This is a genomic window from Chryseobacterium candidae (assembly GCF_004916905.1).
GTDB classification, from domain to species: Bacteria; Bacteroidota; Bacteroidia; order Flavobacteriales; family Weeksellaceae; genus Chryseobacterium; species Chryseobacterium candidae.
Map to the genome: position 1 here is coordinate 1 of NZ_SDLV01000019.1, position 57,671 is coordinate 57,671.

Below are 57,671 nucleotides of genomic sequence, written 5' to 3' on the forward strand. Positions count from 1 at the left end.
TAAATATTGTCTAATTTTATGTCAACCTATTTTAGGACTAGTCATGGATTTATTTCTGATCGTTATTCTCCATCTGAGAACATGGAGTTTGCCAGAGAGGTTACAATTGACAATAATATACTGAAGATAAATGCCCACCAGAATCCATCTACTACCATGCTGTCTATGAAATAATCTGCAATAAGAACAATTGCAGCATTAATTACCAAAGCAAAGAATCCTAAGGTAAGAATGGTCAACGGAAGGCCAAACAGGCTTAAAACAGGCTTTACAAATATGTTAAGAACCCCAAGTACAATAGCAAAGATGATCGCTGAAGAGAATCCTTCAAACTGTACTCCCGGTAAAATTTTAGTTAAAAGGTAAGCGACAATCGCTGTGATAAATAGTCGGATAATTAAGTTCATTGTGATATTTTTTAATGTTTATGGGATTTGTGGAGCAAAAGCCATTCCATTTCGGAAAAAAGAATTCTCTGAAACCCTTTATTGAAGGAATATTCTGTCTTTTTTTTCTTAAATTCTTATTTTATTTTCATCATGGTGACTAATGAGGTGGCCACATGACTTTCTGAATCAGAACCTTCGGTCTGAACATAAATTTCTGTTCTCACTACAACAATTTTTCCTCCACCTTTGATGACATAAGATTTTGAAACCAATGCATCTCCCATGGCAGGGCGAAGGTAATTCACTTTCAGCTCAACGGTCACTACATAACAGTCTTCCGGATAATGGCTCACAGCGGCATATCCAGAGGAAACATCTACCAAAGAGGCGATCATTGCGCCGTTGAACATTCCTGCTTTTCTGGTCATCATTTCCATTTTAGGGATCTTCATGGAGATAAAATCAGTTTCTGCTTCCAGCAGTTCTGCCTGATAGAATTTCAGGGTTTCTGAACGGCCAAAGCTGTCTGTAATGAGTTTTCTTTTCTCTGGAGTCATTATTTTTTGAATTTGCATGTAAATTTAAAGATTGATTTAAAGAGTAAAGAATTTAAAGCGTAAAAAATTTCTAAGGGCATGAACTTTTGAGCAGGCAAACTCATTATTTTTGCTTTATCAAAATTCCGGTTCAAAGAGTTAGCTTTGTAATAAAGGAATACTTCTATGGATATCAAAAAAGCACTTCTGTTTTTAAGTTTTCTGGCTGGCTGTATTTTTCATGCGCAAACGCTGCATTTGTATGGCGGTGCAGATCATGATCAATATTTGGGATGCCTAAACTGTGATAATTTTGATAAAAATTCGATCTGGAACAAGTTTAGCGATTACGGAAATACCTTCGGTTCAAAATCTATATGGAATACCTATGGAAACTACGGTAGTACATATGGTGCATATTCTCCATGGAATGCTTATGCTTCTTATCCTCCGGCAATTGTTGATCAGGATGGAAATTTCTTCGGATTTCTTACTTTGAATCCTTATCAACCTGAAAGGTCTGAGCTGGAGCTGGCAGTCATTTTATGCAGGCATCATGATGAGATTAGGAGTGATGTTGATGGCTGGTACAGGAGATTGTTCCGGTAAACCACTCTTTCAGAGAAAGTATAAAACTGCAACCCGCGGAATGACAAATACAGCACTTAGTCTATCCCTACAGCTTGTCATTCCCAATAGAACTAGCGTATACAAAGATTTACCACGTTTGACCGGCAGTCAAAAGGTCACGGGTTCGAATCCCGTATTCTCCACTTAATCATTCTCGTTAACTGTTTTTCCGAATGGAATTGTCGATTTGAAATTGATCAACTAAGCTGTACCTGAAAATCATCATTTAAAGTGAGAACACCTTCTGTGATAGCTTCCGGATGGGTAGAAAAACCTTTTAGTTTTGAGGTTTTTCCTTTTAATACGAGATCCAGGAGCTGTTTATCTGATAATTTTTTACCGAAAATTTCAAAGGTGATTTTAAAGCCGCAGTTTTTGAAATCAGAGCAGCCTACCGCTGTTTTTCCTTTGATCAGATTGTGTCCTTTACATTTAGGACATTTTGTTTCTTCCCAGGACTGAAGTTCTTTTTTCTGGGCAGGTTCTCTTTTTTTCTTTTCCTTCACTTCTTCTTTTTCTTCTTCCTGAAGGGTAATCACTTTTCCTTTTCCGTACACCACTTTTTCAGTCAGTTCTGTAACCATCTGAATCAGTTCTTCTTTGAAAAGATTGGCTTCATACTCTCCTTTTTCAATTTTACGAAGTTTAGATTCCCATTCTCCGGTGAGTTCCGGGCTTTTTAACAGCTCGTCTTCGATGGTATCGATCAGCTGTATTCCGGTTTGGGTAGCGATGAGATTTTTCCTTTTTTTCTCGATGTATTTTCTTTTGAAAAGGGTCTCGATGATGTTCGCACGGGTAGATGGTCTTCCGATTCCGTTGTTTTTCAACATTTCACGAAGCTCTTCATCTTCAACCTGCTTTCCGGCTGTTTCCATGGCTCTCAGCAAGGTTGCTTCTGTATAAGGTTTTGGAGGTGTGGTTTTTCCCTGGTGAATCATCGGATCGTGTGGTCCGGTTTCTCCTACAATAAATTCAGGAATCGTCTGTTCCTCCTCTTTTTCTTTTTCCTTATCGGTAGCTTCTTCTTTGGGTTCTTTGGCATAAACGGCTCTCCATCCTGCTTCAAGAACCTGTCTTCCGCTTGTTTTGAAAGGAATGGTTCCTACTTTTCCTTCTACCAGGGTATTGGAAATTTTACATTCCGGATAAAATACAGCAATAAAACGTTTGGCAATCAGATCATAAATCAGTTTTTCTTCCCTGCTCAGATTCTGTGAAGGTGGAATTTCCGTAGGAATGATCGCATGGTGATCGGTTACTTTTGTATCGTCGAAAACCGCTTTCGATTTCGGAATCGGAGCTTCCAGCAACGGAGCAATCAGATCCTGATAAGGATACATTTTCTGAAGAATTCCTGCAATTTTCGGATATAAACTATCGGATAAGTAGGTGGTATCAACACGCGGATAGGTTACGTGTTTCTTTTCATAAAGACTTTGCACATAATTCAGCGTATTTTCTGCTGAGTATCCATATTTTTTATTGGCTTCCACCTGGAGACCGGTAAGGTCAAAAAGTCGTGGATTTTTTTCTTTTCCTTCTTTAATTTCGAAAGAAACAATTTCAAATGGATTGACTTTAAGATATTCCAGCCCTTTCTCTGCCCGTTCCAATGTTTTTAAACGATCGATCGCTGCATTGAAAATGACATCACGGTATTTGGTCTTCAGCTCCCAGTATTCTTCTGTGGTAAAAGCATCAATTTCTTTCTGACGCTGAACCAGCATGGCCAGTGTGGGAGTCTGCACTCTTCCAATGGAAAGAACCGCTTTATTTCCCCCGAATTTCTTGGTAAAAAGCCTGGTAGCATTAATTCCTAATAACCAGTCTCCTATCGCTCTGGCATTTCCGGCCAGATATAGATTTTTATAATCTTCGGCAGGTTTTAAACTTGCAAATCCTTCTTTAATAGCATCTTCCGTCAATGAAGAAATCCATAAACGCTGGATAGGTTTGTTGCATTTTGCCTTCTGCAATACCCAACGCTGAATGAGTTCTCCCTCCTGCCCGGCATCCCCGCAGTTGATGACCTCATCACATTCTTCCACCAATCTTTCAATCACTTTAAACTGATTTTCCACTCCTTTATTCGGGATCAGCTTGATTCCGAAGCTGCTGGGAATAATCGGCAGTGAAAAGAGATTCCAGGATTTGAACTGTGGACCGTAGTCATGAGGTTCTTTCAGGGTGCAGAGGTGTCCGAAAGTCCATGTTACACAATAGCCGTTTCCTTCCATATAGCCTTGTTTAGGCGTGGTAGCGCCCAATACTTTGGCGATATCTCTGGCAACACTGGGTTTCTCGGCAATACATAATTTCATGAACTCGGGTTTATTGAAGGAGTGCAAAAATCGGGATTTTTTTTGACTTTACAAATTCAGTTGATTGTAGAAGCCTTAAAGTTGAAATAGAGTAAATTAGGTTCTATCTTGTAAAGATGATTGTATCCGATCGGTTCTAAGGGGTTCGATATCATCAATGTCATTTTTCATAGCGCCTGCCAGAGAAGCTGATGCTAAAAACATTTCTGTTCCCCATAATCCTTTCTTTAAAAAATCTTTTCTGTCCATACCAGATTTTTATTGGTTCTTATTTAACAAGAGAAATTTAGAGAGACTGGAAGCCCTGCACATTTAACTGGTTGAATAAATGACTTTGCTGCAAAAAAAAATGCCGGAAACTTTTTGTATCCGGCAGTATGGTTAGATAGGATTGTTGTTTTTGGAAAACATACGGGTATGTTTTACTCTTAAACCTGTTTAATTTAAAAGAATAACTTTATTTAGATTCGCTGTAGTACTGTAAATTTCCAACCTCTTTAATAAGGAGAAGAGCTTTTTGATTAATGTATTATTCTTAACGCTGCCTCCCATGGCTTTTTTTACTGTATTTTACAAATCCAGAATTAAAAAGAATACCCCACTTTTACTCCATAGTTAAAAGCTGGTAATACAATTTTTGAACTTCTGTTTGAATTACCGTCTTTTTTGAAGTTTAAGTTTGGATTTAAATTATTTACAAAACTATATTTTTCTTTAATAGCAGCTGCCAAATCAGTATAAAACTGATCTTCGATGTTTACACCAGAAGTATCTAAGGTAACTTTATTAAAACTCACCCCTGGTCCCGCTATTATAAAATCAACAAACAAATTTTTATAAACAGGAAGCTTATAGCCTACTTCAAAGCCTAAGGTATGAGATATAAGACCAGATTCAAGGTTGTAATTTTTAGAATCATCGGCTGAATTCGGTCTATATACAATAGCAAGTTTGTTATTGTAATTCCGGTATCTGTAATAACTTCCTAAGAAAAATCCGGTGTAATTTTTTACATTTTTCTGTAAATACCATCTATATTCTGGTTGCAGCTCAATACCTTTATAATTAAAATCGTCGGTTTGGATTGCATTTGTATTTAACCCGGAGATTTTAAAAACACCTGATGACATCTTTGCCCCGATAGTTAAGCCTAAAGTCATGTTAGAATTAATAGGTCGCTCATACCCTACCTGAATTTTTCCAAAAGCGAGGGAAAAAGGATTAAACATAACGTTATTCTTCTGAGCATTGATAAGAATGGATAAGAATAATCCACTAAAAATAATTGTTTTTTTCATAAAGATTCTATTATTTAAAAACAAAAAGCCATTGATTTGGCTTTCTGAAATAATTCTAAATTTGTGTTTTATTATATGCAAAAAGTACTTCAAAAATACTGGTTTCTCCAACAATATTTCATTATATTTTCACTTGCATGATAAAATTCATACTATTGAAACCTCTGTTTTTTTACATGGAAAATATCGCATAACCATGTATTGAAATTGTTAATTGGTTATTAAGACAGAAGGCGGGATTTCGGGATTCGAGTTGATAAGTTCGAGCGTAGTTTCAGTAATGAATATCCGATATGGATAACCATACCACTTCCGTTTATTCCTTTACCTATTCCTTCCCATGGAAAAAAGTAAGAATCGTTCCCGGTGTTCCGTTTTCATTTCCAAAATAAAAGTGATACGTTCCCGGATCATCAAAATTTATGATTTTTTTTACCTGTCTTACTCCTAAAACTTTAGTATGAAAATCTAAATTTATTCTAGCATTGTCTGCAACAGGAATAATATGACAGGCCTAATATTCTACCGTTCATTTCTTTTAATTTTGATGCTGAATTACTTTGAACAGAAATCCTGTGCATTTAACTGGTTTAATAAATGCAACACCTGTGTTTCTGTAATCACCTTTACCGGCATTTCACAATTACATAATTCTCATAAATTTCAATATATTTTGACTTTTTCACAACATCTGTTTTAATGAAATTTTGATATAACTGGAACAAAAAGACATAAAAACAATATATTTCACCAAAAAAAATTAAAAATAAAAAAACATACAATAACCTGAAAAACAACAATTTAAATCATTAACAATAATTTAATATTCAAAATACCTACTTTTTTAGTAGACTAATAAAAATTATATTCTATATTTGCAAACGTATTCAGGAAATAAAAAAAATGAAGGCAGAATTAAAGAATAATCCAAAAAAGAAATATACCATCAAAAATATGATGAAGGATATCTGTATGCCTGTACATGAAGAACACTGTGGTTGACCTTACTTTTATTTAGATATATTTTCAAAGGCTTTACCACGTGGTAGAGCCTTTTTCTTATTAAATACAACAACATTAAAAACATAAAAATGAATAATTCCAAAAACAAATGGTTGATTCCATTAGCTTTTACAAACATCTATGTGATATGGGGAGTTACTTTTTTAGCTATTTCATTTGGCTTAAAAGGTTTTCCGCCATTCATTCTTTCGGGATTAAGGTTTCTGGTTGCCGGAATTCTAATGATCGGATATCTTCTGTCTAAAGGAGAAAAAGCAAATTCTCTGGTCAACTGGAAGAAAAATGCAGTTATCGGAGTTCTTATTCTTACAGGAGGAACCGGACTTGTTGCGTGGGGAGAACAATATGTAACGGCTTCAGAAGCGGCTATCTCTATTGCAACCGGCCCATTCTGGTTTATTGCGATCGACAAAAAGAACTGGAAGTATTATTTTTCGGATAAATTTATTCCGATAGGACTGGTCATAGGATTTGTAGGATTAGTACTCTTTTTAAAAGGCAGCATAAATTCTGATATTCATGTAGTTGCTGACGGAAGTCTGCGTATTACTGCGTTTATAGTTTTGGGATTAAGCTCCATTGCCTGGGTACTTGGAGCTCTCTATTCAAAGAAAAATCCTGCTTCCCAATCTACGTTTATGAATATTGCCCAACAGCTTATAGTAGCAGGATTAGCTTCTTTTCTGATTGCTTTTTTCCGAAAGGAATGGACTGATTTTTCAGTTTCTGCGGTTCCGTTATCGGCATGGTTTGGGGTTCTATTTTTGATCTTCTTTGGATCGATAATCGCTTATTTGTCGTACATTTGGCTTCTGTCCGTAAAACCCGCTGCCTTGGTAAGCACCCATACCTACATCAATCCTATTGTAACAGTGATTGCAGGCTGGATTGTTGCGAATCAAAGCATCAATGGAGGTCAGCTGTATGGTTTATTTATTATATTGCTGGGAGTACTTCTAACCAATGTCACCAAGTATTTCAGACTTTCAAAACGGTCCAAGGTCAAAATCAGAAGAGTAAAGAGATTTTTAAACAAAGCAGGCAGACCCTATCAGCCTATTTAAAAAGTATATAAAATCAGAATGATAGAAATCAGAAACATATCCAAAACATTTCACCAGAAAAAACAGTCTTTTAAGGCACTGGATAAGGTGAGTCTTACTATCGATAAAGGAGATATTGTAGGAATTATCGGTTTTTCAGGTGCAGGAAAAAGTACGCTGATCCGTACGGTCAATTTATTGGAGAGACCGGATGAAGGACAGATCATTATTAATGGAAAAGATTTCACCAAACTTAGCTCCAAACAACTGGCTGAGGAGCGTAAAAAAATAGGAATGATCTTCCAGCATTTCAATCTTCTTTCTTCAAGAACTGTTTTTGATAATGTAGCGCTTCCATTGGAACTGGATCATACCAGCAAGGACGATATCAACAGAAAAGTAAATGAACTCCTGAAGATTGTAGGACTTGAAGACAAAGCCAATGATTATCCCAAAAGCCTTTCAGGAGGGCAGAAACAAAGAGTAGCTATTGCCAGGGCTTTAGCCAACGATCCTCACCTTTTACTTTGTGATGAAGCTACCAGCGCACTGGATCCTGCTACAACGCAGTCTATCCTGCAGCTTTTAAGGGATATCAATCAGAGACTGGGAATTACCATTCTTTTAATTACCCACGAAATGGAAGTCATCAAAGCGGTCTGCAACCATGTGGCCGTTATCGACAAAGGAAAATTATTAACAAAAGGAACTTTAAGCGAGATTATTTCGGATAAAGAAAACCCGATCATCCGCCAGTTCATCAATTCAGACATCATGACCCTGCCGCAGGAACTCATCAACAGACTTCAGAAAGAGCCTAAAGAAGATTTATTTCCGCTGATCGAAATAGAACTTAACGAAAACATCAGTGTTGAAGAAATTCTTTCAACGCTATACAACCAATATAAAATCCCTTATAAATTGTTAAAAGCAGATGTAGAATATTTTGGAAATTCCAATTTCGGTAAACTGCTTTTGCAGCTTCAGGGTGAAGCGGAAGAAAACCAGCAGGCGATCTATTATTTCAACCAAAATAAAATTCAAAATACAGTAAAAGGATATGCTTAGTGATACGGTAATTGCCCTTTTGGCAAAAGGAACCTGGGAAACGGTTTATATGACATTTTTATCCGGATTTTTTGGATTTGTATTGGGACTTCCGGTTGGGATTATGCTGTTTTTAACCAGAAAAGGACAGCTGCTGGAAAATGCAGTCTACCATAGGGGACTATCTATTCTGGTTAATATTTTCCGTGCCATTCCCTTCATTATTCTCATTGTATGGATGATTCCTTTCACCAGAATTTTGGCAGGAACTTCTATAGGTGTGAATGCCGCATTAGTTCCGCTAAGTGTGGGAGCAGCACCTTTTATTGCAAGACTGGTGGAGAACAGCCTTATTGAAGTTCCTCACGGTCTTATAGAAACAGCAAGAGCTTTGGGAGCTTCTCCGTTACAGATCATCAGAAAAGTATTGCTGCCTGAGGCACTTCCTTCATTAATCAACAATGCTACTATCACTTTGATTACTCTTGTAGGGTACTCTGCAATGGGTGGTGCTGTAGGCGCAGGAGGACTTGGACAGGTAGGTTACCAATACGGATATATCGGGTATGACATTGTCATTATGAATACCGTTCTGATTCTTCTGGTTCTTTTGGTTTTCATGATCCAGTTTATGGGTGACAGATTATCAAAAAGATTTGATCACAGGTAGTTTTGAGTTGGAGGGTTGGAGAGTTTGAGGGTTTGAGGGTTTGAGTGTATGAGAGTTCATCCATCTTTTACCTCAATAGCATTTAAAATAAAAAAATAGAATGAAAAAAATAAAGTTTTTTGGTTTACTGGCTGCAGGAATATTGCTGTTCAGTGCGTGCTCGGGAAGAAAAGATGACCCGAACTTTATCCGCGTAGGCATTACGTATGGTCCGGAACAGGAGATTGCCGAAGTGGCCAAAAAAGTAGCTAAAGAAAAATACAATCTGGAAGTGGAACTTATCCCTTTCAATGATTATGTAGTTCCCAATGAAGCACTGACTAACGGAGATATTGATGCCAATGCCTTTCAGCATATTCCATATTTAACAGAACAGTCAAAGCAGAGAGGTTACAACCTTGTGCCAGTGGGGAATACATTTGTTTATCCTATTGTAGCTTATTCAAAAAAAATTACTAATATCAGCCAGTTACAGGAAGGCAACACTATCGTTATACCGAATGATCCTACCAACGGAGGACGTTCCTTACTTCTTTTGCAGAAAAGCGGTCTTTTAAAATTAAAAGATGGTGTCGGACTTCTGCCCAAAGTAACCGATATTACAGAAAACCCGAAACAACTGAAAATCATGGAGATTGAAGGTGCTCAGATTCCACGAGTGCTGGATGACAGAGATGTTGTTGTGGGAGTGATTAATAATAATTTTGCCGCTCAGGCCGGCCTTGATCAGGAGAAACAAGGTATCCTTGTTGAAGATAAAGACTCTCCATATGTCAATCTAGTAGTGGCCAGACAGGATAATAAAAACAGCCAGAAAGTAAAAAACTTTGTAAAAGCCTATCAGTCTCCCGAAGTAGAAAAGAAAGCTAAAGAAATCTTCAAAGGAGGGGCTGTGAGGGGCTGGGATTGATGAGTGAGAGGGTTTGAGAGTATTAGAGTTGTGAGAGTGGATCCGGGATTCATAGTATTGCTTTTCACTCGTATGCTTCTCTTTATTTTTTTCGTCATTACAAATAAAATATTTAATAATGAGCTGTCTGTAAATAAGCAGGCAGTTTTTTATTCGCTAAAATTTTATTTTCTCAATTTGAGATAATAAAGAAATTTTCTTTATTTTTGCTTTTAATCAAACAGAAAGGCATTATGTTAAAGAAAACCGTCATTATAAGTTTATTCACTTTTATTTCTGCTTCTTATATGGCTCAGACTAATACTACCATCCCTGTATATCTGGATGAATCCAAACCTGTAGAACAGCGTATTCAGGATGCATTATCAAGAATGACCCTGGAAGAAAAAGTAGCCATGCTTCATGCACAATCGAAATTCAGTTCGCCGGGTGTACCAAGATTGGGAATTCCGGAATTCTGGACAACAGATGGACCTCACGGAGTTCGCCCCGAAGTAATGTGGGACGAATGGGATCAGGCGGGATGGACCAACGACTCTATTATCGCCTACCCTGCCCTGACTGCTTTATCTGCCACCTGGAACAAAAAAATGTCATGGAACTATGGGAAAGCTTTGGGTGAAGAAGCCCGTTACAGAAAAAAAGATATTCTTCTTGGACCTGGAGTCAATATTTACAGAACTCCGTTAAACGGAAGAAATTTCGAATACATGGGTGAAGATCCTTATCTGACTTCAAAAATGGTGGTTCCTTATATCAAAGGGGTACAATCCAACGGAGTGGCAACTTCTGTAAAACATTTTGCCCTGAACAATCAGGAAATGTTCCGTCATACAAGCAATGTGAATGTGGATGACAGAGCGCTTTATGAAATCTACCTTCCTCCCTTCAAAGCCGCAGTAACAGAGGGTGATTCCTGGACCATTATGGGTGCTTATGATATGTACAAAGGCCAGTATGCCAGCCAGAATCAGTATCTTTTAAATGATATTTTAAAGAAGGAATGGAATTATAAAGGGGTTGTAGTCTCAGACTGGGGAGCTGTCAACAATACTGAACAGGCCATTCATAACGGGCTTGATCTGGAATTCGGATCATGGACCAACGGACTTTCTGCAGGAACTAAAAATGCCTATGACAACTATTATCTGGCAAAACCTTATCTTGATCTGATTAAAGCAGGGAAAGTAGGCACCAAAGAATTGGATGACAAGGTAACAAGACTGCTTCGTCTTGCCTATAAAACGACGATGAACCGCAACAAACCTTTCGGGAATATCGCTTCTGAAGAGCATAAAGCTGTAGCCAAAGAAATTGGAGAAGAAGGAATCGTTTTATTAAAAAATCAGGGAAATATTCTTCCAATTGATATTAATAAGGCTAAAAAAATAGCCGTTATCGGAGAAAATGCTATCAAAATAATGACTGTAGGCGGAGGTTCTTCATCTTTAAAAGTGAAATATGAAACCCTTCCTCTTGACGGAATCAAATCCAGATTTGGAAAACAGGCAGATGTAGAGTATGCAAGAGGCTATGTAGGGGATATCGGAGGAGAATATAACGGTGTAAAATCCGGCCAGGACTTAAAAGATACACGATCTGAAACTGAATTACTGAATGAAGCCGTAGAACTGGCCCAAAAATCAGATTATGTCATTTTTGTAGGCGGCCTGAATAAAGCAGACTTCCAGGACAGTGAAGGAAACGACAGAAAAAGCTATGGGCTTCCATACAGTCAGGATCAGGTGATTACTGCTCTTGCAAAGGCAAATAAAAATCTTGCTGTAGTTTTAGTTTCCGGAAATGCTGTAGCCATGCCATGGATTAAAGAGGTTCCAACGGTTGTACAGGCCTGGTATCTGGGTTCTGAAGCCGGAAATTCAATTGCTGCAATTTTAGCAGGAGATGCCAACCCATCAGGAAAACTTCCGTTTACATTCCCTGTAAAACTTGAAGACAATTCAGCACATCAGCTTGGAGAATATCCGGGACAGAAAGATGAACTGGCGGCAGGAAAAGGAAAAGATCAGAAAAATCCTATCAATATTACCTACAATGAAAGCATTTTTGTAGGATACCGCTGGCATGATACTAAAAAGATAAAACCTCTGTTCAGTTTCGGACATGGCCTGAGCTATACCACTTTTGAATTCGGAAAAGCGAAAGCCGACCAGACTACTATTTCACAGGATGGTAAAATCACATTTACAGTAACCGTTAAAAATACAGGTAAAAAAGCAGGTGCTGAAGTGGCGCAGCTTTATATCAGCGATTTAAAATCCTCTGTTCCCCGCCCTGCAAAAGAGCTGAAAGGTTTTGAAAAAGTGTACCTGAATCCGGGAGAACAGAAAGAAGTGACTTTTACCATTGATAAAACGGCTTTAAGCTATTTTGATGCTCAAAAACACGATTGGGTAGCTGAACCGGGAGACTTTGAAGCGCTGATCGGAAATTCTTCCGATGCCATTAAAACGAAAGTGAAGTTTACTTTAAAATAAACTATTCACAAAATATCAAAAGAGGCTGTCTTATAAGAACAGCCTCTTCCCTTGAAATACCCGCAGAAACATACCCGGTGCCAGGCTGAAAAGCCTATTAAATTCAGCCATGGCTGCTTCTGCTATGAAAGTCTTTAATGATTTCTATCTCATATCCTGATCATATGGAAATCCTGTTTTTATTTTCTGTTTCTGTTCTTCAGATCATCCATAAGAGAATCTTCTTTTTTAATTTCCTTTAATTTCTGATTACCGAACGTCCAGTATAATCCCAGCCGTATACTTCTGCTGTCATTGTAAGATGAGTTTTTATACACGATAGGATATATTGCTTCATCATAATTTTTCTGCCCTCTCAGCAAATCTGTAACTACAAGATAAGTGGTAAGATTAAGATGAGGAATTTTCTTCTGTAAGGTAATGCTTAGATTATTTGTTTTTCCATGTTTGAAAAATCCGTCATAAAAATCCGTTGAAAAGGAATAAGAAACCTCAGCAGCATACCCTTTTTTAAGAATAATCCCCAAAACAGTTCTGTTATCAAAAGCAAAATTGGTTTTTCCTTTTTCAAAACCTTCAAACTCCATGATCGGAAGGTAGTTTACCGTGGAATAGTTTTTAACAATATATTTATTATTGAATACTTTGTTCAGGGCAAGGCTTGCATACAGTGTCATCATTTTAAAATTGTTATACTCCTGCACCAGATAATCACCACGCTTTACAATCAGGGTACTGATGTAATTGGGAGAATAATTCATTCCTACAGATAACATCTGGTTTTTGTAATACAGGGAAAGATCTACTTCATGCTCCACCTGAGGTCTCAGATTGATATTTCCGGAGGTGTACAGCATACTGTCATCACTGTTCTTTCTTCTCAGCTGATTCAGCAAAAAATAATCAGGTCTGATGAGTGTTTTTTTATAACTGGTTTCCGCCTGAAAATTATCTGAAAAGCTATGCTGAACCAAAATATTAGGGTAAAACCCATCTATTTTGAATGAATTTGAAGTAAGATCCTGATCAAAAAAATTGGTGATATTACTTTCATAACGCATTCCCAGCCTTACATATGTTTTATTAAATTCTTTCTGTCCCTCTAAAAATAGTGCGTACTGCTTTTCGCTGTAATTCTGTACACTTTCCTGAGAGTCAACATCATTTACTGTTATATTAATTGGGTTATTGATGTCACTGTACGAAAACCTTCCTCCTGCAGACCATGTTCCCCATTTCTTTGTCTGCATAGTATAATTGGCATTTCCGATGTACATATTGATATTTCTTGAAGAGGAATCATCTATCCTGTTACCATCAAGATAAGAAGGCTGCTGATAAAAGTAATTTCTGAAGCTGTTGTTCGTTTTTCTGTTGGCATTTGAATATTCAAACTGAACAGTAAGCTTCTGAGTGGCAGAATCATTTTCAAATTTATAATTAGCCTGAACATTTGTACTTCTTCCCAAATCTTTAAACATTGAATTGTATTTAAAAATAGAATCCTTTCTCGAAACCCTTTCTGCTGTAGGCAAGCCATTATCTGCATTAAGCTCGCTCTGTGTATTGACAGGATTATACTCTCCATAAATGCTGAACTTATTCCTTTTGTCTGCAAAATAATTCACCAGTAAAGAATAAATATTAGTAGATTTCTGAATATCCTGATTCTGAGCAATATCCCAGATATTATTTTTATATTCTCTCTGAGCATTCACCTCAGTAAGAACATTGGAATGTGTACTGCTTAAAAGGGTATTGATTTCAAATTTTGCAGATTTATAATTCAGATTGAGATTCTGAGACATGTTCATTTTTTTGGTAAAACCAAGGCTGGAACCAATTCCTAATTTCAAACCTTCCATATTACTGTTCACGAGATTAATCTTAATGACCGACTGTTCATCGGCTGGGTAAGAAGAATCCGGAGTTCCGATTACTTCAATGTTTTTTATCAGCTTGGCAGGGATAGACTCAAGATAGTTCTTAAGTTCTATACCTGACAAGCGGAGTTTTCTGTCATTGATATATACAGTGGTATATTTTTGTTTAATTTTTATTGTTCCTTCCTCAGAGGCATCTGCATAGCCTGAATTTTTGATGAACTCCCAGGTGTTACTTGCTTCTGCTGTAGCAGTACCGGCAGGAGTAACAATGATTTTTCCGTTTTTAAATTTTACTGCAGAGCGTGTAATTTTAATTTCATCAATTTTCTTTTCATTTTTTAAGGTGTCTTTTTGTTGTGCGGAGGTTAATATTACTATCAGTGAAGATAGTAATATTAAGGCTCTGCTGGTTATATGATGAAGATAAATCATGATGTTGCTGCGATTGGTTTTTTGGAATCCTCAAGGTTTAAGAAGGCACTTAAGTTTAAAAGGATCATTAATGCTCCGAAGAAATATAGATTCATAGCGATGATAATTCCTGTATGTAAGGCTACCACCATCCAGATAAATACCTTTCTTGTGCTTTTCTTCCACATAAAATAAGGATAGAACAGCTCAATAATAATGGTTGAAATCCCTATAAATATCGGAATAACCGGAAAACTTACGAAAATATCATAACTGCTGTTATCTAATATATAAGACTGGAAGCCTGGTAAATGTAATGCCTTCCAGATAGACTCTCCGTTCCACCAGTTGATTCCGAACGCCTTATCCAATCCTGAAGTAAAGTACACAATACTCATATGTATTCTCAGAAGATTCCTGAAAGGTGTAGGATTAATATCATTGTATTTGAATATTTTAGAATCCAGAGAATAGAAGCTTCCCAGGGGGAACAAGAAACAGTAGAACATAGCAATGGTCTTGAAAAAATCTATCCCATACATAAAAGTACTGGAAGACTGGAAGATCAGCAGGTGCAGGATCAGGATAATCCCGGCAGAAAGCCTGCTCATAAACCCTACGGTTAAAGAAACACATGTCAGAATGTATATTACGATATATCCCATTATTACGGCACTTTCTGAAATATTCATGGTCCCTAATAATTTGATTACAAAGAAAAAAGACGGCATTTTTTCTGACCCTAGAAATCCTACAACTTCCAGTGGTATCAGCCCCTGATCTGTAAAAAGAAGATTAAAATCAGTAAGCGTGGAAACAAAGTGCACTAAGAAGAATAATCCCATGGAAATTCTAAAAAATGCAAAGAACAGTTTATCTTCCGGTTTATATTCGTTGAAGAATTTATAAAATTCAGTTGGAAGCAATGTGGTTTTTCTTAATAGGCTTAGCATCGATGTCAAGGAGTTTAATTAATACTGGTTTAGTTTTATTTTTTGTTTTTATTTCCTGCAGCATTGGGTGATGGTGCAGATAAAGTGTACAAGAAACGGTATAGGTATCAGGATTATATTCCTTATAATAATATCTTCCGATACTTTTGATGAATATATCCAGGAATTCACCGTATTTGTCAGATTCATTAAATTCTGTAGATTTCTTTTTCTGCATCTTATTTTCAAGAATCGTCAGTCTGTCCTGAAAGTATCCTAGCAAAGTATGGTATCTGTTGAGTCCTTCCTTAGATTTGAATGGAGGAAAGTAAGATTCTTTCACAAGATTCCTGTTTTTGTCATAGACGGACACCTTTAAGATATAGGAACTGGCGACATTGGGTGCAAAGAATCCATATCCTGCATTAATCCCTGCAATAGCCTGATACTGCTGAATAAGAGGAACGGAATTAAATTCTCTGATGCCTTCTTTTGTATCTTTCAGAGCGGCAGTTAAATCATTCTCTACATATGAGGTTGATTTTTCATAGGAGTCTATTGTACTTGAAGTACATACAATCAGTATTAGCGCAATATGAACCATACTGAATATGAAGAAGAGTTTTGGGTATTTCATAGTAAGTAGTATAAAATTAGTATCTAAATATTGCAGCTGTCATTGTCACAATGAATGGGGATGATCTTCCGGTTTACAGCAAGATGTATGTAAATTTCCTGGCCCGTTTTTGTAATGTGCAGAAACCACAGAACCGGAAGTAAAGGCCACAGCAATGGCAGCCTTGCCAATATTCTGAAAATAGATTCATAACCATAAGCCCAGGTATTGGTGTAAGAAGCCATTTGTTTTTCAGCAAGAATCAGGTCAATTCCTTTTATAGCCTGCCCTCTTTCTCTGAGAGAGCGAAAATCTACCAGATTCAGCCAGTCTATTTTTTTTACAGTCTTCATGAATCGGGTGCATCGCGGACACCAGCTGTCATAATACACAATGAGCTTTTTCATGATTTAATTTTTAGGAAGCTGTTTTTTTATGAAAGCCTTTATTCTGCCGCTATTATTCAGGATCTTCAGTCTGAAAACACTTTCACTGGAAGCGGTGTTGACCACGTAAAATTCATTGGCAAAATTGATTCTCGTTTTTACAGAGTCGTTTTTTGGAAGAACTTTCAGTTCATTACTGCTGTTCATATATTTCAGATCGCTTGTCTGGGAAGGATTGTACAAAACAACTTCCAGATCTTCTTTTGATGAATTTTTGATCTTAAGATTCTGCTGTGCAGGAATTGTCCAATGATTCCGGTAAATGTGTCTGCCTCTTTCCATGGTAAAAGAACAAAGAAAAATTACAGTACCCACAATTAATAATAAATACAAATAAAGGCTTTTCATAATAATGATTATTTATAGGTTGAAACAATTCTGCCTAAATCCATTTCCGGGGCGTCTATGGCAGATACAATTTTAGTTTCGAAAATGCTTACCGCATCTCTTTTGATACAGTTGTCTACAGAACATTCTTTTTTGAAAGTTTTGTTAGTGATAACCGTACTTTTGATGAACGCTCCTACTTCATTTTCTAAAGACATATTTCTGCTAAGAGTATCATATTTGATCTTATCTGTATCGTCTGATACTTTGTCAAACGATAATAAAGAAACCGTTGTCAGTAATAAAGCTGGTAGTATTAAAATATATTTTTTCATAAGGTTTAAAGTTTTTTAAGAAACACATTCAGTTGAAAGCTTCAACTGAATGTGCAGGTTGAATCATATTATTTGTAGTTTTCTACAACTTTGTTAAGAGTAAGAACAGGATCAATAGAAGTGCTGATCGCTTTTTCACTGGCTACACTTACAGTTTCCACTGTTTCTTTAGAAAGTACTTTTCTTTTAGTATTTACGGTTACAGAGCTGCTTACAGCAGTTCCACCAATAACTTCTATAGAAGAAAAATCATTTGTGTTTGCCTTTCCGTACGTTAAAGAGTTATCTTCTGATGTCCATGAAGAAAGAGCTAAAGGAACGATTGCCAATCCTGCTAATAATAGTTTTTTGTAGTTGTTCATGATAAAATGTTTTAGTTTTTAGTTGTTATTTATAATCGTTAAGAATTTCATTAAATGAGCGTGCAGTTTCAAGAGAAGTACTGATTGCTTTTTCGCTCGCTACACTTACAGTCTCCACTGTTTCTTTAGAAAGAACCTTCCTTTTAGTTTTTACGGTTACAGAGCTGCTTACTGCAGATTCACCGATAATTTCTATGGTAGAAACAGAAGCTGCATCTCTGCTGCCATAGTTTACTGTCTGATCTTCTGACGTCCATGAAGAAAGAGCTAAAGGAACAATTGCAAGTCCTGCAAATAATAGTTTTTTGTAGTTGTTCATAATAAAAAAGTTTAAATTGTTATTTGTAATCGTTTAAAATTTCGTTGAAAGAGCGGGCAGTTTCAATAGAAGTACTCAAAGCTTTCTTTTCTGCAACGCTTACTTCTTCAACAGTTGATACAGAAAGTACTTTTCTTTTAGTTTTCACGGTTACAGAGCTGCTTACTGCAGACTCACCGATAACTTCTATGGTAGAAATAGAACCGGCATCTCTGCTGCCATAGTTTACTGTCTGATCTTCCGACGTCCACGAAGAAAGAGCTAAAGGAACAATTGCAAGTCCCGCAAATAATAGTTTTTTGTAGTTGTTCATAATAAAAAAAAAATTTAAATTGTTATTAATTATTTTTAAAAAGTTTTTTTGTTTTCAGTGATGGCCCCTAAATGTTACTGATATGTTTTTACAATATCCTCTATAGAAAGAACATTTGAAGGCTCAAGGGTTTTAGTAGTGATTACCACCTTTTCCTGAGAAGGTCCGAGATCAAACTTATCCGTAACGGAGAAAATTGTTTTTTTGTTTACATAGGACTGAACGACAACCCCACTGGTCTCCCCTATAGTGTCATGTTGAGAAAATGTCTGTTGGTTTTCAGCATTCCGAAAATCAGGTTCGGAGGGCTTGGAATTCCAGGAAGAAAGAGCAAGAGGAACAATTGCCAGTCCTGCAAGGAGCAGTTTTTTGTATTGTTTCATATGATAAATGTTTAAAATGTTTTCAGTTGGTTATTTTCAGATATACCCTTCCCTGTTCCTTTTATTGAAAAAAGAAATCGGTATATTATTTTTTGAATTTTCTGAGTTAGATAAAGACTACTTTTCCGCCGATAAGAATAAACGGCCTTTTTGAGTTTATCTGAGTATCATTTTCCAATGCTGCAAGATAAATCCCATCCTGATATAAGGTTTTGAATGATAGTTTATTGCTTACAACAGACTTCGTCTCCTGCTTTTCCCAGCTGCCGTCTGTAAATCTGTAAAGGGTATATGATGCTCCATCCTGGAGCTTCGAATGGATTATATTCTCTGCCAGTAAACGGATATCCGCTGGATTTTTATGCTGAGAAGCCAGGTTTTTCATTCTTTCTGCCACAGATTCTACCTGGGAAATACTGATGAGCGATTTTTTAGATTTATCAAAGGATAACAGTTTCCCCGTTTTGTCTACATAGAAAAGAGATTTCTTTCCCGAACTTTCCGGAGTATGAACCAGATAAAGCGCCCCTACTCCTACTTTATCAAATATCTTCTGCTTATGTTTCGGACTTATGGCTGCCACAGGAAGCCATTTGTTGAAACAGAACACAGAAAGCAGACCAAGCTCCGTTTTATCATTATAAAAGCCATTCACATTATATTTGATGGTCTTTGTATACTGATCCGTAACATCAATATCGGAATAGGTGGAAGTAAATCCCATTTTACTAAGGGTTTTGTAATATTTCAAATACACTGAAGCGGTATCCGGTACAAATCCTCTTCTGTATACTTTAGTAATGGTATAAGAATTATGAAGACTGTCTTTTATACTATTAATAATTCTGCTGGGGTTAAAGCTTCCTATATTTTCCGTTCCTCCTGAAAAAGGAAAAGATTTTTTCTCATTAAGAACCAAAGCATTCCAGGCCTTCCCTCCATTTACATTGCCCCAAACCGGAGCATAGTCAATGGTTACCGGCAGCCCGTTTGCTTTATTAATGTAATTAGCAAGATTTACCATTGCAATATCAGAACCTTTATTTTCTTTCAGCAACTGGGCAAAAGACCAGTAATCTTCCTGTGGGAAAGGATCAGAATAAGGCATTTTTACATCCTTCAGTTTATTATTTAAATAATTAACGGATTCAATTACAGATTTTTCAGAATTTAATGTATAATTTGAAGGAAGTTTATAGTTTTTCAGCACCATTTGTCTCCAGTTAAAATCATCAGAAAAGTTTACTTTATAAGGAAGTACAAAATTGACAAAGCTGTAATCTGAAATTGCATCAGAGTGAATCAACTCCTTAGACTTATCATAAGAAAGCTCTATATTTTCTTTGATATCAGCATCTTTAATCCATTTTGAGTCTTGTTCCTGAACACCTTCTGCATTGATATGGAAATTTAAAATAGCATTTTTCTTTAGGAATTCAAAAGCATTCTTATAATTAATGCTTTTATCGCTGTTTATAATCCCATAATTATTGGTCTTATCAGAACATGATACCAAAGAGCATACACTCAGGGCAAGCAGTAATTTTCTTTTATTGAATATAGATGTTTTTTGAATTTTCATGATTAGCTATTTATTGTTTTGTTTTTCTTTTACAATATTATTTATTCTGAAAAACAAACAGACTACACCATCGTGTAGTTCGCTACTACACGATGGTGTAGTTTTTATACAGTCTTATAATAAGGGGGTATCTTCAGCATTCTGACAGCACACAAACTCACATCTATGGAAATAACATCTTTCCCAGCCAAATTCTCTATCAATACAAAAGCAGATTCCCAATTGGAAACCTGCTTCTTTTGTATCTGAAAAATCTTGGGTTATTTTCCGCCGCCGCCGTTTTTCTCTACGTCGGTTTTTGTATTTTCTTTTACTTTCTGGTTTCCGAAACGTTTTACAAAAGTAAGGGAAACACCGTACCAGTCCCATTTTGAGTACTCTCTGAAAGTTCCATCCGCACTATACGTTGTGTTATCACCATAAGGTATTTTAAAAATATTCATCAGCTGCATACTTAGCTCCATTTGAGTTTTCGGGAATATTTTAGTCACTGAAATATTATGGAAGACATTGGTATTGTTCGCGTATGAATTTCCGTTGTTCTGATTGGCAAGTTCCATCCATGCACTTACATTAATGTTTTTGTTAAAAAGATTCGTATAAGATATATTGGCGGAAGCTCCCCAATAACTGATATAGTCTTTGGCTCCCAGTTTATTTTTCTCATTAAAATCTTTATTATTAATGTAATACCATCCAAATCCGGCATTCACATTCAGTTTATTTTTCAGGAAATTCTGATTGGTATTGGCAAAAAGGTAATATTTTTCAACCTTTCCATCGAAGTTTCCGGGTAATGAAACCGTTCTTCCGTTTTCCGTTACATAAGTTGTCCAGTAATCCTGATTGGTATGCATATATCTTGCAGAAATAAAATACTTCTTCAGAATACCTAATTTAAGGTAAAGCCGGTCATTCGGGTTGGGATTCAGATAAAGATTTCCTCTGGAATACGTTCCGTTAATTTCAGGCATCAGGAAAGGATTAAACTCAGAATACCAGGGTCTCCAGATGCTTCGGTTATAGGTAAGACTCAAGTCAAATTTCTCCGAAAAATTATATTTCAGTAATAGATTGGGAAGAAAAGTGCCGTAAGAATCTCTCCTCTCTGTACCTGCTACCTCCTGTCTTACTTTATAGTCAATATATTCGTATCGGATTCCGATTCTCGTTTCCAGTTTTTCGAAAAATGTCTTACTGTAATTGGCATATAAAGAACTCAGATGATCCTCATAATGGAATCTGTCATTTTGGGATAGATTAGCAAATTCCGGGGTAGGATTATTCATGCTGAATCCATAAAGGCTATTGGAAATTGCATGATTATTTATTTCCGTTTTACCACCCACTTCCATTGTACCGCCAGATTTACCAAAAGGTTGTGTATAATCCACTTTCAGGTAATAATTACGCATCTGATTTGAACTGATAACTCCTAGCTGCTGGGCTGTTTTCACTCCCTGCTTATCAATTAGTTTATCTATGAGGTTATCATTGTTATCACCGGAGTAATTGGTTCCCAAATTAATATCTAAAATTCTGTTCTTTTCTTTATCATAGTATTTATAGAAAGCATTTGTTCCCAGATTACGGCTGAATCCCCAATTGTTCTGGCTTTGGAGGAAAGATTCTCCCGGATCTCCATCTTTTGAAGTCATCCCATCAGATTCCGCTGAAAGTAGATTTCTGTTTTGTGAATACTCCAATACAAGTCCGAAATTATTTTTATCATTAATTTCAAACTCCGAGGTAGAAGAAATAGAAGGACTTTCATTCCTCATTAAGTTTTCCAGGTTGAACCGGGTAAGCTTATTTTTTTCATAACGGTTATCCCAGGTTTGGGTTTTCTGTACATAATTTCCGTTATTGTATCCTCCTGTAAGGGTTTGGGTAAACTTTTTCTTATGGTAGTTCAGGTTGAAATTCGTGTATTGTGAATTCTTGGTACTCTGCCTGTTGTTAAGAGAAATACTGCCTTTCAGGCCCTCGTCATCCCTTTTTTTAAGAACAATATTGATAACGGACCCTGAAGTTTCATATCGGGAAGACGGGCTGGTAATCACTTCAATTTTCATAAGGTTATCAGCTGGAATTGTTTTAAGGTATTCCTTCAATTCTTTCCCTGTAAAAACAGATTTCCTGTCGTTAATGTATACGGTAACCAATTGTCCCTCGGCTTTTACCTCATCATTGTTATCGATGCTTACCAAAGGGGTCATTCTAAGAACATCCCATGTTGTATTTCCTGCCAGAATTGCACTATTCGCTACATTGAATACAGTTCTGTCTACTTTAGATTCTACTGTTGGCTTTCTGGCAACCAGAGTAACAGCTTCTATTTCTTTTGCATTTCCCTTTACAGTATCTTTGGCTGCGGGAGCCGGAGTCTGCTGAGCCATTGCTAATGAGCCTGTTAATATTGCTATAGGAAATAATATTATTTTCATGTGAGATAATAGTTTTATCTATAAGACCACTATCTCCATAATTTCGTTACATCAAAAAATAAAATAAATACTTAATTTCCAGCAATATAACTAAATATATTTTAAACATAAATTAAGAAAAGATACAAATTCCACAAAAAATAAACTTAATCCAAATCATATTCATACCAATTATTCTTAAAAACAGTTTTTATCTTCAATTAAAAAAAACTTTAAAATTTGTCCTAATTAATAAGCAGTTCATGAAAAAGCGTGAATCATCTCTTGATATTCAAAAAATAAGAAAAAGAAAATAATTGGATTTTTTCTTTTTGCTGATTTACTCAACAACAATAATCAGTTCCTTATCATATCCGTTATATTTTTCATCAATATAGCCATGAGGATTACAAATGACTTCTGTTTCTCCGATCTTATATCTGCACGGGGTATGAATATGCCCATGAATCCAGTATAATGGCTGGTATTCTGTAATTAAATCTTCCAGATCAGAAGCGTACGCTGCTGTTAACGGATCTTCTCTGTAATGCTCCGGAACAGATTGTATGTTGGGTGCATGATGAGTAATAACTATATTTTTAAATCCTTTTGAATCTTTAAGATTTTCCTGTAACCATTGTTTTGAAAACTGGTGGATTTTGAAGGTATCCAGTGTTCTCATTTTTGAATAGGAAGGATCCCTCCTGATCATTTTATAATCATTCATCTTCGGCTGACAAAGCATGCCGTACTGAACAGGATTTCCGAAGATCGAAAAATCCGTCCACAGGGTTGCTCCATGAAAACGAATACCGTCAATGTCTATAGATGAATTTTCCAGCACATGAACATTGGAATCAAGCGCAGCTTCTCTGATCTTATGGAGTGTTTTAGGATATGAACCTTTATAATATTCATGATTACCAAGAACGTAAATTACAGGTTTATCAGGAATTGCCTTTTTAATCCATTCAATCCCTTTGGTTCCCAAATTGACATCACCCGCCAGCACAATCATATCCGAATGATCAAAACATAATTCCGTACTTCCAAATTCCCTGTGAAGATCGCTGATAACCTGTATTTTCATGATGAAAAGTAAAAAAACAAAGATAGTAAAGGGAAACAGAATCGCAAAAAGCCAAAAAAAGAACCGATCCCTAAGCACCGGTTCTTTCGTCATATAGTTTGTATATTTTTAAGACCGTTTATTATAAAACAGCAACTTCTGCCGGCTTCACTTTCAGGCTTTTTATTATAAAAAAGAATAACATTCCGAGAGCCAGCAGAGCGTAACTGATCAAAATAATCAGATTCAGGCTTCCCACTGATAGTTCCGAAGGAAAGATCTGACTCATTAAAGTCATGAATGACAATCCAATTCCTGCTCCCAAAAAGTAACTTGTAGAGCTTAAACTTGATGCCAGTCCGTAATGCGCAGGTTCAACATCCTGGATCCCCATTACTGAAAGTGCGGTAAAACAAAATGTCATTCCAACTCCGGAAATACATGCAGCTCCCAATAAAACTATCGTTAGCGGGTGTCCCGCGTAAACAGAAATCAAAAGCAGCAATCCTCCCGCCAGCATAAACGACCATCCTAAAACACCCATTTGAGAAGAGTTCAGACGTTTTGTTACATGTGGCAGAATAAATTTAGCCGTTAAAGCCGATATGATACTGAACGGAACAAGCATTAATCCTGCAGAAGCAGCACTAAATCCCATATCTTTCTGAAGCATCAGTGAAATAAGGAATAAAAATCCGATAAAAAATGCTCCCAAGGTAAAGAATACAGCATTGGAAACTACTAAGGATTGATGTTTAAACAATTTTAAATCTACCAAAGGCTCTGCTACAGATTGTAAACGGTAGTATACCATAACAAGCAGTACCAATGCTAAAACCAAAGAACCCGCTATCAGCAAAGGCTGTTCTTTAATATGAACCAATTCATGCGTACCGTAAGTCAGACTTAAAAGTCCAAATACCATCAATATCCCGGATATGATATCTGTTTTCTGAGCGGCTTCATTTTTATCATCTGCCGGCAGATAATAATACGATAACACCAATGTGATTAAAAGAATGGGAACATTAATCAGAAAGACCCAATGCCAGCTCAGGTATGTACTGATAATTCCTCCTACCGAAAGACCACTTCCCGAACCAATAGCAGCAAATGAACTGAAAATTCCGATGGCCCGGTTTCTCTCCTGTTCTCCTTTGAAGGTATTGGTAACGATAGACAATGCAGAAGGCATTACCAATGCAGCTCCCAATCCCTGTAAAGCACGGAATATCGCCAGTACTTCAAAATTCGGGGACAATCCTGCCCCCAATGAAGTGAGCATAAAAATCAGAGCTCCCCATAAAAACATTTTCTTTCTTCCCATCTGGTCTGAAAGTTTTCCACCGATGATCAGAAATCCTCCAAAGAACAATACATAGAGTGTCTGCAGCCACTGAACAGTCTCAGCTCCAATCTGAAACTGCTGCTGGATAGAAGGAATTGTTAAATTAATAATGGCAATATCCAAAGCCTCTACAAATGTTCCTACCGATGCTAAAATTAATACTAAATTCTTCCTTGTATCCATGTTTTAAATTTCCTGCAAAATTAAAATTAACAGAACGTATTTGGAAATTTTATCATAAATTTGGAACAATATTTAATATATTAAATAATTAAAAGAACAAAAAACCTAAAACACCAGATAAAACCTATAAAAACAGAACAAAATGGCAGCAGAAAATTATATTCCTGATGAAAAAGACCTCTCCATTCTCCGCCTGCTTCAGAAAGATGCGAAGATGAGTGTCCGCGATATTTCAGCAAGAATCAATTTGAGTCCTACGCCTACTCACGAACGTATCAAACGTATGGAAAAGCAAGGAATCATTAAAGAATACACGGCTGTGGTTGACCGCAAAAAGGTCAATAAAGGGATGATGGTGATCTGTATGATTGCTTTAAATGTTCATAATAAAAAAACAGCGGGAAAATTTATTGAGGAAGTTGGTAAACTGAAGGAAGTTGTAGAATTTTACAATATCAGTGGAGATTTTGATTTTATGCTGAAGATCCTGGCTCCCAATATGGATGAATTTCATGAGTTTTTCGTCAACAAATTATCAGAAATCGAGGGAATAGGGCAAACTAAAAGTATTTTTGTGATGAACAGTATCAAAGAAAGCGCGCAGATTATTTAAGCCGCAAAAGCAGCTGCGCCTATTCATACAGCTGCTTTTTATTGTAAACCCAATCTTTTGTATTAATCTCTTATCATCTATTGCCAGTAATTCCAGACTGATCCCTCAAATACCGTCAGTGTTTTAATTACTGTATCACAGCACATCATCCCCGGATAAAGATTTGTACATTGAAATGCGATTTACATTCAACAGAATTATTTTATATATTTTAAATTTAACATGGCGTTTTCAGTAGCTGTTTATTCTTTATTTGCTAACACAGCAAGCACACTTACTATGTACCAACATTTAAAACATGGCAGATTTCAAATCTTCCTTGTTTTAAACTGAATAAGGCAATAGATAATCTGAATAAAAGACCTGAATGAAAATTTACATTAAAAACCGTAAATTTGCAGCATGAATAACGATACGATATGTGCACTGGCTACTGCCAATGGAATAGGTGCTTTAGGCATCATCCGGGTTTCAGGAAATGAAGCTTTATCTGTAGTTCAGAAAAGTTTTCCGGCAAAAAATCTGGAAAAACAAAAATCCCATACCATTCATTACGGTTATTTTATGGATGAGGAAGAAGCTATTGATGAAGTAATGCTTTCCATCTTCCTGGCACCGAAAAGTTTCACCACTGAGAACTCTGTGGAGATTGCTTTTCACGGATCCCCGCATATCGGAAAACGTATTCTTGAAACCCTGATCAAAAACGGAGCGAGAATGGCCAAAGCGGGAGAATTTACCCTTCGTGCCTTTATCAACGGCAGAATTGATCTTTCTCAGGCAGAAGCAATTGCCGATGTCATTGCATCTGAAAATGAAGCTTCGAGAAAGGTAGCGATCAATCAACTGAAGGGAGGAATTACCAATGAAATATCAGTATTAAGAACTGATCTTTTAAATTTCGTTTCTTTAATTGAACTGGAACTTGATTTCGCTGAAGAAGACGTGGAATTTGCAGACAGAAGTGCCCTAAGCGGATTATTGGATAAAATTGAAGTCAAATTAAACTCTCTGATTGAAAGTTTCCAATACGGAAATGCCATTAAAAACGGAACAGCCGTTGCTATCATCGGAAAACCGAATGCCGGAAAATCTACGCTGCTGAATTCGCTTTTGAAGGAAGAAAGGGCGATTGTGAGTAATATTGCGGGAACAACGAGAGATACGATTGAGGAAGTTCTTCATATTAAAGGTAATGCCTTCCGATTAATTGACACTGCCGGACTTCGTGAAACCATGGATGAAATTGAAGCGATCGGGGTAAAAAAAGCTAAAGAAAAGGTAGAAAATGCCAATATTCTTGTGTATCTGGCGGATGCTGCTACTGAGGATTTTTCTGAGGATATTGAGATGATTCAATCCTTGTTACGAGAAGATCTTAAGCTGATTATCTGTGCGACAAAAATTGATGAAGTGATTCCTACCCAATACGAAATGGTAGAAAATATTTTCAGAGAAGCTATTTCTCACGAATTTGATTTCATCAAAATCTCAGCAGTTGAAAATCAAAATATTCAGGATCTTAAAAATGAACTTTCCTCCTATGTAGAGCATTTAAAAACTGAAGAAAATAATGTTGTGATCACCAACCAACGTCACTTTGAAGCCTTAAAAAAGTCTATGGATGCCGTTCACAAAGTAAAAGAAGCAATCTCTTTCCAGATCTCTACAGAATTACTGGCTTATGAGCTTCGAAATGCCCTGGAACATCTTGGCGAAATCTCCGGAGAGGTGACCAATGATGAAGTGCTGGGGAATATTTTTTCCAAGTTTTGTATCGGAAAATAGCCTATCTCTGTAAACCCTTATGAATACTGCGTTTAATCAATATTTTACAAATGCTGCGTTAAATGACATTTTTTTACACTCGGAGAAATTATCAGTAGTGAATACTGCTAAATAATGGCAAATACTGAGTGAAATTATCTAACATAAAAATCTGAAAGTAAACCATAAGCACTAACATCAGGAGTAATCGTATTTGTAGCTATTATGATAAAAACATTCATAGCCAAAACATTCACCACGAACTACTGTTCTCACACCTGTAATCAAAGGGATTACAAGAAAAAGTCAAGGAGGAAAAACTTCATCAATCTAAAGAAGAATTCAGTACAGATTCAAAAATTAATACACTAAAAAAACTACTGCTACTTTTGATATATAAAAGCTGAAAGCTAAATATTACCTAAGCATATCAGAAGTTTGCGTCCTTTTGAATATCAGGGATTCTACGGTAAGGAAATTGATTAAACAGGATAAAATTAAAACGTTCCGGCTTGGGAAGAAACATATTATTCCTAAATCTCACTTGGAAGGATTCATTTAATTCTTTGTAGAATGCTATTTATCTTAAGTCACCACAATTTTAAATCGGAGATTTAATATTTGAAGAAATATTAAAAACAAAGTTCTATCTCACTTAAATGGTGTTTAAATATATTTTATATAAATATTTGAATTCCATTCGAATAATTTATATAACATTGATTTTCCTTCATCTTTTTTCTCAAACGATAAATAATTTTACGGCTTGGAACATTCTGTTTTTTACTCAAAGAAAACTTTTTCACAAAATACCAATACCATTTATTTGTGAAAATAACACCACAAAATCTCTTTATACAATCAATACTACAGATGGTAGTACGGAATCTTTTAGCTACTTCTGATATGATCATTCAGCGATTTCAAAAAACGGGCAGTTATATGGATTTAAATATACTCCCGGTAATCATCAGATCGTAGAATTAAATACGTCAAATTGTAAAGAAATTAAAACCATTAAATCAATTGGAAGCGAGTATTTAAAGAATATGTTCTATTTAAATTACATCGCTGAAATTATTGGGGATTTAAGTGTTTCCTCTGCACATCATTACTTTAAATGTGAAGTTCTGACGGTAGTTCAAATGTAACCAATTTTGGAAAATATGATTTTTTTATTTTTTGATTAATAAACAACCTATAATTAAAATCAAAAATAGAAAAATTTTAATCCATAAGTTAACATATCAGTAAATGGCTCAAAAACTTTTAAGATAATGAAAATATTTCCAACAACTATGAAATATTTAGTTACCTTTATCCGTCTCTTAGTAAGGGCTGCAAGAAACATTAAAAACACAAAATATAAAACCATGAATACTATTCATAAAATTACACTGAAAATTATCATTATAATTTTAGTTAATTTTTCATCAGTAATATTCTCACAAATCACAGCAAATCGTTTTTTTTATGAATTAACATATAAGCCGAGTAAGGATTCCTCGAAAATAAAAAAGGAATTGATGGTACTAGATATTACTCCTGAGAAATCCATATATCGTGATTATTCAATCATATCACAAGATTCAATTATAAAAGTAATAAAGGAGAAGGCAATAAGGTCTGGACAAACAATTGATCCACAGAAAATGAACTTTAAAATGCCTGACTTTACGTATAAAATTGAAAAGAAAATTCCGATAAAAAATATTGAATTTACTGATAGAATATTACAAGATAATTTTATCTATAAAGAAGATATTAAACTTAATTGGGAAATTAAACCGGAAAAGAAAAAGATAGGAGAATATAAGACACAAAAAGCTATTTGCAACTATGGAGGACGAAAATGGGAAGCATGGTTTTCTACTGATTTTCCATTTCAGGATGGGCCATACAAATTCTTTGGATTACCTGGCTTAATTATAAAAATAAATGACTACAATAACGACTACACTTGGGTACTTGTAGGAAATAAAAAGGTAGATAATTATAATGAAAAAACCAGAATTGAGGAATCTACCAAAAATATTATCCCAATTTCAAAGGAAAAATATATCAAAATTTATAAGGATTATAAAAAAGATCCTTTTGGAAGTGTCAGACAAACATTAAAACCAGAACAGCTCCAACATAGGATGCCTAATGGTAAAACATTCGCAGAAAACTTTAAAGAGGAAGAAGAAAAAGTTAAAAGAATACTTAATGAAATTAACAATCCTATAGAGTTAGAATAAAATATTTTTAAGAAAGTTTTTGTAAAAAAACCAGAAGGGAGAGAATTGTCCGAAATAGAAAGAAATTATGTCTAATATTAAAATTTTTCAAAATGAGATCAAAAATCACTAAATCTTTAGTAGCATTTTTATGCGCTGGAGCATTTTGCACGACTGTTTTTGCGAATGCTACCAACACAAAAGTTTCTTTAGAGAAGCTTTCTGTTAAAAGTTATAATGCTTCTTCTGAAGAAAGTATTGACGCAAATGCAGGATGGTATGTTGCATTTGGACATGACTGGGTTCTAGTTGTAAAATAACTAAAAAAAAATAAGGCTGTTAAATTAACAGCCTTATTTGTACTAATACATATGAAAAATACACTAAAATTTCTTCTAATACTTCATATCCTTAGTTTATTGATTATAAACTATAATGCATTAACTGTATTAATAGAGAAAAAAACTAAATTCAATAAAATATCAAATCAAATTGTTCCTTATTTGAAACAAAACAAGATATCAAAAAATACTATTGAAGCAATAGGGATTTATGAAAACTTTTTAGGTGCAGACAGAGGGTTTGAATTTTTCTCTCCCAATACATCTAATGTAGAAAATAAATTGATTTTTATAGGTAATAATAAAGAACAATTGTACTTATTAAACTCCATAGAAGGAAGTTTAAAGTATTATACTTTTAATAGCTACATAAACCCATTGTTAGCCAATACCGGAAGCAGAGATTTTATTCTTAGAAATATATGTGCTCATTTATTCCAAAAACATCAAAAGATAAATGAAATAAGCGTATTTATAGTTACAACAACCGTTTCAGAACTATATAACAGAGAAGTTTCAGAAAAAAATAATAATACTCTAATAGCTAAAATTAAAAAAAATGAATAGTTATTTATTTGAATATAGTTGCAGAAACACAAAACTATATTCGTTACTTATTTCTCTTTTTTGTTTAATCAACTTATTATTAATATTTCCTGATTATATTTATATATATGTGGATAACTCTTATATTCCTGCAAAATATAATGGATTTTATATTCCAAAATATTACTTAAATTTTTCGCACATAACAGAGTTAACTCAAACGATTGGAGTCAGCTCAAAAGCTACTATATTAGTACTACTATCTCTCTATTTTTTTTCCTTAATCTCTATAATTTTAGATTTTTATAAATTTATATTTGCTATAGCAGCATTACTCCTACATACCATGATGATTAATAGCAGCAATATCTTTTCTTATGGTGCTGATTTTTTTGTGAATTTTGCTCTTTTTCTAAATGTCTTTTTTTCATATTCAGGGAAAAACAATATTATTTTAAAATCTTTCATACAGCGACTAACACAAATACATTTATGCATAATTTATTTTTTTGCAGGACTTGGAAAGCTATTTGGTGTTGATTGGATCAATGGGAGTGCCTTTTGGAAAATCTCACATCTTTATTTTGCAGAGCATATCAGTTTTAAAAATTTACCTTCTGTGTTTTATTTATTTTCCAGCTTATTTGTAGTATCACTACAGACATCATATTCTGTATTAATAAATATAAAACAAACAAGAGTTTTTACTTTTTATTGTATCATTATATTACATCTGATGATAGCGATTACAATGCAATTTTACACGTTTGGTACTGTAATGATTTTATTAAATTATATAGCATGGGGTAATTATATAAATATTGATTTTACACTTTTAAAAAAATATAGATTAAATGACAACAAACATTGAGCTTGATAATATATCTTATAGAATAAAAGATACCCAAATATTAAAAAATATTTCTTTTAAACTGTCACATGGACTTCACATATTAGCAGGCAGTAATGGATCTGGAAAGACTACCATTTTAAGGCTCTTGAGTACACTAACGCCTCCTACTTCTGGTATTTATCAATATAATCAGATAAGTGTAAAAAAAAATCGCCAAATAAAAAAGGAAATAGGGTTTATGCCCCAACAACCTAATTTATATTTAGATTTAACAGTTTATCAAAATATCATGTATTTTGGGCTGCTCAAAGGGGCTAAAAAAAAAGATATCGGGGCGAAAATAGATTTATTTTTAGAATCCTTTAGTATACTTCCATTCAAAAATATTAGAGTTCAAAATTTATCCGGAGGAATACAGCAACGGATATCAATCATTATTTCGATTATCAATAATCCAAAACTATTGATATTGGACGAACCTACTAACAACTTAGATGAAATAGAAAGGAATCGTTTATATCAATTGCTAAAAAGTATAAGTGTTAATACAATCGTTATATTTTCAACCCATTTAATAGATGAGGCTATTAAGCATTGTGATAAAGTCATAGTAATGAAGGACGGTAATATTTCACTAAATGAAAGTATAGCGAATATGAAAAATTTAGATATAAAAAATTATTTTTAAATGCTGTTGTCTTTTTTACAATTAACCACAATCTATTTCAGACACTTAATTAATAAAAAAATATTTTTATTATGTGTTATGTTATCAGGCTTATTAGGCTTTTTTCTCATTCCTAATGAAAACTCAAATTATGTTACTTTTTATTGCAATAATTCATCCATTGTTAGTAATAAGTATTGGATTGGTAATCTTTCAGGTGTTTTCTCTAATTTAATTATTTATGTATTACTTTTTTTTATCATAGCAGGAGATAAAGAAAAAGACATTGTTGCTGGTTATTATATAAATGAAGATTTGTCTCCATTACATCCTTTTTTTAAAAACTTATACAAAATTTCAGCAATATATCTAATCTCATTATTGCTGCTTTTGGTATTAAATTTATCATTAATCTTAGCCAATAGTCAAAATGTTAATATTGTATTATTTATTACCCCTATTTTATATTTTTGTATTCCATTTTTGCTATTTGTTTCTGCGCTTTGTTATTTCATAGAATACCTTTTAGAGAATAAGTATATCAAATATTTTATTTATTACTCTTTTTTTATACTGCTTATTATTTATGATGATAAGCTTTTATACATTACAGGCCATTCAGAACTTTTTCTTTTTTATAAGAACCTAAATGTTCCTGTGAAAAACTTTGCAATTGGTTTTATTTCTAAAGAAAAAGTACTAAATCTAATAACAGTAAAACATTTTATAAAACCCAACTTTACATTTTATAAATTATTAATAATATTTTTAACTATCCTTATTACTTATATTTTGTCCTTTATTAAAATTAAAAGGATTTTTACCAATAATAATAGTAATGATGATCTGATTTATTTGAATAATTCTTCAACTGATATTAAAAATGATGATTTTTCAATTGAAAATAGATCTAATGGTAATCAAACAGACTTATCCTTGATTAGTTCTTTAAAAAAAGATTTCTTTTTATTCAGAATTAGCGTTAGTAATAAATCATTATCGTTTTTTTTCCTTTTTTGGATTCTCTCATTTATTGTACAGGAAAATTTTTTCCTTTTTACATTAGTGATATTGTTATTATTAAGTACTAAGGTAAATGATTTCTTCTTAGGTAAACCCTATTTTTATAATACGTTTATTTATGAAAAATTATATAGCTTTCCGTATATATTATATTTTATATCAAAATTTATAATTGTTTTGAGTTTTTATTGTTTATTACTTGTCCCATATTTTTTTCGTATTGGAGAGATACATGTTATTTTATTACTTATATTAAATTTTTCAATTATTTCAATTTTCCAATTAGCAAGTATTCATTTATTAAAAAATACTACTGTAGCAAATATTATATTAATTGTCATGTATGTAAGCTATGTTTCAAAATCTCCATTAATTGATATACTTTATTATAAATTTTAAAAAATCCCTTACAATATTTATGATAGAAATAGATCAAATTACCTATCTATTTTAAAAATGTTATACAGTAATCGGGTGAATGTATGAAGTACTTCATTGTAATCAATTTTCAGATAACATCATAATCATTCATTATTGTTACGAAATAATGTTCAATTATTTCCTTAGCATTTTGGCACATCACTAAAAGGTCTTCTTTATGCGTATCTTCAAAAATAAAATCATCATGAACCTCAATAATAAACTCAGTCACTTTTTCAGTATTCATGAGATCATAAGCGATTAAATCATTTAAGTTATCTAATCTGCATTCTTCCTTAAAAAAGGGAAGCTTTCGGGAAATGGAATTTTTAAACTGAAAAAGATGTATTGTTTTCATAGCTTCTTCTATTGGGTTAATAATATAAATCTGTTTATCGTATAAACTGTATGAATGCTCAAACAGGCTTTTTTATGGATTCAGCGGTTAGAATTTTTTATCGTAATAAACAGGGATAAAAAGTTCTATATATCCAGAATAGTTTTACATATATCCTACCTTTTATAAGTCTTCCACATTTCCAAGACGTCTTTGTTTCAATTGTTTATAAAAACAATTGCAAAGCTTTTCTTTTTTAAGGGGTCAAATTTACCGTTACAAAAAAATATTTCACTATGTCAAAAGAAAAAGACGGAAAAAAGAAATCAGATAAAACTCCACCTGCGAAATCTCCAAAAGAGAAACGGGAAGATAAAATAAATAAAAGAAGATACAGGGAAAACGAAGCCCGAAACAGCCATAACTGAATACGATCTCTGATCAAAAACGACATTAGACTTTGGGACTGAAGCTGTTTGAAATCCCGGCTATGCAGTCCGGCATAATCCCTTAGTTTGAATACAAGGAACTTATGGCACTATCGTAATGAAAAGGTAAATTAAAAATATAGCGATCAGTACAATTCCCTGCATGATATTCGTTCTGCCCGTTGCCAGTGAAACGGTAATGATAAAAAGGGATAGTCCCAAAAGTATTGTTGATTTAATGTCTATTCCTAATGACATTCTTATCCCGGTTATTACAGATATAATGGCAATGGCAGGAATACTCAGTCCGATACTTGCCAAAGCAGAACCAAAAGCCAGGTTGAGTGAGGTTTGGATCTGATCACTTTTTGCCGCTCTGAATGCTGCCAGCCCTTCCGGAAGCAAAACAATTCCGGCAATAATGATACCCACCAGAGATTTTGGAGCTCCTGCTGAAACTACTATATGTTCAACATCTTTTGAAAGAAGTTTTGCCAGTAAAACGACTATTCCAAGAGACAAAACCAACAATAAACAACTAATAAACAATTGCTTGCGGGAAATCTTTTCATGAGTATTCTGTACAGGCTGACTGACGGATCGTTTATTTTGTGGAGAAATGAAAAAGCTTCGGTGTCTGAAGGTCTGGATCATGGTAAAGCCAAGGTAAAGCCCTAAAGAAATCAAAGCAATAAAAAGCAACTGAAAGGAAGTATACTCTCCTCCGAGATGGCTAACCGTATAATTAGGCAGAATAAGCACAAAAATAACAACAGAGGTAAGAGTAATGAGTGCAGTACTTACCCCCTGTAAAGTAAAACTTTGTTCCCTATATCTTAAAGAGCCAATTACAATGCAGCCTCCGATAATTCCGGTAAGGATTATCATCACTGCTGCAAAAACCGTATCCCTGGCAAGAGTAATAGTTTCTAACCCTTTAGCTCCCATCATGATTGAAATAATAAGTCCTACTTCTATCACTGTAATGGCAAATGCCAGAAGCAAAGTTCCGAATGGTTCACCCAGACGATGGGCAATGAGTTCGGAATGATACACCGCAGCCAAAACACTTCCCATTAAAAATAAAGCCAGAAGTACGGAGTAATACCCTGAAGAAAAAACAGAATTTCCAATATAAGAAAGCCATGCCAGAATGGGAACCAAAAACGTCCACATTCCTAAATATTTTTTTGTATCCATATAAAACAGTAATTTTTATTGCGATCAACTGTATTCTTGAAAAAATTAACAGGATATATATTTCCATTAAAACAGTTTTTACAAAGGATTTGAATATGCTCTTAAAGAATATCAAATAATGAAAGAAAAAGAAGTAAATAAAAACAAACTTATAGACCTGTTCAACAGTTCAGAATAGTTATTTAACAAGATACGAATAATCAACCACTTATTTTAGAATTATATATTATTAGTATTTTAAATTTTCTGATTCTTGTCTTTCCTCTTAAAACTCAGATCATATTCCTTCTTTTTTGAACCTCTGTCCCAGACACCTAACAATCCGAAAATTTTATAAAGTGTGATATGTGCAACAATAAAAAAATAATCTGTAATACAATAGATGAAAAAACATCCAACTTTGTAGTGTAGCAATTATGTTACACTAAAATTCAACCTTATGGACACAAACCGCAACAAAGGCGAAAAATTCTTTAAAACTCCCGGAGACTGGATTGAACAGTCAAAACAATTGAAAGAAAAATTTTCAATATTAACGGATCACGACCTGAAACTTGAAGAAGGCAAAGAAAAGGAAATGCTGGAAAGAATCGGAAACAGACTAAGAAAAAATCGTGAAGAGGTTCTCAGTATTATAAAAGAAATTAATCTTTCATAAATTGTCTCAAAAAACAATTAAACACCACGAAAACAGATATTTATAAAAACTTCTAACTGTAAAAAAGGATGGAATATTAGAGAGTTGTATCCCTTTTATGTTCAGTAGCTTCTACTCTTTCAAATTTAAATAAATAGCAAAAAAGGGTAATGTTTTAGTATTGTTTTACAGAGATATTTTTATCAAAAATAAAATCTAATATCAGAGATGTTGGATTTTATTTGTCTTTGAAAATATAACAGATCACTTAACAAATCAACAGCAGCCTGTACTCTCCATCATTTTCAACAGGTGCTCTGTGAACACAAGGTAAAGCCTCCTGATCAGGATGATCTACTGCAATGCGCCAAAGATGGCCAACCCCTAAATTGAAAGGCTCTGCATTGGGTTTAGGCTGATAATGCAGATCAAAGAAATACTCTTTCAGGAAGTCTTCAAATTCTTCTTCAGTACCGTCATGTAATTTTCTGAGCTGTTCCCGGATTTCAGGAATTAAAATTTTCTGTTCCACCTGATCATTGGATATGATATCGCTTGCTGCCCCGTAATAAGTGCATAAAAAAGTATCTGTCCCAACAGGTGAACGGTCCACATGATAGGAGTACACATCTGTTGAAATAAAACCGAGTTCCTCATCGCGCTCATAACATTTAAGCAAATTAAGAACCGGAGATGCTCCGAAATCTGTTAATAACTGCAGGTCATTCAGGATAATTTCTCTCGCCATACTCCCCTCTTCCGACAATTCCAATGCTAAGAGATCTTCGCCGGAAACTTCTGTAATATCATCTTTCAGCTGAAGCTTTGCGGCAATTTCTTTAAAGTCACCCACTAAATTTCTATGCCAGCAGACTGCATTCACAGTGCCTTGAAAATGGGTATTCACAAGTTCAGAAAAGGAAGAAACCATACCTACTTGATGATGGCCGGAAAACGTTTTGCTCATATGTTGGAATAAACAATTTCGCTGCTTAATTCTTTACAAAAATACGGAATAGATTTTTCAATTACATCAGATGAACTCTACAAAAAAACAGCATCCTTTGCAAAGAATGCCGTTTATATATAAGGATATTAATTTTCAGTTTTGTTTTTGTTACTTCTTTAGTATTTTTTCCGTTACTGTAGAAGATTTTGTTTGAAGTTTGATGTAATATACTCCTGTTTGAAGAGAAGATAATACGATCTGTTCCTGCATCATATTCAAAGTTCCCTGTTTTACCAGCTGCCCGGCTGCTCCAAAGATTTCATAAGAAACCAAAGGCTCTTTGCTCCTGATGGTAAGTACATCCTGAACCGGATTAGGGTATAATTGCATTCCGGCCTGAGCAGCAGTTTCTTCTACTGACATCTGGCTGCACGCTGATTTAGCAAATTTTGTAAAAAAAGATTGAGATTTCCCTCCTGCTACATTAACAGCCATTGTATTGACATTATCATTGGCATCTGTAAATAACTGATCATGAAAAAAGCCTCCCACTACATAGTTACCGTCATTATCTGCTGCAACCGCCGTAAATTCATCGATAACATAAAAGTTACTGCGAATCTCTCCTGTTCCCAAAACATCTCCGGTATCTTTGTTAAGTCTCACCAATAAAGGATCTGATCTGTCTCCATCAGGACGTACCATTGCATAGCTGCCCCAGACATCAGACCAGCTTCCTTTGGCGAATGCTATCTCGTTTCCATTAATGGCAATTGTTCCTTTGGTAAAACGATAGCCAAACTGAAGACCAGACATTGCTTCCGGAGTTCTTGCCCACTGTACTGCACCTGAAGCATTCATTTTCATAACAAACGGAACGGCCTCCACATAGCTTCTCAGAGGAAAAGTATAACTTCCGAAAGTAGCAGGCACCGTTATTCCGTTGTAATAACGTCCGGAAATATAAATATCTGAAGTCACCGGGTCTTTTATAATAGAATGAATTTCGTCATCCGTACTTGTTGTACCATTATTAAGTTCTTTTCTCCATACCTCAGCCCCTGTAGTACCGTCAAAAGCAAATACATAAGCAGCTTTCGTAAAAGGAACATTATTATAGGAAAGATCAACCAGATTACTGAATCCGGGATCCATTCTTTTACCGGCAATATAATAACGATTCAAGCTTTCATCGTATACAACATTCACTTTTCCCTCTCTTCCAACAATATTTATTGCATTTCCTGTGATAGGAAGAAGCAAAGGAGCCGCCGGGGTCATATTTCCATTATCATAATTGAACTTAACCGCATAATACTGATAGGTTGACGTAAAGGTGGAAGGTACGGTAATTAATCCGTTTAAATGGGTTCCTGCTCTGAATCCCATTACAGCGTGAATATTTTTGGATGAATCCATATACATCATCTGAACATCGCACATACGGGAGAAATAGTTAACATCTCCCTGTAAAGATTTGCTCCACGCCAGTGTACCATCCGAAGTATTATATTTTAACAGAAAAGCTGCTTTATGGGCAGGCTCTATTGTTTGGTCATAATAAGTATACAAGGGCTGTGTATGAGTATCATCAAAATGTACAGGAACCGCATCAGGATCTCCTACATAAGAATTGTTATAAAGGGTTGCCATCACGTATAATCCTCCGTTGTTATCCACTTTAATATGCCATGCATTTTCTCCGTCTCCTGAACCACCAATGGGTCTGGACCATCTTATATTTCCCGCACAATCAGCAGAGAACAGAAAAAGATCACTCAGCCCGTAATTGGTTACAGAAGTACCATTCAGGTTTTGTCCCTGTTCGCGCATCGTTGCAAGATAATAAGTGTTATTGTTGTTGTCCACTACAATATCCCTTATGGATTCATCAAAGACATAATGAAAGCCCGGATCTGCTGAACCTGTTAATCCTCCTGCCTGTTTTCCCCATTGCCATTGATAAGCCTGACTAAAAGATAATCCCGGTAGTATGAGAAGGAGTGCCCAAAGTTTGTTTTTAAATTGTATCATAAAAATTCTTTTAATTATCACATACTATAAAAAACAGTGTTCTCCGGAGAGAACACTGCTTGATAAGCTCCTAATTTTTAATTAGTTTTCCTTGTAATGAGATATCTCCCGTTTGTACAATAACAATATAAACACCCTGCAGCCAGCTGGTAACTTCCACGTCTACCTCTCCGGAAGCCGTTTTCAGTTCCTTACGGAATTTGACATTGCCCATGGCATCAAAAACCGTAACCTGTTTTGCCAGTAATTTTTCATTGCCCGTATTATACGAGATTTTCACTTTTTCCTTCGCAGGATTTGGGGTCATTTTCAGAGAAGAAACTGAAGTTGCCATCACACTTCTTCCTGCATTTTTCATACCCATCCAGTTAGGATCTACCGCTTTGGTAGTAAACTTACATGTTTCATTGGAGAATAAAATCTCATCAGCACCCTGGAAGCCTGAGTTTGGATAGAATGCCAATGGATTAGCGTTCATATCATACACTCCGCCTGCCGGAATCGTAATAATGGATGGAAGATAAATTCCAAATCCATTAAGACTGGAAACGGTAAGGCTGATCGGCTGGCTTCCGCCATTGTGGATAATACCATACACATTATAGTGATCTCCAACCCATTTCATATCTTTGATACTTGCTTCCAGTTTACATTCTGTTTCGAATCCACATTCTTTACCTGGATAGTAATTCATGGTTCCGGAAGTAAACTGACATCCAAGATGATCAATCTGTAACTGATAGGTTCCTGCAGCACCAATATATAAAGGATAAATATAATCATTGTTTCCACTCTGGATACTGTTTCCGAACAGCTGCCAGTCATGATGATCAAAGACTCCTTTTGGTCCTAAAACATAATTCTTTCTGAGACATTCATCATAACATCCTGTCGGGAATACCCACATCAGACTCTCAAGACTTAATGGCACCTGTGTATTACCTACAACTTTACATCCGCTTGGTGCAGTGTAAATAACCTGATAAGCACCACCTTCGTATACTGTGATAGACTGACCTGTCATTCCGTTGCTCCAGTTATACACTCCTGCAGACGGTCCTGATGCTGTTAACACAACCTGATAAGGCTGGCAGCTTACCATATTATAAGTTACCGAAACTGGTGCCGGAGGGCTATTTACAGTAACTGTAAAGCTTTTACTGCTTGTACATCCTAAAGTACCCGGAGTTCTAACTTCCAGTGTATACACATAAGTACCTGCAGATAATGGTCCTGTACTTAGAGCAATCGGATAAGGAGCAGAAGTCCATGGTACGACTACTGAATTTCCTTTTTTCCATTGATATTCCAATGTATTATCCGTTACAATACCAGTAAGTACTGCTGATGATCCTTCACAGATATTAGCTGTTCCTGCTATATTAACATATGGAGGGTTTTTAAGCGTTACAGGTATGGCTTTAGTACTCATAATACTTGTTCTGCATCCGTCTGATGATACCAGCACCGGCCAGTAGTTACCAGATTGTGTTGGAGTAAATACAGGAGAGTTTGGTGCACCTGGTACAGCCTGAGAACCATTCATCCAGATATATTGGTTAGGAGATCCAAGCGTACTGGTAAATACGATATTAGGAGCACTTCCAATACAAGCTACCAGAGCAGGAGGCGCCATATCACCATCCAGAGTCGCCTCTTTTACATTAACACCAATTACACCAGAACTATATTCACATCCCATAGGAGTTTTAATTTTCAGCTGAATGGTTTTTGTTCCTGCAGTATTATATGTTATTGTAGCATCTGGTCCTGTTGTAACGTAAGAGGTACCATCAAAGATCCAGGTATATGTATTTCCCGGAACATAGTTTATAGGACTGAACGTAACAGGTGAACGTGCACATAGCCAGCCTGGAACCAGGAAGGTGGTATCAGGAACAGGAGCTAATGTAATTGTCTGTGTAGTGGTACACGTTGGTTTCCCTGGTGTAGACATTGTCATTGTAAAGGTATAAGTACCCGGCGCAAGATTATACGTGGCCGATTGTCCTGTTTGAGCAGGCTGTCCCGGCGAAGTAAATGTATAGGTTATAGACGCAGGATTGATTTCAAATATCGTAGAGGTATTGAAAAGCGTTACTGTATATCCGCTTCCGTTACAAACTGTACTGATATTGAATTTAGGCTCATAGTTCTTTCTCACTTCTACCCCTTTACTGTACCAGCATGAACCATATCTCAGACGTACAAAAACAATGTGCGCGCCTGCAAGATTAGTCTGATATACCGGTGAAGCCGTTCCCTGACCGGAAACTAAAGTAAGTACAGTATCTGACAACCATTGGATCTCATCCGGAGTTCCGTTGTATGTTAAACCTGAAACAGTAATCGTGTTACAAGCAGACCATGCCGGAACGAAGTTAATCTGAGGGTTTGCCGTACAACTTCCACTGCTCGGGCAAGACTGAGTCACATTAATGTTCTGTGAAGAAACCACACAACCGTTAATATCTACAGCCTGCACTCTGTACGTTCCAAAAGCACCTGCTCCTGAGATGGTATATGAGTTGGTAGTTGCTCCTGGTATCATACTATTATTTTTATACCATTGCCAAGACAAGATATTTGTAAGTCCTGTAGAACTGTTAGCCGTAATAGTATACGGTGTCATTGTTGCAGGATCACAAACTGCAATATTATATACCGGAGAAACAGTAATAATAGTTTCAGGATATACAATAAAGTTAGCACTTGCCGTAGGCTTATAATTACATCCATTAGTACCTGTATAAGTTACAACAACCGTTTGAGAAACATTGTTTCCTGAATTGTTCTGGATATATCCGTTATTCGGGAAGCTGTAAATTCCGGCAGGATTAAATGCTGTAGTATACGTTCCACCAGGAAATGTGAAAGTCACACTTGTCGCCGAAGTAATGGTTCCCTGATTTACTGTAAAAGTAAGATTTGAACCCAAACAAATTCCACCAACATTGGTAAAGCTTACTACCGGAAGCTTTATTAAAGATACCGGCATCGTGATGATTTTTGTCACTCCGCATTTTACTACTTTCAGAATCAGATCAGTAGTATCTGTTGAAGAAATCTCGTTGAAGTTTACCGTGATATTAGCTGTACCCTGTCCTCCCACTACACTTCCGAAATTGGAACTTGCAAATGACCATTCCATAAAATCCGGAACAATACCATTCAGATTAGCACTGAATGTTTGGGTACTACTCGGGCAGAAAGGTCCTGAATTAGCATTAATACCAATAGTATTAAGGTCCAACTTCGTTACATTAAACGATTTCGGAGCTGAAAGACATGCGGCACTGCTGATAGATTTGTTCTGTGCAGATACTGTATATGATGTAGCACCGGCATTAAATATAACCGTAACAGAAGATCCTGCATTACTTCCCTGAATGGTTCCGTTGGTAACATTCCAAACCGGTACCATACCAGGATCTACTGAACTGATGGTATAAACATAAGGTTTTCCGGGACATACTTTTGTTTCTCCGGAAATGGTTCCGTTAGGTGCCTGTGGAATTGGTAATACCTTAATAATTCTTCCATTACTTTCACAACCTCCTCCTTGCTTGGTAGCCGTCACAGTATACGTTCCCGCTGTTGCAAAGTTGTAGTTGAATATTCCTGTCATTGGTGGAGAAGTATAAGTAGATGTTCCCGTTGTCACCTTCCAGATCACCGGTACATTAGGAACTGCTGTAAATCCCTGGCTAGTTCCTGCACAGATTTCATCCACACCACCACTTACCAATACTGGTACTTCTACTACGATATCTATAGAAGCCTGTCCTTCACATGTCAATAAAGTATTGAAATAATTTGCCGTAAGGTGATAAGTACCTGGCTGATTTGCTTTGAAAACAATTTCATTTCTCTGCTGGGTGTTCGTCAGCTGACCTCCTGCCGGACCTGTCACATTCCACTGAACGCTCGTTGTAGGCCACTGAGGAATTGAATAGGTATACTGTCTGCCAGTACATATCACTTCCTGTCCTTTAATTTTTGCATTTTTTAAAACAACAGGAATTTTAATTGTCGTCCACTCAGGACAAGCACATTCTGACATGTACATTACATATCCGAAGCCGTCAAGCGGATCAACCTGATCCCAAAAAACTTCGATTTCGTTACCGTTATTGTTAACAATTGATCCTCCGATAACTTTCCATTGTCCTTTGTTGCATCCATCCTGTACATTATATTTTTCAGTACTGCCTTCACATACTACGGAAGCACAGTTGATCTGTACAGGATCTGCTTTTAATACCTTGATTTGTTTTTTAATTCTATCCTGGCAGCCACACTTGTTCGTTACCGTCAACTGAATAGTATAGTTTCCTGGATTAGCATACAAATGAGAAGGCTCAAAAGCGGTAGAAGTTGTACCATCTCCAAAGTCCCAGAAATAATTAACAATATCCGACCCGCCGTTCTGTTCAGAAAGGTTATCGAAATAGATTGTCGTATTCTTACATACAGTATCGGCAAGATTTAACATTTCAAATTTAGCAATTGGCCTGTTAATCTTTTCAATACAAATAGTCTGTGTTTCCACTGTTCCGTCATTATAGGTGATGACAGCCTGTAAAGATCCGTTACCTGCTGCTCCCCAGCTTACATTGGCCACGGTGTTCGAGGGTCCTGAAATAGCTGCAGTACCTCCCGAAACCGTCCATTGCACATTGGAAACATTCGGTCCCTGAATCTCATATTTTACCGTTGATTGTTCACAGACACGGAGACATTGGGATGAATTGATATAGGAATAGGCGATTCCGTTGTCAGGGATCTGACCGTCTTTTTCGCCGCGGAATTCCTGGCATCCAACCTGGGCGGTCCATGTAATTCGAGCTTGTGCTTGTAGTACCCAAGGTACCAGAAGCCAACATAGCAGGAGCCATCTGAAGATGTGCTGCCTACCAAAATAGGTGTTGTTTTTCATAGTTATTAAAAAAGTGTTATTAATTTTTTGTCAAATTAATAAAAATAACAATACAAAAATCATTTAATCGTGAAAAAACAACATTATTTCACAATTGAATTCCAACAATATAGATTAATTCATGATTATATGTTATTTCACCAACCTATTAGTTATGGAAAAAAATCCTTGTCTTTGCTCAATTTGAGAGCAACAACCTGATTTCAACAGAATAAAATCATACATTTTAACCTATTAAAAACCAAAATCAACAACAAAAAATCAAATTAAATTATTTTTATACTTAAAATTGACGATTAATATTAAAATTAATCACATTAAAAAAAGATAAAAACAGCAAACTTTTTATCCATTTCTTCTTAAAAATCTCCAGTGTTTTCAACAATGCAATCTTCTCCTATAAGTATCACCCATTCTTATCATAATCTGCAAGAAAAATCATGAGAATTGCCGACAAGATTAAAATAATTTATCTTTGTTTCCTGAGGATTATCATAAACATTATATTTCAACACATCCTATATGAAAAACAACAGCTTTTTACTCTCCGCAAAAGGAATCTGTACTGCAGCTTTTCTTTCCTTAAACACAATCCTTTATGCACAGAAAGCAGCAGATATCTCAACCCTTTCAGAAAAAACATTAAGTACCATTCTGGAAAAAAACAGAACGTATTATACTCAGGGAAAAGTAGCAGATTACATTCCTGAGCTAGGGAAAATGGATGCTAAGGCAATAGCTTTTTCAGTAGTTGATAAAAATGGAAAAGTATTCAATGCCGGTGATGTTAATAAAAAATTCACCATGCAGAGTATTTCCAAAATCATATCATTAATGGTAGCAGTAAACGAAAAAGGAGAAGCTCATATTTTCGACAAAATGGGATATTTCGGATCAGATAAACCCTTCAACCACTTTTCAAACCTTGAGACTACGGGAAAGCCGCTTAATCCAATGATGAATGCCGGAGCAATTCTTACCACTTCACTAATCTCCGGAGATGGCGAAAAACCATTCCTTAAAATACTGGATATGGTAAGATACATTACCAAAAATCCATCCCTAGATTATAACAAATCAGTTTACGAATCTGAAAAATCAACAGGCCACCGAAACCGTGGTATGTTTTACATCATGAAAAACAGCGGACTTATTTCCGGAAACGAAGACCAGCTGGACAATTATTTCAAACAGTGTTCCATTGAACTTACCGCTGAAGACCTCGCAAAAATAGGTTACTTTTTTGCCAACCAGTGCGTTAGATTCGACGGAGATGCCACTTATAAAAACGCAGATACAGCAAAATTAGTAGAATCACAAATGCTGACAGCCGGAATGTATGAGTTCAGCGGTGAATATTCAAGAACAGTGGGCTTGCCAAGCAAATCCGGTGTCGGGGGCGGAATTACGGTAAGTGTTCCGGGAAAAATAGGAATCGGGGTATTCAGCCCTGCTTTAGATCAACATGGAAATTCTCTGGCCGGGTATCATATGATATTAGATCTGGCAAAGCAGTACGGATTAACTATATTTTAATATTTTCAGTAAACCTATTAGTAAGCAGATCGTTTATCAGCTATTCAAATCAATAAAAACGACACAATACATCCGTAAAATGGCTTATTAGTCAAAAAAAACATCAACAATCAACACATACAAAAACAGTAAGCATATCAGATACTTACTGTTTTTTTTATGAATTTCGGAAAGATATTTAAATTATTATTAAAAATATCTATCTGTTTATTTATCAAAAAGATATAAAAAATTCATAAATAATTCAAATTAAATCACAATATATTGATTAATTTTAATTAAATTAGCTTTTTAATTTTATCAGATTCACAAAGGTATTTTTTACATTTTTGAACCTTATCTAGGGTATATTATCTTTTTGTAATATACCTGAAAACAATTCTCTTGTTTTTGAAATATTTTATTTTTTATTCCTATATTTGACTAACATTTTTTTAACTATAACTATTTATAGTTAAAAAATATAAGATTGTACCGGCCATGTTTCTAAGAATAAGGAAACAATAAATATACTTTAATAGCATTTGAACAACAGATATTTTTACATTAAAAAATTGTTATCAAATAACATTTATGATTAAAGATATATTACAGTTTCATTATTTTTATTTTCTCATCATCGCAAATTGCTATTTATACATATAATATAAGCTTTTTTGCAATGAGATATCATTAATCATTTCTATACCGTAAATGCTATGAAAAACCTGACCAAAACCTGGCTATTATCCTTTGAAAAGCCAGATATAATTACTATAACCCAAAATCTATCTGTAACTGACAGATCATTAAATAATTATCATAAAACAATATCAATTTTTAGCGATTTGATAAAAACCAATTTTATTATATCCTAACAAAAAGTAATGGTCTTACTATGCAAAGACCTTGCATTCTGTTATTAAACTCTTGCTATCATTCAATAATTCAATTAACACGCCATGAAAAAATTAACCATTATTGGACTGACGCCTTTTGAAAAGCCGGACGTTAACCTTGTATCCCGACTGCACCAGGCAGGTGCATTGCCCGTACTAAGTTTAGGAAATGAGCTAACGAAAGCCCAGGAAGCGTTACATCAACTTGATCAGATAAACGTACCATCCTATGGTATTTATTTTTCTAACGATGATTTCACCACTCTTCAAATTCCTGAAAAAGTAAGATTTGCGATCCTTCCGTTCGGAATGTCTAAGCCACTCAATATACCTGTTATTTTTCAGGTAACCAGTTTGGAAGAGGCCACACAGGCTGAACAGTCAGGAGCAGAAGGAATCATTATCAAAGGAAATGAAGCGGGTGGATTAGTAGGTTATGAGTCCACATTTGTATTATTCCAGCGTGTGATCAAAGAAATCCAGAGCATTCCGGTGTGGGTACAGGGAGGAATAGGCATCCATACCGCAGCAGCAGCAAAAGCTTTGGGAGCAACAGGAATTGTACTGGACAGCCAACTGGCTCTGTTTCCGGAAAGTTCGGTCCCTCAGGACCTGAAAGAAATCTGCTCAAAACTGAATGGTACAGAAACTAAAGTGATTGCTAACCATCGTGTACTGGTAAGACCCAATTCACCGGTTTTACCTGAGAATGCAACTGCCGAAGATCTGAGACAATACTTTACAGGTCTAGACCTCAGTACATGTTACATCCCAATGGGACAAGATATTTCATTAGCAACAGATCTGTATGAAGACTTCAAAACCCTGAGAAAACTGATTTTCGGTTTCAAAGAAGCCATGTATGGACACCTGAAGCAGGCAAAGGCACTGAAAGTAATTGATAAAAACAACTCTTTAGCTCAGGAATTGGGTCTGAACTACCCTATCGCTCAAGGTCCAATGACCCGTGTAAGTGATGTTCCTTCATTTGCCAATGCAGTAGCAGATGCCGGAGCCTTACCCTTTGTTGCTTTATCCTTATTGAAAGGAGAATCTGCAAAATCTTTGGTAATGGATACCAAAAAGCTGGCTGGTGAAAAAACATGGGGTGTAGGAATTTTAGGATTTGCTCCACAGGAATTAAGAGATGAACAGACATCATATATATTAGAAGCAAAACCTCCTGTAGTTTTGATTGCCGGAGGAAGACCCGCACAGGCTAAAGTATTTGAAAAAGCAGGAATAAAATCATTCTTACACGTTCCTTCCCCTGCCCTTCTGGATATTTTCCTCAAAGAAGGCGCGAAAAACTTTATTTTTGAAGGACGTGAGTGCGGAGGTCACGTAGGTCCTTTGTCCAGTACAGTTCTCTGGGAAAAACAAATTGACCGTATTTTAAAAGAAGATCATCCTGAAAACATCAGTGTCTTTTTTGCAGGAGGAATTCATAACGCCTTTTCAACCGCATTCGTTTCTATTATGGCTGCACCATTGGCTGCAAGAGGAGTGAAAATCGGGGTATTAATGGGTACAGCTTATCTGTATACCCATGAAGCTGTACAAACGGGAGCTATTCAGGAAGAATTCCAGTCTCAGGCCATGCAGGCGAAGGATACCGTTTTACTGGAAACTGCTCCCGGACATGAAACCCGTTGTTTAAATACAGCTTTTGCTCACCACTTCAATACAGAAAAAGCAAAACTGCTTGCCGCCGGAATGGACAAAAAGCAGGTATGGGAACAGCTTGAAAAATTAAATGTAGGCCGTTTACGTATTGCCGCTAAAGGAATAGAACGTCAGGGCGACAAATTGGTCAATATTCCTAAAGATGACCAACTGGACTTAGGAATGTATATGATCGGGCAGGTAGCCACCATGCAGAATCGTGTGATCTCATTGGCTGCTCTACATCAAAGTGTGGTAGACAATTATGAATATATTCAGGATGCAGTATTACCGGAAGAACCGATTTCTACGGAAAAACCTCTTGATATCGCCATCGTAGGGATGGAATGTATTTTTCCTGGTGCTAAAAACCTTGATGAATACTGGAGAAATATCATTTTAGGAAAAGACAGTGTTACCGAAGTACCGGATGAAAGATGGAATAAAGACCTTTATTATAAACCTGATTCCAACGAATCGGATGTATCTCATTCCAAATGGGGAGGATTTATTCCTAAAATCGATTTCGATCCTTTGGCATTCGGGGTTCCGCCACAATCACTCGCAGCCATTGAACCTACACAGCTTTTAACCTTATTAGTTGCAAAACGTGCAATGGAAGATGCCGGTTATGGCGAAAAGCACATCAACAGAGAAAACATTTCTGTTATTATAGGTGCTGAAGGAGGTAATGACCTTGCCAACAGCTATAGTTTCAGAGGATATTATAAACAGGTCTTCGGAGAGCTTCACGAAGAAGTAAAAGAAGCCTTTCCACATACCACCGAGGATTCTTTTCCAGGTATTTTGGCCAATGTGATCGCAGGTAGGATTACGAACCGTCTGGATTTGGGCGGAAGAAACTTCACAGTAGACGCAGCCTGTGCTTCTTCTTTGGCCGCTATTGATCTGGCTTGCCAGGAACTTGTATTAGGAAAATCTGATATGGTTCTTGCCGGAGGTGCAGATTTACACAACGGAATTAATGATTACCTGATGTTCTCCAGCACGCATGCCTTATCCAGAAAAGGGAGATGTGCTACATTCGACAGTGATGCAGATGGCATTGCTCTTGGAGAAGGTATTGCCATCCTTGTTTTAAAAAGATATGAAGATGCTGTAAGGGATGGAGATCGTATTTACTCAGTAATAAAAGGAGTTGGAGGATCCAGTGACGGAAAAGCGTTAGGTTTGACCGCTCCTAGAAAAATAGGCCAGGTAAGAGCCTTAGAGCGTGCTTATTCCCAAGCTGGGATCAGTCCAGCTTCCGTAGGTCTTGTAGAAGCTCACGGTACAGGAACAGTAGTAGGTGACAAAACTGAATTAAGTGCATTGACTAATTTGTTCAGCCGTTCAGGAGCTTTACCGGGGCAGACTCATCTAGGTTCTGTGAAAACACAGATCGGGCATACCAAATGTGCGGCAGGATTAGCAGGATTAATCAAAGCTTCGCTTGCGGTATATCACGGTGTAAAGCCGCCTACCCTTCATCTTCAGCAGCCTAATGCCTATTACAATGCTGAAACCAGTCCATTTGCATTTCATTCAGAAAGTGGATTATGGTCAGAAAAAAACCGTTATGCAGGAATCAGTGCTTTTGGATTTGGGGGAACCAACTTCCATACGGTCATTGCCAACCATCCTAAACAGGATAATTCCATTGCCATGCAGTCGTGGCCTTCAGAATTGTTTGTGTTCCGCGGAGATAACTATGAAGAAGCGAAAGAACAGGCAAGTCAGGTTAAAGTATTATTAGAAATTAACGATGGTATTCCATTAAAAGATATTGCTTACAGTTTAAGCATCAGTTCAGAAAAGCCAATTCAGTTCAGTATTGTTGCAGACACTGCCGAAGACCTGATGATGAAGCTTGAACTTGTATTGCTGGGAATTGAGACAAAAGACACTTTTACCGTGAATAAAAAAGAAGGTAAAGTAGCATTCACATTCCCCGGACAAGGCAGCCAGAGAATCAATATGGCCCGTGACTTATTTGTTGTTTTCCCAGCCATGCGTAAGATTATTGATGAGTATCCTAAACTTGAAAAAGTAGTTTTCCCATCAAAAACCTTTAATGAAGCTGATTTAAAACAACAGAAAGAAACCATTAAAGATACGCGTTTAGCACAACCGCTTTTAGGAATTGTAGACCTTGCACTGGCAAAATTCTTAGAATCATTGGGCATCGTTCCTGATATGCTGGCAGGTCATAGCTATGGTGAAATACCAGCTTTATGTTTTGCAGGAGTGTTTGGAGAAGATAAACTGGTTGACTTAAGCGTTCAGAGAGCTCAATCTATTTTAGACTCAGTAGAAGGTGGAGATCCGGGTTCCATGCTGGCGGCAAGTGCTACTCCGGAACGTTTACTGCCAATCATTGCTAAAGTAGAAGGATGTTATCCTGTGAACTTTAATGCTCCTACTCAATGTGTTATCGCAGGAAGTACGGAAGCCATCAATACATTACTTGAAGTACTTAAACAGGAAGGAATCTCTGCTAAAAAACTGGAAGTTGCCTGTGCATTCCACAGTCCGTTATTGGCAAAATCCAAGGATTTGTATGCGGAAATACTGAAGGATATTCCTTTCAGTGAAATGCAGATTCCGGTGTGGTCCAATACCACGGCGGAAGTATATCCTACGAATCCGGTAGAAATAAAAGAAAGACTTACCGACCATCTGGTACAGCCTGTAAGATTTGTAGAACAGCTTCAGGCCATGTATAACGACGGTGCAAGAATATTCATTGAAGTAGGACCAGGAAAAGTACTTACCGGATTGACCAAATCCTGTCTTGAAAAAGATCAGCTTACCCTATATGTAGAAGACAACAGCCGTAATAAATTCAGTCACCTGCTTTGCATGCTGGCACAATATTTAGGAACAGGTCGAAGCTTTAATATTGATAAACTTTTTGACGGCAGAAGTGTTACGATTATCGATCTTAACCAACCTGAGCTTTACAAGAAAAGCCCTGCTATCTGGCGTGTTAACGGGCAGACAGCCCACCCAACTACCGGTAATCTGCCATCTAATGGTGCATTGCCACTAATAAACCCTATTCCCATGAACAATTTTACCCATCAACCACAGACACCAGCAACTGAAGCTCAGTCTACCGCTGAACGTATGCTGCAGGAATATTTAAACAGTATGAAATTAATGATACAGGCACAGCGTGATGTGATGCTTTCCTTTATGGGACAGAATCCTCAGGCATTCCCTGCTCCTGTATACCATTCACCAGCACCAGCTGCTGCACACCAGCCTATATCTACGATTCCGGTTCAGCCTGTTCATCAGCAACCCGTAGCTGCAGCTCCTGTAAAGCAAGCTCCGTCAAGAGATATTAAGTCTTTATTATTACAGGTGGTAAGCGACAAAACAGGATACCCTCAGGAAATGCTGGGTATGGAAATGGACCTGGAAGCGGATTTAAGTATCGACTCTATCAAAAGAGTAGAAATCATCGGAACACTTCGTAACGAACTGGGAACTCTGGGCAATGGAAATACCAGTGAAGACACCGTTATGGAGCAGCTTGCCGGAATAAAAACTTTAAGTGGTCTTGTTTCATGGCTTACTGAATTTTCTGGAGCTGAAACCACTGCTGCGACTGAAAAAAAAGGATCAGCTACTGAGCCTGCAGTTTCAAAATCACAAGCTCAGCCGGCATTCTCTCTTGAAGACCTTCAAAATGCAATCCTGAATATCGTTAGCGAAAAAACAGGATATCCAAAAGAAATGTTAGGAATTGATCTTGATCTGGAAGCAGATTTGAGTATAGACTCCATTAAACGTATGGAAATCATCGGTGATCTTAAAACTAAGATCGGATTTGGTCAAAACCTTGAACAGGCTGATGATGTGATGGAAAAACTGGCGGCCATTAAAACTCTTCGTGGTCTGGCAAGCTGGATCAGCGAAATGAATGGGGAAACCAACGAAACCACTCACGAAGCGAAAGAAGAAAATACTGCAGAGCCAACCCAAAATGTACTCTCACGTCTTCGTTTTGACATCACTCCTACCGATGCTTCTAAAATACAAAATACAGAAGTATTGCAGGGAAAACGCTTTGCGATTACACAAGATGACAGCAAGCAAACCTCAGCCATCAAAGATGCGTTAGAAAAACATGGAGCTATTGTAGAGCTGGTAGATACATATAAAGATCTTTCAAATATCGACGGATTAATTATGTTAGACCTATTCTCTGCTGCTGACAAACCAAGCATCATCGATCACGTAGATCTGATCAAAAAACTGGATTTTGACAAAGCAAAATGGGTATATCTTATTTCAGATATTCCAGCACACCTTCAGGAAATTACAGATGCAAGCATATTACGTCATCATCAGGGATATCCGGGACTTTTCAAAAGTTTAGCAAGAGAATTTGATAATACAACTTGTAGATTAATCAGCCTTAGTACGCCTCAGGAAGTAGATCAGATTGCTGAAATTACGTTGAAGGAAATCCTTACCAATGATAAACCTGCTGAGGTGATTTATAAAAACGATCAGAGACACCAGGTAGACATCATTCCTTCTCCATTATCAACAAGCTTACATGAAGCGCATATCCAGTTAGATCAAAAATCTGTGGTATTGGTATTGGGAGGCGCACAGGGAATCACTGCCGAATTGGTAAAACACATGTCTCAGGCGTATCCTTGTACTTATATTCTGGTAGGAAGATCAGCGGATCCAAGAAATGTTATTTCTGCGAAAGATTTTGAGGGAATGAAAACCAAAGAAGAAATCAGAGGTTTCCTGATCAAGTCAGGTCAATTCACTTCTCCTGCAGAAATAGAAAAAGAAACAACGAAGATTTTCAAAAACAATCAGATCCTGCGTACGATCCGTGATATGGAAGAGCTTGGAAATACCATCATTTACCAATCACTGGATCTTTGTGACGAAGAAGGTTTAAGCAATCTGATCAGCAGTATTTATGAAAAATACAACCGTCTGGATGGAGTGATTCATGGAGCAGGTCTTTTAGAAGATAAATTATTCAAACAAAAGACAACAAGCTCTTTCGGACGTGTATTTGACACCAAAGTGAAACCACTTCGTGTATTGGCAGAACAGCTTCGTTCAGACTGCCAGTTTGTAGTTCTGTTCTCAAGTATTGCTTCTGTATACGGCAACAAAGGCCAGACAGATTATGCTGCGGCCAACAGTGTACTGGATGATTACGCCAATGCTTTAAACAAAAGATTAAAAGGAAAAGTAATCTCGATCAACTGGGGACCCTGGAAAGGAGCCGGAATGGTTTCTTCCACTCTTGAATCGGAATACAAACGCAGAGGTATTTCTATGATCCCATTGGATGAAGGAAAAGAAATCTTCCTTAACGAGATTAAATACGGAACAGAAAGCCAGGTGCTGATCATGTCAGGAAATAATTGGTAAAACGCTGCATAAACTCAATATGAAACAAACAGATGTTGCTGTAATTGGCCTATCCTGCGTCTTTCCCGGGGCACAGGATGCCAACACTTTTTGGCAGAATATTGTCAATAAAGTTGATTCTACCGAACTCGCTCCGGAGCATCGGATAGATCCGGTTCATTTCAGTGATGCCACCAGTCCAGTTGATCGTTTTTACTGTCAGCGTGGAGGATTTATCCCTGAGTATACATTCGATCCTACCGCTTTTGGTATTCTGCCATTAGCCGTTGAAGGAACGGAACCTGATCATCTGCTTACCCTTGATCTGGTGCAGAAAGCCCTGGAAGATGCCGGCGTATTCCAAAAGAATACCTCTCTTGAAAAAGCGGGAATTATTATCGGTAAAGGAAATTATACAGGTCCAGGTGCGACCCGAGCTATAGAAATTGTAAGAACCGGAGAACAGATTTCTTCGTTATTACAGGAATTGCTGCCTCAGGTTTCTTCTGTGGATATTGAAAAAGTAAAACACGCTTTCCAACAACGTAAAGGACGTTTCGCAGCCGATACTGCGATGGGATTAATACCCAATCTTGTAGCCTCTCTTGTCGCGAACCGCTTCAATTTAGGAGGCGCTGCATTCACTGTAGATGCCGCTTGTGCCTCTGCCTTAATTGCTGTAGATCATGCCGTACAGGAACTTCAGAGAGGCCGTTCTGATATCATGATCGCAGGAGGCGTACACACAGGACAGAATGCTGCTTTCTGGAGTATTTTTGCCCAGCTGGGAGCCATGTCCCGTCAACAGCAGATCAAACCCTTCAGTGTGGATGCTGACGGCCTATTGATCGGTGAAGGCTGTGGTTTCGTCGTGTTAAAAAGACTGGAAGATGCCGTTCGTGATCAGGATAAAATCTATGCGGTAATCAAAGGAGTTGGTGTAAGCAGTGATGGTACCGGAACCAGCGTGATGAGCCCATCCGTAAAAGGTCAGTTAAAAGCTTTAGAACAGGCATGGATCAATGCTGGTTTAGATAAAAATAAAGTGGGATATCTTGAAGCTCATGGCACAGGAACTCCCCTTGGAGATAAAACAGAACTTCAGACCTTAGCCCAATTCTTCGGGAAAGAAGAAGCAGCTCCGGCTGCGGGTATCGGATCTGTGAAATCCAATATCGGGCATGCTATGCCTGCAGCCGGAATTGCAGGATTAATTAAAACCTGTTTAGCCTTACATCATGATACTTTACCACCAACCTTGTATTGTGAGAATCCAACCTCGGAGATGCAGAACACAAGGTTTGAACCTGTACAGGAAGCCAGAAACTGGTCAAAAACAGGACTTCCAAAAGTAGCCGCAGTGAATGCTTTCGGATTTGGAGGAATCAATGCTCACGTTGTTCTGGAAGGCTATGATATGCCGAAAAAAGATCATGTACTAATCTTGGCAAGACCTACCCATGAAGAATTGCTTTCAGCATTACAAAATAATGAAACAGCCATTGGTGAAGGGAATTTCAGAGTTGCGATATTCGATCCGATACCTGCCAGAATAGAAAAAGCCATTAAAATTGTTTCCAAAAATATCACGTGGAAAAACAAACAGGATATCTGGTACACCTCTGCTCCGTTATTAAAAGATGGCGGTAAAGTAGCCTTTGTATTCCCTGGTTTAGATGGACTGGCAAAAGGTGAAGTAGAAACGGTAAGCCGTTATTTTGGGCTTACAGCTCCTATTGAAACGGAAGGTGAAGGACTTTTAACCGATGCTTTAAACGTTTTCAACAATTGCAGTATCCTTGATAATTCATTGAAAAAACTGGGAATTATCCCGGATATGAATGCAGGACACAGTTTAGGAGAATGGCTGGCAGGATATTCATCAGAGTTAGCAGAAGCCAACTCTGTAAAAGCCTTAATTGATGTCCTTCACCCTGAAACTTTTGAATTAAAAGACTCCAAGTTCATTGCCATAGGAGCCGGAATTGATATTATAAAACCTTTTATCACTGAAATTTCAAACCTCTATGTATCCAATGATAACTGCCCTAATCAGGTGATTCTTTGCGGAAGCAATGCAGCTTTGGATGAATTGGTTCCCTTGTTAAAAGCAAAACAGATCTTCCATCAGGTATTGCCATTCCAGTCAGGATTTCACTCTCCTTTTATCGCAGATAAACTGGATGTGATTCTTGCGGGAATGGAAAAAGCACAGTTCCAGCAAACAAAAATTCCATTGTGGTCTGCCACAACACTAGAACCTTATCCTGCAGATCAGGCAGCGATCAGAAAACTGAGTGCCGAACACTTAGTTGAACCTGTTCGTTTCCGTGAACTGACAGATAAACTATACGAAGAAGGTGCAAGAGTCTTCATTCAAGTCGGAACTGGCGGTCTGATTGGATTTATTGATGATACTTTAAAAGGAAAAGATTTCAGCACCATCGCTTCCAGCGTTCCTACCCGTTCTGCACTGGCTCAGTTACAACGTGTAGTGGCTTCCTTGTTTGTAGAAGGGAAAACAATCGCCCTTGACTTTTTAGAGATTCAGAATCATTCGAAAAGACCATCAGGAAAAGGCATTAAGCTGGAATTAGGTTCACCTATCATCCGGAATTTTAAAGAAGTAAAAGCGTTGGCTCAGTCATTGGATACGCCAAAACAATATACAGCAACGGCTTCAGCTATTGCTGCAAAAAGCGGCCACCCGCTCGTACAGGCATTCCAGGATAACGTTGCAGATATGATCCGTATGCAGGAAGAAGTATTGACTTTATTCCAAAACCGTCCGGAGATCACCATCCAACGTCCGGCAGCTTCAATAACACATGTTGCTCCAAAAGCACCAAGAAATACAACCTTCTCAAAAGACTTATACGTAACGCTGGAAAGTCATCCTTACCTGATCGACCACAGCTTATTGAGACAACCAAAAGGATGGGCTCATGTAGCAGATATGGAGCCGGTCATTCCGATGACGATGATCTTTGAACAGCTTGCAGAAATTGCAGAAGCGGAAATTCCGGGAACACAGGTTCATAAAATCATGAATGTAAGCGTATTCCAATGGATGAACGTTGCCAAACCGTTTGAAAAAACCGTAAAAGGAGAATGGCGTTCACCGAATCACGCTTATCTCGATATTGAAAACTTTGCGAACGCAGAAGTAGTCTTAAAATCAGCTCTTGTTCCAACGCCTGATTTCAATCTTTCCATCGGTAATCTTTTGCCTATTGAAAGAACTCCTGAAGAAATCTATGACATGCACATGTTCCATGGAGAAAAATACCAGGGAATTACTGAAGTTTCAGCCGTTGGAGACAAAGGAATCATCGGAAAAATAAAAGGAAACGGCGGCAAAGGTTCTTTACTGGACAATGCAGGACAGCTGTTCGGACTTTGGCTTCAGCTTACTTTAGTGAAAGACCGTATTGCATTTCCTGTAAAAATCAGAGATATTGAATTCTTCGGAGATATGCATGACCAGGAAGGTATTTTTGAATGTACCTGCATACTGACCGAGCTTAATGATGAATTCGCCATTGCAGATATCATCCTGAAAAGAGACGGAAAAGTATGGTGCGCCATTACCGGATGGCAAAACAGAAGACTGGAAATAGATGCTCCATTATGGAATGTTTCCATGTCACCGCTGCACAACCGTCTTTCGGAAGAAATTGCTCCTGAAGTTTTCTTTTTCCATCAGGCCTATACCAGAGTCGCTTCATGGGATTTTATCCTGAAAAGATATTTCAACCAAACGGAAAAACAGCATCACCAGCAGTTACTACCCAACAAAAAGAAAAACTGGATGGTAAGCCGTGTAGCGGTGAAAGATGCCGTCAGAAATCTTCTCCGTCAGGAAAAAAATCTTGCCTGCTTCCCGATCACCTTTGAAATCCGTTCCGATGAA

Annotated in this window: 44 protein-coding genes (1 of these 44 running past the window's edge); 20 read left to right on the forward strand and 24 right to left on the reverse strand. The window is 36.5% G+C overall.

Annotated features, from left to right (window positions below):
• Positions 1 to 62 precede the first annotated feature (62 nt).
• Together EK417_RS10180 and EK417_RS10185 are read right to left on the reverse strand one after the other, a co-directional pair.
• Positions 63 to 407, reverse strand: a complete 345-nt coding sequence (locus EK417_RS10180; RefSeq protein ID WP_076595577.1) for a phage holin family protein — start codon at positions 405 to 407, stop codon at positions 63 to 65.
• A 116-nt stretch (positions 408 to 523) separates the two neighbouring features.
• Complete coding sequence (locus EK417_RS10185; RefSeq protein ID WP_110366990.1) at positions 524 to 946, reverse strand: PaaI family thioesterase; 423 nt, start codon at positions 944 to 946, stop codon at positions 524 to 526.
• A gap of 165 nt (positions 947 to 1,111) precedes the next feature.
• Here EK417_RS10185 and EK417_RS10190 point away from each other — a divergent pair, with 165 nt between their 5' ends.
• Positions 1,112 to 1,534 carry a hypothetical protein gene (locus EK417_RS10190; protein ID WP_083688804.1) on the forward strand — a complete coding sequence of 141 codons (423 nt, stop codon included), beginning with the start codon at positions 1,112 to 1,114 and terminating at the stop codon, positions 1,532 to 1,534.
• Positions 1,535 to 1,752: 218 nt separating this feature from the next.
• Here the strand turns inward: EK417_RS10190 and EK417_RS10195 are convergent, their stop codons facing one another.
• From EK417_RS10195 to EK417_RS10200, 3 genes are all read right to left on the reverse strand, one after another.
• Positions 1,753 to 3,879, reverse strand: a complete 2,127-nt coding sequence (locus EK417_RS10195; RefSeq protein ID WP_110366991.1) for a type IA DNA topoisomerase — start codon at positions 3,877 to 3,879, stop codon at positions 1,753 to 1,755.
• Positions 3,880 to 3,975: 96 nt separating this feature from the next.
• Positions 3,976 to 4,128: a hypothetical protein gene (locus EK417_RS21080; RefSeq protein WP_168801976.1), complete on the reverse strand. Its 153-nt coding sequence runs from the start codon at positions 4,126 to 4,128 to the stop codon at positions 3,976 to 3,978.
• Positions 4,129 to 4,463: 335 nt separating this feature from the next.
• A complete protein-coding gene (locus tag EK417_RS10200; protein ID WP_076595572.1) occupies positions 4,464 to 5,177 on the reverse strand; it encodes a DUF3575 domain-containing protein in 714 nt (237 codons plus the stop codon).
• 1,091 nt (positions 5,178 to 6,268) lie between these two features.
• Between EK417_RS10200 and EK417_RS10210 the strand changes: the two genes are divergently transcribed.
• The 5 genes from EK417_RS10210 to EK417_RS10230 all read left to right on the forward strand — a co-directional run bounded on the left by EK417_RS10210 (position 6,269) and on the right by EK417_RS10230 (position 12,368).
• Entirely contained in the window at positions 6,269 to 7,264 is a 996-nt protein-coding gene (locus tag EK417_RS10210) for an EamA family transporter (protein ID WP_110366992.1), read from the forward strand.
• Between the two features lie 18 nt (positions 7,265 to 7,282).
• Entirely contained in the window at positions 7,283 to 8,311 is a 1,029-nt protein-coding gene (locus EK417_RS10215; RefSeq protein ID WP_110366993.1) for a methionine ABC transporter ATP-binding protein, read from the forward strand.
• Positions 8,304 to 8,960, forward strand: coding sequence for a methionine ABC transporter permease MetI (metI, locus tag EK417_RS10220; protein ID WP_076595569.1), 657 nt, complete (start codon positions 8,304 to 8,306; stop codon positions 8,958 to 8,960). Before EK417_RS10215 ends, metI begins: the two co-directional genes overlap by 8 nt.
• 100 nt (positions 8,961 to 9,060) lie before the next feature.
• The gene (gene metQ / locus EK417_RS10225) at positions 9,061 to 9,870 is read left to right on the forward strand and encodes a methionine ABC transporter substrate-binding lipoprotein MetQ (RefSeq protein WP_076595568.1); all 810 of its coding nucleotides are present in this window, start codon (positions 9,061 to 9,063) and stop codon (positions 9,868 to 9,870) included.
• Between the two features lie 287 nt (positions 9,871 to 10,157).
• Complete coding sequence (locus tag EK417_RS10230; RefSeq protein WP_410493708.1) at positions 10,158 to 12,368, forward strand: glycoside hydrolase family 3 C-terminal domain-containing protein; 2,211 nt, start codon at positions 10,158 to 10,160, stop codon at positions 12,366 to 12,368.
• 179 nt (positions 12,369 to 12,547) lie between these two features.
• Here EK417_RS10230 and EK417_RS10235 read toward each other — a convergent pair whose 3' ends face one another.
• From EK417_RS10235 to EK417_RS10300, 14 genes are all read right to left on the reverse strand, one after another.
• On the reverse strand, positions 12,548 to 14,686 hold the full coding sequence (locus tag EK417_RS10235; protein WP_110366995.1) for an outer membrane beta-barrel protein: 2,139 nt from the start codon (positions 14,684 to 14,686) through the stop codon (positions 12,548 to 12,550).
• Positions 14,683 to 15,618 carry an HTTM domain-containing protein gene (locus tag EK417_RS10240; RefSeq protein WP_110366996.1) on the reverse strand — a complete coding sequence of 312 codons (936 nt, stop codon included), beginning with the start codon at positions 15,616 to 15,618 and terminating at the stop codon, positions 14,683 to 14,685. The genes EK417_RS10235 and EK417_RS10240 overlap by 4 nt, the downstream gene beginning before the upstream one ends.
• Positions 15,578 to 16,234 (reverse strand): hypothetical protein, encoded by a 657-nt coding sequence (locus EK417_RS10245; RefSeq protein ID WP_076595564.1) that lies wholly within the window; start codon positions 16,232 to 16,234, stop codon positions 15,578 to 15,580. The genes EK417_RS10240 and EK417_RS10245 overlap by 41 nt, the downstream gene beginning before the upstream one ends.
• 23 nt (positions 16,235 to 16,257) lie before the next feature.
• Positions 16,258 to 16,620 (reverse strand): DCC1-like thiol-disulfide oxidoreductase family protein, encoded by a 363-nt coding sequence (locus EK417_RS10250; RefSeq protein WP_136522109.1) that lies wholly within the window; start codon positions 16,618 to 16,620, stop codon positions 16,258 to 16,260.
• 3 nt (positions 16,621 to 16,623) lie between these two features.
• Positions 16,624 to 17,007, reverse strand: a complete 384-nt coding sequence (locus tag EK417_RS10255; RefSeq protein ID WP_076595562.1) for a hypothetical protein — start codon at positions 17,005 to 17,007, stop codon at positions 16,624 to 16,626.
• 8 nt (positions 17,008 to 17,015) lie between these two features.
• A complete protein-coding gene (locus EK417_RS10260) occupies positions 17,016 to 17,321 on the reverse strand; it encodes a hypothetical protein (RefSeq protein WP_076595561.1) in 306 nt (101 codons plus the stop codon).
• A 68-nt stretch (positions 17,322 to 17,389) separates the two neighbouring features.
• The gene (locus EK417_RS10265) at positions 17,390 to 17,683 is read right to left on the reverse strand and encodes a hypothetical protein (RefSeq protein ID WP_076595560.1); all 294 of its coding nucleotides are present in this window, start codon (positions 17,681 to 17,683) and stop codon (positions 17,390 to 17,392) included.
• A 25-nt stretch (positions 17,684 to 17,708) separates the two neighbouring features.
• Positions 17,709 to 18,002: a hypothetical protein gene (locus tag EK417_RS10270; protein ID WP_076595559.1), complete on the reverse strand. Its 294-nt coding sequence runs from the start codon at positions 18,000 to 18,002 to the stop codon at positions 17,709 to 17,711.
• Between the two features lie 19 nt (positions 18,003 to 18,021).
• Entirely contained in the window at positions 18,022 to 18,315 is a 294-nt protein-coding gene (locus tag EK417_RS10275; protein ID WP_076595558.1) for a hypothetical protein, read from the reverse strand.
• A 74-nt stretch (positions 18,316 to 18,389) separates the two neighbouring features.
• Complete coding sequence (locus EK417_RS10280) at positions 18,390 to 18,698, reverse strand: hypothetical protein (RefSeq protein ID WP_136522110.1); 309 nt, start codon at positions 18,696 to 18,698, stop codon at positions 18,390 to 18,392.
• A 106-nt stretch (positions 18,699 to 18,804) separates the two neighbouring features.
• A complete protein-coding gene (locus tag EK417_RS10285; protein ID WP_110366999.1) occupies positions 18,805 to 20,280 on the reverse strand; it encodes a hypothetical protein in 1,476 nt (491 codons plus the stop codon).
• A 260-nt stretch (positions 20,281 to 20,540) separates the two neighbouring features.
• A complete protein-coding gene (locus tag EK417_RS10290; RefSeq protein ID WP_136522111.1) occupies positions 20,541 to 22,727 on the reverse strand; it encodes an outer membrane beta-barrel protein in 2,187 nt (728 codons plus the stop codon).
• A gap of 319 nt (positions 22,728 to 23,046) precedes the next feature.
• Entirely contained in the window at positions 23,047 to 23,796 is a 750-nt protein-coding gene (locus EK417_RS10295; RefSeq protein ID WP_136522112.1) for a metallophosphoesterase, read from the reverse strand.
• Positions 23,797 to 23,917: 121 nt separating this feature from the next.
• Positions 23,918 to 25,306 (reverse strand): MFS transporter, encoded by a 1,389-nt coding sequence (locus EK417_RS10300; protein ID WP_136522113.1) that lies wholly within the window; start codon positions 25,304 to 25,306, stop codon positions 23,918 to 23,920.
• A gap of 142 nt (positions 25,307 to 25,448) precedes the next feature.
• Here EK417_RS10300 and EK417_RS10305 point away from each other — a divergent pair, with 142 nt between their 5' ends.
• The 9 genes from EK417_RS10305 to EK417_RS10345 all read left to right on the forward strand — a co-directional run bounded on the left by EK417_RS10305 (position 25,449) and on the right by EK417_RS10345 (position 33,734).
• Positions 25,449 to 25,919: an Lrp/AsnC family transcriptional regulator gene (locus EK417_RS10305; RefSeq protein ID WP_076595553.1), complete on the forward strand. Its 471-nt coding sequence runs from the start codon at positions 25,449 to 25,451 to the stop codon at positions 25,917 to 25,919.
• Between the two features lie 402 nt (positions 25,920 to 26,321).
• Positions 26,322 to 27,707, forward strand: a complete 1,386-nt coding sequence (gene mnmE / locus EK417_RS10310; RefSeq protein WP_136522114.1) for a tRNA uridine-5-carboxymethylaminomethyl(34) synthesis GTPase MnmE — start codon at positions 26,322 to 26,324, stop codon at positions 27,705 to 27,707.
• 406 nt (positions 27,708 to 28,113) lie between these two features.
• On the forward strand, positions 28,114 to 28,248 hold the full coding sequence (locus EK417_RS21700; protein WP_369073659.1) for a helix-turn-helix domain-containing protein: 135 nt from the start codon (positions 28,114 to 28,116) through the stop codon (positions 28,246 to 28,248).
• Between the two features lie 715 nt (positions 28,249 to 28,963).
• Positions 28,964 to 29,926, forward strand: coding sequence for a GLPGLI family protein (locus EK417_RS10320; protein ID WP_228457920.1), 963 nt, complete (start codon positions 28,964 to 28,966; stop codon positions 29,924 to 29,926).
• Between the two features lie 92 nt (positions 29,927 to 30,018).
• Positions 30,019 to 30,225 (forward strand): hypothetical protein, encoded by a 207-nt coding sequence (locus EK417_RS10325; RefSeq protein ID WP_136522115.1) that lies wholly within the window; start codon positions 30,019 to 30,021, stop codon positions 30,223 to 30,225.
• A gap of 51 nt (positions 30,226 to 30,276) precedes the next feature.
• Complete coding sequence (locus EK417_RS10330; RefSeq protein ID WP_136522116.1) at positions 30,277 to 30,813, forward strand: hypothetical protein; 537 nt, start codon at positions 30,277 to 30,279, stop codon at positions 30,811 to 30,813.
• Positions 30,806 to 31,663 carry an HTTM domain-containing protein gene (locus EK417_RS10335; protein WP_136522117.1) on the forward strand — a complete coding sequence of 286 codons (858 nt, stop codon included), beginning with the start codon at positions 30,806 to 30,808 and terminating at the stop codon, positions 31,661 to 31,663. The genes EK417_RS10330 and EK417_RS10335 overlap by 8 nt, the downstream gene beginning before the upstream one ends.
• On the forward strand, positions 31,647 to 32,333 hold the full coding sequence (locus EK417_RS10340; protein WP_136522118.1) for an ABC transporter ATP-binding protein: 687 nt from the start codon (positions 31,647 to 31,649) through the stop codon (positions 32,331 to 32,333). Before EK417_RS10335 ends, EK417_RS10340 begins: the two co-directional genes overlap by 17 nt.
• 78 nt (positions 32,334 to 32,411) lie before the next feature.
• Positions 32,412 to 33,734, forward strand: a complete 1,323-nt coding sequence (locus EK417_RS10345) for a hypothetical protein (protein ID WP_136522119.1) — start codon at positions 32,412 to 32,414, stop codon at positions 33,732 to 33,734.
• Between the two features lie 109 nt (positions 33,735 to 33,843).
• Here the strand turns inward: EK417_RS10345 and EK417_RS10350 are convergent, their stop codons facing one another.
• Positions 33,844 to 34,113 (reverse strand): heme oxygenase, encoded by a 270-nt coding sequence (locus EK417_RS10350; RefSeq protein WP_136522120.1) that lies wholly within the window; start codon positions 34,111 to 34,113, stop codon positions 33,844 to 33,846.
• A 275-nt stretch (positions 34,114 to 34,388) separates the two neighbouring features.
• Here EK417_RS10350 and EK417_RS21545 point away from each other — a divergent pair, with 275 nt between their 5' ends.
• Entirely contained in the window at positions 34,389 to 34,520 is a 132-nt protein-coding gene (locus EK417_RS21545; protein WP_262709820.1) for a hypothetical protein, read from the forward strand.
• 102 nt (positions 34,521 to 34,622) lie between these two features.
• On the opposite strand, the gene EK417_RS10355 is transcribed toward EK417_RS21545, so the two are convergent.
• Positions 34,623 to 35,720 (reverse strand): calcium:cation antiporter, encoded by a 1,098-nt coding sequence (locus tag EK417_RS10355; protein WP_110366620.1) that lies wholly within the window; start codon positions 35,718 to 35,720, stop codon positions 34,623 to 34,625.
• Between the two features lie 439 nt (positions 35,721 to 36,159).
• Here EK417_RS10355 and EK417_RS10360 point away from each other — a divergent pair, with 439 nt between their 5' ends.
• Positions 36,160 to 36,378 carry a hypothetical protein gene (locus EK417_RS10360; RefSeq protein ID WP_110366621.1) on the forward strand — a complete coding sequence of 73 codons (219 nt, stop codon included), beginning with the start codon at positions 36,160 to 36,162 and terminating at the stop codon, positions 36,376 to 36,378.
• A 247-nt stretch (positions 36,379 to 36,625) separates the two neighbouring features.
• Here EK417_RS10360 and EK417_RS10365 read toward each other — a convergent pair whose 3' ends face one another.
• From EK417_RS10365 to EK417_RS10375, 3 genes are all read right to left on the reverse strand, one after another.
• Positions 36,626 to 37,324 (reverse strand): DUF1826 domain-containing protein, encoded by a 699-nt coding sequence (locus EK417_RS10365; protein WP_136522121.1) that lies wholly within the window; start codon positions 37,322 to 37,324, stop codon positions 36,626 to 36,628.
• 150 nt (positions 37,325 to 37,474) lie between these two features.
• Positions 37,475 to 39,340: a T9SS type A sorting domain-containing protein gene (locus tag EK417_RS10370; protein ID WP_136522122.1), complete on the reverse strand. Its 1,866-nt coding sequence runs from the start codon at positions 39,338 to 39,340 to the stop codon at positions 37,475 to 37,477.
• Positions 39,341 to 39,410: 70 nt separating this feature from the next.
• Positions 39,411 to 44,279, reverse strand: coding sequence for a PKD domain-containing protein (locus EK417_RS10375; protein ID WP_136522123.1), 4,869 nt, complete (start codon positions 44,277 to 44,279; stop codon positions 39,411 to 39,413).
• A gap of 522 nt (positions 44,280 to 44,801) precedes the next feature.
• Between EK417_RS10375 and glsA the strand changes: the two genes are divergently transcribed.
• The 3 genes from glsA to EK417_RS10390 all read left to right on the forward strand — a co-directional run.
• Entirely contained in the window at positions 44,802 to 45,815 is a 1,014-nt protein-coding gene (gene glsA / locus EK417_RS10380; RefSeq protein ID WP_136522124.1) for a glutaminase A, read from the forward strand.
• Between the two features lie 941 nt (positions 45,816 to 46,756).
• Positions 46,757 to 53,779, forward strand: a complete 7,023-nt coding sequence (locus tag EK417_RS10385) for a type I polyketide synthase (RefSeq protein ID WP_136522125.1) — start codon at positions 46,757 to 46,759, stop codon at positions 53,777 to 53,779.
• A gap of 19 nt (positions 53,780 to 53,798) precedes the next feature.
• A protein-coding gene (locus tag EK417_RS10390) for a type I polyketide synthase (protein WP_136522126.1) crosses the window boundary here: on the forward strand, positions 53,799 to 57,671 show its 5' portion. Its footprint extends 384 nt past the window's final position; 3,873 of the gene's 4,257 nt are visible here — the first part of the coding sequence; it begins with the start codon at positions 53,799 to 53,801; its stop codon lies beyond the right edge, outside the window.

Bases quoted from the DNA above. Each gene is read 5' to 3' on its own strand.
- EK417_RS10300 (WP_136522113.1), bottom strand. From the start codon at position 25,306: ATGGATACAAGGAAGAATTTAGTATTAATTTTAGCATCGGTAGGAACA.
- EK417_RS10290 (WP_136522111.1), bottom strand. From the start codon at position 22,727: ATGAAAATAATATTATTTCCTATAGCAATATTAACAGGCTCATTAGCA.
- EK417_RS10230 (WP_410493708.1), top strand. From the start codon at position 10,158: ATGGCTCAGACTAATACTACCATCCCTGTATATCTGGATGAATCCAAA.
- EK417_RS10185 (WP_110366990.1), bottom strand. From the start codon at position 946: ATGACTCCAGAGAAAAGAAAACTCATTACAGACAGCTTTGGCCGTTCA.
- EK417_RS10370 (WP_136522122.1), bottom strand. From the start codon at position 39,340: ATGATACAATTTAAAAACAAACTTTGGGCACTCCTTCTCATACTACCG.
- EK417_RS10355 (WP_110366620.1), bottom strand. From the start codon at position 35,720: ATGGATACAAAAAAATATTTAGGAATGTGGACGTTTTTGGTTCCCATT.
- EK417_RS10335 (WP_136522117.1), top strand. From the start codon at position 30,806: ATGAATAGTTATTTATTTGAATATAGTTGCAGAAACACAAAACTATAT.
- EK417_RS10285 (WP_110366999.1), bottom strand. From the start codon at position 20,280: ATGAAAATTCAAAAAACATCTATATTCAATAAAAGAAAATTACTGCTT.
- EK417_RS10350 (WP_136522120.1), bottom strand. From the start codon at position 34,113: ATGAAAACAATACATCTTTTTCAGTTTAAAAATTCCATTTCCCGAAAG.
- EK417_RS10270 (WP_076595559.1), bottom strand. From the start codon at position 18,002: ATGAACAACTACAAAAAACTATTATTTGCAGGACTTGCAATTGTTCCT.
- EK417_RS10330 (WP_136522116.1), top strand. From the start codon at position 30,277: ATGAAAAATACACTAAAATTTCTTCTAATACTTCATATCCTTAGTTTA.
- EK417_RS10295 (WP_136522112.1), bottom strand. From the start codon at position 23,796: ATGAAAATACAGGTTATCAGCGATCTTCACAGGGAATTTGGAAGTACG.
- mnmE (WP_136522114.1), top strand. From the start codon at position 26,322: ATGAATAACGATACGATATGTGCACTGGCTACTGCCAATGGAATAGGT.
- EK417_RS10190 (WP_083688804.1), top strand. From the start codon at position 1,112: ATGGATATCAAAAAAGCACTTCTGTTTTTAAGTTTTCTGGCTGGCTGT.
- EK417_RS10240 (WP_110366996.1), bottom strand. From the start codon at position 15,618: ATGCTAAGCCTATTAAGAAAAACCACATTGCTTCCAACTGAATTTTAT.
- EK417_RS10320 (WP_228457920.1), top strand. From the start codon at position 28,964: ATGAAAATATTTCCAACAACTATGAAATATTTAGTTACCTTTATCCGT.
- EK417_RS10200 (WP_076595572.1), bottom strand. From the start codon at position 5,177: ATGAAAAAAACAATTATTTTTAGTGGATTATTCTTATCCATTCTTATC.
- EK417_RS21080 (WP_168801976.1), bottom strand. From the start codon at position 4,128: ATGGACAGAAAAGATTTTTTAAAGAAAGGATTATGGGGAACAGAAATG.
- metI (WP_076595569.1), top strand. From the start codon at position 8,304: ATGCTTAGTGATACGGTAATTGCCCTTTTGGCAAAAGGAACCTGGGAA.
- EK417_RS10260 (WP_076595561.1), bottom strand. From the start codon at position 17,321: ATGAAAAAATATATTTTAATACTACCAGCTTTATTACTGACAACGGTT.
- EK417_RS10195 (WP_110366991.1), bottom strand. From the start codon at position 3,879: ATGAAATTATGTATTGCCGAGAAACCCAGTGTTGCCAGAGATATCGCC.
- EK417_RS10365 (WP_136522121.1), bottom strand. From the start codon at position 37,324: ATGAGCAAAACGTTTTCCGGCCATCATCAAGTAGGTATGGTTTCTTCC.
- EK417_RS10180 (WP_076595577.1), bottom strand. From the start codon at position 407: ATGAACTTAATTATCCGACTATTTATCACAGCGATTGTCGCTTACCTT.
- EK417_RS10275 (WP_076595558.1), bottom strand. From the start codon at position 18,315: ATGAACAACTACAAAAAACTATTATTTGCGGGACTTGCAATTGTTCCT.
- EK417_RS10235 (WP_110366995.1), bottom strand. From the start codon at position 14,686: ATGATTTATCTTCATCATATAACCAGCAGAGCCTTAATATTACTATCT.
- EK417_RS10325 (WP_136522115.1), top strand. From the start codon at position 30,019: ATGAGATCAAAAATCACTAAATCTTTAGTAGCATTTTTATGCGCTGGA.
- EK417_RS10215 (WP_110366993.1), top strand. From the start codon at position 7,283: ATGATAGAAATCAGAAACATATCCAAAACATTTCACCAGAAAAAACAG.
- EK417_RS10375 (WP_136522123.1), bottom strand. From the start codon at position 44,279: ATGAAAAACAACACCTATTTTGGTAGGCAGCACATCTTCAGATGGCTC.
- EK417_RS10265 (WP_076595560.1), bottom strand. From the start codon at position 17,683: ATGAACAACTACAAAAAACTATTATTAGCAGGATTGGCAATCGTTCCT.
- EK417_RS10385 (WP_136522125.1), top strand. From the start codon at position 46,757: ATGAAAAAATTAACCATTATTGGACTGACGCCTTTTGAAAAGCCGGAC.
- EK417_RS10305 (WP_076595553.1), top strand. From the start codon at position 25,449: ATGGCAGCAGAAAATTATATTCCTGATGAAAAAGACCTCTCCATTCTC.
- EK417_RS10255 (WP_076595562.1), bottom strand. From the start codon at position 17,007: ATGAAAAGCCTTTATTTGTATTTATTATTAATTGTGGGTACTGTAATT.
- EK417_RS10360 (WP_110366621.1), top strand. From the start codon at position 36,160: ATGGACACAAACCGCAACAAAGGCGAAAAATTCTTTAAAACTCCCGGA.
- EK417_RS10210 (WP_110366992.1), top strand. From the start codon at position 6,269: ATGAATAATTCCAAAAACAAATGGTTGATTCCATTAGCTTTTACAAAC.
- EK417_RS10280 (WP_136522110.1), bottom strand. From the start codon at position 18,698: ATGAAACAATACAAAAAACTGCTCCTTGCAGGACTGGCAATTGTTCCT.
- EK417_RS10345 (WP_136522119.1), top strand. From the start codon at position 32,412: ATGTTATCAGGCTTATTAGGCTTTTTTCTCATTCCTAATGAAAACTCA.
- EK417_RS10340 (WP_136522118.1), top strand. From the start codon at position 31,647: ATGACAACAAACATTGAGCTTGATAATATATCTTATAGAATAAAAGAT.
- glsA (WP_136522124.1), top strand. From the start codon at position 44,802: ATGAAAAACAACAGCTTTTTACTCTCCGCAAAAGGAATCTGTACTGCA.
- metQ (WP_076595568.1), top strand. From the start codon at position 9,061: ATGAAAAAAATAAAGTTTTTTGGTTTACTGGCTGCAGGAATATTGCTG.
- EK417_RS10250 (WP_136522109.1), bottom strand. From the start codon at position 16,620: ATGAAAAAGCTCATTGTGTATTATGACAGCTGGTGTCCGCGATGCACC.
- EK417_RS21545 (WP_262709820.1), top strand. From the start codon at position 34,389: ATGTCAAAAGAAAAAGACGGAAAAAAGAAATCAGATAAAACTCCACCT.
- EK417_RS10245 (WP_076595564.1), bottom strand. From the start codon at position 16,234: ATGAAATACCCAAAACTCTTCTTCATATTCAGTATGGTTCATATTGCG.